Source organism: Paraburkholderia sp. RL17-373-BIF-A, from assembly GCF_046030175.1.
Classification (GTDB): domain Bacteria; phylum Pseudomonadota; class Gammaproteobacteria; order Burkholderiales; family Burkholderiaceae; genus Paraburkholderia.
Genome location: NZ_JARESO010000021.1, coordinates 1 through 56,691, shown reverse-complemented (window position 1 = coordinate 56,691; position 56,691 = coordinate 1). Strand labels below are relative to the sequence as shown.

Genomic DNA, 56,691 nt, shown 5'->3' with positions numbered 1-56,691 from the left:
CCGCAAGGGTCTGTATCCGTTGCCGTTGCCGGGCGGTCTCGGCATGGAGGCGGCCGGCGAAGTGACGGCGCTCGGTTCGGGCGTGACCGGCCTCAAGGTAGGCGATCGCATCGCCTACGTGGGGCGTCCGCCCGGTGCGTACGCGCAGGAGCGCGTGCTGCCGGCCGTGCAGGTCGTGAAGGTGCCCGACGCCCTGAGCGACGAGCAGGCCGCCTCGGTGATGCTGCAAGGCCTGACCGCGCAATATCTGCTGCGCCGCACGTATCCCGTGAAAGCCGGCGACACGATCCTGATTCAGGCCGCGGCGGGCGGCGTGGGTCTGCTGGTGTGCCAGTGGGCGAAGGCGCTCGGCGTGACGGTGATCGGCACGGTCGGCTCGGATGAAAAAGCGGAGATCGCCACGGCGCACGGCTGCGATCACGCGATCGTCTACACGCGCGAGAACTTCACCAAGCGCGTGCGCGAGATTACCAACGGCGCGGGCGTGCCGGTGGTGTACGACTCGATCGGTAAAGACACGTTTACGGCCTCGCTCGATTGCCTTGCGCCGCTCGGCATGTTCGTGAGCTTCGGCAATGCGTCGGGGCCGTTGCCGCCGATCGATTCGTCGGAGTTCGCCGGACGCGGTTCGCTGTTCTTCACGCGCCCGACGCTCTTCACTTATATAGCCAAACGCAGCGACTACGAGGCGATGTCCACCGAATTGTTCGACGTGCTGGTGTCGGGCAAGGTCAAGACGAGCATCAATCAGCGTTATGCGCTCTCGGATGTCGGCCGCGCGCACGCGGACCTCGAAGGGCGCCGCACGACGGGCTCGACGGTGCTGCTGCCGTAACGCCCATGACGTGAGCGCGACGGCAGCCGTCGTATAAAAACCGCGCTCATTCGAGCTCGCGCCAGGGCCGGAGCCGAACCGGCGCGGCATGCCGCAAAACCACGCCCAGCAGGCACAAGGCCGTTCCATCGCAGGATGGAACGGCCTTGTCCGTTTACGCAATTTTTATATACGCCCCCCCATCTTTGACCAGCCCTTTACACGGATCGGCATAACGTTGCGGCTATCCAAAGTCCGTGAATGGAGACCAAAAATGGATGTGCTGTATGTCGGGGGGCTGGTGCTGTTTTCCGCGCTGACCTTCGCGTTGATTATCGGCTGCGAGAAGTTGATGCAGTTTCGCCGTGGGCAGGGAGCGCGCTCATGAACTGGATTCTCTGGTTGTCCGGCGCCGCGACCGCGTTGCTGTTTGTGTACCTGGTCTATGCGCTGTTGCGCGCGGAGGACATTGAATGAACTCGAACAATGTCCTGCAAGCGGGCCTCTTCATCGTCGTGCTGCTGGCAGCCGCGGTGCCGATGTCCCGCTATCTGAGCGCCGTGATGGACGGCAGCTCGCGCGTGGTCCGCTTCGGCGGTCCCGTCGAACGTTTCCTGTATCGCATCGCGGGCGTCGATTCGTCGACGGAAATGAGCTGGAAGCACTATGCGATCGCCACGATCGCGTTCAACGTGCTCGGCGTGGCGTTCCTCTATGTGTTGTTGCGCGTGCAAGGCTGGCTGCCGGCCAACCCGCAGCAGTTCGGCCCGATGACGGTCGACGGCGCGTTCAACACGGCCGTCAGTTTCGTGTCGAACACGAACTGGCAAGACTACTCGCCTGAGCAAACCGTCAGCTATCTGACGCAGATGCTCGGCTTCACCGTGCAGAACTTCCTTTCGGCGGCCACCGGCATCGTAGTGGTGATCGCACTGATTCGCGGCTTCGCGCGTCACACCGCGCAAACCATCGGCAACTTCTGGGTCGATATCACGCGCGTGACGCTCTATGTCTTGCTGCCGATGTCGGTCATCGTCGCGGCTCTGCTGATGAGCCAGGGCGTGGTGCAGAACTTCAAGGCCTATCAGGACGTGCCGACGCTGCAAACCACCACGTATGCCGCGCCGAAACTCGACGCGCAAGGCAATCCGGTGAAGGACGCCAAGGGCAACCCGGTGACCGTCGATACGCCGGTGAAAACGCAGACGCTCGCGATGGGCCCGGTTGCTTCGCAGGAAGCGATCAAGATGCTCGGCACCAATGGTGGCGGCTTCTTCAACGGCAACTCGGCGCATCCGTATGAAAACCCGACCCCGTTCTCGAACTTCCTGCAGATCTTCTCGATCCTGATCATCCCCGCGGCGCTGGCGCTGGTGTTCGGCCGCATGATCGCCGACCGCAAGCAGGGCGTGGCCGTGCTCGCCACCATGACGATCGCGTTTGCGGTCTGCGTGTTCGGCGAGATCAGCTCGGAGCAGGGCGGCAATCCGGCCATCACCGCATTGCATGTCGACCAGTCGGCCAATGCGCTGCAGTCGGGCGGCAATGCGGAAGGCAAGGAAACGCGCTTCGGCATCGCGCAGTCGGGCATCTTCACGGTTGCGACCACCGCGGCTTCGTGCGGCGCGGTTGCCAACACGCATGACTCGCTGACGCCGATCGGCGGCCTCTATCCGATGCTGCTGATGCAACTCGGCGAAGTGATCTTCGGCGGCGTGGGTTCCGGTATGTACGGGATGCTCGTGTTCGCGATGCTGGCCGTGTTCGTGGCGGGCCTGATGATCGGCCGCACGCCGGAATACGTCGGCAAGAAGATCGAAGCGTACGAGATGAAGATGGTGTCGATCGTCGTGCTGCTCACGCCGCTGCTGGTGCTGGTCGGCACGTCGATCGCGGTGTTGAGCGACGCGGGCAAGGCGGGCATCGCCAACCCCGGCGCGCACGGTTTCTCCGAAATCCTCTACGCGTTCAGCTCGGCGGCCAATAACAACGGCAGCGCGTTCGCGGGTCTCACGGTGAGCACGCCGTTCTACAACTGGCTCACGGCGATCGCGATGTGGTTCGGCCGCTTCGGCACGATCATTCCGGTGCTCGCGATTGCCGGCTCGCTGGCCGCGAAAAAGCGCATCGGCGTGACGGGCGGCACGCTGCCCACGCACGGCCCGCTGTTCGTCGTGCTGTTGCTCGGCACGGTGCTGCTGGTCGGCGCGCTGACTTATGTGCCTGCGCTCGCGCTCGGTCCTGGTGTCGAACATCTGATCATGATGGGCGCGCATTGAGGCGACCCTTGCGATCCAACGACTGAACAGGCGCAAACGGGAAATTCGAGGATTCAATGACTGAACATAATGCAACCCGGTCCATGTTCGACCCGGCGCTAGTGCGCCCGGCGATCGTGGACTCCTTCAAGAAGCTCACGCCACGCACGCAGTTCCGCAACCCGGTGATGTTCTGCGTGTACGTGGGTAGCATTCTCACGACCATTCTCTGGATCGCCGCGCTCGGCGGCCAGGCCGAGGCGCCCGCGGGCTTCATTCTCGCGGTCACCTTGTGGCTGTGGTTCACGGTGCTGTTCGCCAACTTCGCGGAAGCGCTCGCCGAAGGCCGTTCGAAGGCCCAGGCGGCGTCGCTGCGCAGCGCGAAGAAAGACGTGATGGCCAAGAAGCTCAACGAGCCGCATCCGAAGTCGCCGATCCGCATTCTGACGGCTTCCGATCTGCGCAAGGGCGACGTCGTGCTGGTCGAAACCGGCGACGTGATCCCGGCGGACGGCGAAGTGATCGACGGCGTCGCGTCGGTCGACGAATCGGCGATCACGGGCGAATCCGCGCCGGTGATCCGCGAGTCGGGCGGCGACTTTTCGTCGGTGACGGGCGGCACGCGCGTGCTGTCGGACTGGATCGTCGTGCGCGTCACGGCGAATCCGGGCGAGGCGTTCCTCGACCGCATGATCGCGATGGTGGAAGGCGCGAAGCGTCAGAAAACGCCGAATGAAATCGCGCTGACGATTCTGCTGGTCGCCTTGACGATCGTGATGCTGCTGGCCACCGCCACGCTGCTGCCGTTCTCGATGTTTTCGGTCGAAGCCGCGAAGGCCGGCCACGTGGTGGCGATCACCGCGTTGGTCGCGCTGCTGGTGTGTCTGATTCCGACCACCATCGGTGGTTTGTTGTCGGCGATCGGCGTGGCCGGCATGAGCCGCATGATGCAGGCGAACGTGATCGCCACATCGGGCCGCGCGGTCGAAGCGGCCGGCGACGTCGACGTGCTGTTGCTCGACAAGACCGGCACCATCACGCTCGGCAATCGCCAGGCTTCGCAATTCGTGCCGGCGCCGGGTTCGACGGAAGAAGCGCTCGCGGATGCCGCGCAACTGTCGTCGCTCGCCGACGAAACGCCGGAAGGCCGCAGCATCGTCGTACTGGCGAAGCAGCGCTTCAACATCCGCCAACGCGATATGGCCTCGTTGCATGCCACGTTCCTCGCGTTCACCGCGCAAACGCGCATGAGCGGCGTGGATTTGCCGGGCCGTGAAATCCGCAAGGGCGCGGCCGATGCGGTCAAGAACTATGTCGAAGCCAACGGCGGCCGTTTCCCCAACGAAGTCAGCAACGCCGTGGCCGAAGTCGCACGGCGCGGCAGCACGCCGCTGGTGGTCGCCGAGAAAGGCGAGCAGGGCGCGCGCGTGCTCGGCGTGATCGAGTTGAAGGACGTGGTGAAGGGCGGCATCAAGGAACGTTTCGCCGAACTGCGCAAGATGGGTATCAAGACCATCATGGTGACGGGCGATAACCGCCTGACTGCGGCGGCGATTGCCGCGGAAGCCGGCGTCGACGATTTCCTCGCCGAAGCCACGCCGGAAGCGAAGCTCGCCACGATCCGCGCGCACCAGGCCGAAGGGCGCCTCGTCGCGATGACCGGCGACGGCACCAACGACGCCCCGGCGCTCGCGCAGGCCGACGTCGCGGTGGCGATGAACACCGGCACGCAGGCCGCGAAGGAAGCGGGCAACATGGTCGACCTCGATTCGAATCCGACCAAGCTGATCGAGATCGTCGAGATCGGCAAGCAGATGCTGATGACGCGCGGTTCGCTCACCACGTTCTCGATTGCCAACGACGTCGCCAAGTACTTCGCGATCATTCCGGCCGCATTCGCCACGACCTATCCGGCGCTGAATGCGCTGAACGTGATGCACCTGGCCACGCCGGCCTCGGCCATCATGTCGGCGGTGATTTTCAACGCGCTGATCATCGTGCTGCTGATTCCGCTGGCGCTCAAGGGCGTGCGCTATCGCGCGCTGGGCGCGGCGATCCTGCTGCGCCGCAATCTGCTGATCTATGGTTTGGGCGGGATCATCGTGCCGTTTATCGGCATCAAGCTGATCGATATGGTGCTGGCCGCGTTCGGTTGGGTCTAAGCGCTAGTTCAAGAGGAATTATTCATCATGAAAAATCTGTTCCGTCCGTTGATCGTGATTTTCGCGGTGCTCACCGCCGTCACCGGACTTGCCTATCCCGCGGTGATGACTGCCGTCGGTCAGGCGGCCTTCAACGATCAGGCCAACGGCAGCATCCTCGAGCAGGACGGCAAGGTGGTCGGTTCGAAGCTGATCGGCCAGCAGTTCGATGCGCCGCAATACTTCTGGGGCCGCCTGTCGGCCACCAGCCCGATGCCGTATAACGCGCAGGGTTCGAGCGGTTCGAATCTCGGCCCGACCAACCCGGCGCTGCTCGACGAAATCAAAGGCCGTATCGACGCGCTGAAGGCAGCCGGCACGGATATGTCGAAGCCGGTGCCGGTCGATCTGGTGACGTCGTCGGGCAGCGGGCTCGATCCCGAGATCAGCCCGGCGGCTGCGGCTTATCAGATCGAGCGCGTCGCCAAGGCACGCAAGCTCGCTGCGAACGACGTGCAGGCGCTGGTGGATCGCTATACGAGCGGTCGTCAGTTCGGCATTCTGGGTGAGCCGCGTGTGAACGTGCTGGAACTGAATCTGGCGCTGGACGAGATGAAGCACGGTTGATCGACGAAACGCGGCAGCGCTTCGCTTCGCAAAGGCGGCGTCCGCGCGACTCCGCCTTTGCCTTTTGACGGCGCAACGCCATGTACGGTGACCGCGGTGTACGGTGGCCGCTATTTGCGGCCGGGCCGCCGCCGTGCCACCATGCATACACCGCCGCTCGCCCAACGATGAAAACCATTGAGCATGAACCGCCCCGATCCCGATGAGTTGCTCGACAAGCTGCAACGCGACGAAGAAAAACGTCAGCGAGGCAGGCTGAAGATTTTTTTCGGCGCGTCGGCGGGCGTCGGCAAAACCTATGCGATGTTGCAGGCCGCGCGCCGGCGTCACGATGAAGGTGCGGACGTGGTGGTCGGCATCGCCGAAACGCATGGCCGCACTGAAACCGCGGCATTGCTCGACGGTCTCGACGTGCTGCCGCTCGCGCATATCGAATATCGCGGCCGCAAGCTCGGCGAGTTCGATCTCGACGCCGCGCTCGCCCGCAAGCCGCAGCTGATTCTCGTCGACGAACTCGCGCACTCGAACGTGCAGGGCGCGCGCCATCTGAAACGCTGGCAGGACGTGTATGAACTGCTGGACGCGGGCATCGACGTCTATACGACGGTCAACGTCCAGCACCTCGAAAGCCTGAACGACGTGGTCGGCCAGATCACCGGCATTCGCGTCTGGGAGACGGTGCCGGATCGCGTGTTCGATCGCGCCGACGAAGTCACGCTGGTCGACTTGCCCGCCGAGGAACTGCTCGACCGGATGCGCGACGGCAAGGTGTACATGCCGCAGCAGGCCGAGCGCGCGGTGCGCAACTTCTTTCGCAAAGGCAATCTGATCGCGCTGCGCGAGCTGGCGCTGCGCCGCACCGCGGATCGCGTCGATGCGCAGATGCGTGAATATCGGGCCGACCGTTCGATCCAGCGTATCTGGCAAGCACGCGAGCGCTTGCTGGTGTGCGTCGGCCCCGGCCCGGAAGCACCGATGCTGGTGCGCGCGGCGGCGCGTCTCGCCGCCAGCCTGAAGGCCGACTGGATTGCAGTCTATGTCGAGACGCCGGCGCTGCAGCGTTTGCCGGATGCGCGCCGCGAACGCACGCTGAACGCGTTGAAACTCGCCGCCGAACTCGGCGCCGAAACCGCCACGCTGGCGGCCGCCGACGCGGCCGTCGCGTTGATCGGCTACGCGCAGGCGCGCAACGTGTCGAAGCTGGTGGCCGGCGCGTCGGCGCGCACGGGCGTGAACCGCTGGCTGCGCCGGCCGCTCGGCGAGCGTATCGCCGAGAAAACGGCCGATCTCGATCTCACGCTGATTCGCGCCTCGTCCGACCGCGACGGCGGCGAGCATCGCCATCTGTTGAACACCACCGCGAACGCATGGCGCGAGGCGCTGAGCGCGGCGCGCGAACGCCGCTCGCCGCCGCGCGCCTACGGCTTCGCGCTGTTGATCTGCGCGGCCATCACGCTGCTGTCGAGCCAGTTGATCGATCATATCGATTTGACCAATCTCGTCATGCTGTACCTGCTCGGCGTGATCTTCGCCGCGGTGAGGCTGGGACGCGGACCCGGCGTGGTGCTGTCGTTCATGAGCGTGGCCGCGTTCGATTTCTTCTTCGTGCCGCCGCGCATGTCGCTGTCGGTCTCCGACACGCAGTATCTGTTGACCTTCCTGGGCATGCTGCTGACCTCGTTGGTGATCAGCCATCTGACTTCGAGCCTGCGCCGCGAGGCGAGCGTGGCTCGGCGCCGCGAGCAGCGCACCGGCGCGATGTACGCCATGGCGCGCGAACTGGCCGCGGCGTTGACCACGGAACAGATCGTCGGCATCGGCAGCCGTCATGTGAGCGAGGTGTTCGGCGCGCGCGTTGCGATTCTGTTGCCGGACAGCGTCGATCAAGTGAAGCAGAAGATCGAGGATCCCGACGCGGCGATCACGCTCGAAGGCGAGATGCTCGATAGCGACGTCGGTCAATGGGTCTACGATCAACAGAAGCCGGCCGGCCACGGCACCGACACGCTGCCGGCCGCCGCCGCGCTCTACCTGCCGCTCAAGGCGCCGATGCGCACGCGTGGCGTGCTCGCGGTGGTGATGCGCGACGAGGGCGAGCTCGACGTGCCCGAGCAGCAGCGCATGCTCGACGCGTTCGCCGCGCAGATCGCCCTTGCGCTGGAGCGGGTGCATTACGTCGACATCGCGCGCGATGCGCTCGTCAACATGGAGTCGGAGCGTCTGCGCAACTCGCTGTTGTCGGCGATCTCGCACGATCTGCGCACGCCGTTGACGACCATCGTCGGCTTCTCGTCGATGCTGGCGCAAGCGCCCGAGGCGCAGCCCAACAGCGAGCTGGTCGAAGCGATTCACGAGGAAGCGCTGCGCATGACCGGCATCGTCACGAATCTGCTCGACATGGCGCGTTTGCAGGCGGGCAGTCTGCAACTGAATCAGCAATGGACGCTGCTCGAAGAGACGGTGGGCGCCGCGCTGCGCGCGTGCAAGCGCGTACTGGCGAATCATCCGGTGCAGGTGAAACTGCCCGCTGATCTGCCGCTCTTGCACCTCGACGCCGTGCTGATGGAGCGCCTCTTCTCCAATCTGTTCGAAAACGCCGCCAAATATACGGCGCCGGCCACGCCGCTGACGATCGGCGCGCAGCGTCTCGACGCGGACGGCAAGTCGTTCGTGCGCGTGAGCGTCGACGATAGCGGCCCGGGGCTGCCCGTCGGCATGGAAGCGCGCGTGTTCGAGAAATTCACGCGCGGCGAGAAGGAGTCGGCCAAGCCGGGCATCGGCCTGGGGCTCGCAATCTGCCGCGCGATCGTGGAAGCGCACGGCGGTACAATCGGCGCGCTCAATCGCGTGTCGGCGGACGGCCGTGTCGAAGGCGCGCGCTTCTGGTTCACGCTGCCGGTGGAGACGCCGCCCGACGCACCGGATTCCATGGAAGACGAGGGCGCCGATTCCTTGACTCACGTCGATACCGGCAGCGATTCAACTCTTAACCCGCTTTCCAAGCCTAGCCATGAGTGACCCCAGCATCACCGTCGTCCTGATCGAAGACGAAAAGCAGATTCGCCGCTTTGTGCGAACGGCGCTGGAAGGCGAGGGCATCGTCGTGCACGATGCCGAAACCGGCAAGCAGGGTCTCGTCGAAGCCGCGACGCGCAAGCCCGATCTGGTGATCGTCGATCTCGGCCTGCCCGACACCGACGGACTCGACGTCATCCGCGAACTGCGCGGCTGGAGCGAGCTGCCGGTGATCGTGTTGTCGGCGCGCACCCAGGAAAGCGAAAAAGTCGCCGCGCTCGATGCCGGCGCGGACGACTACCTCACCAAGCCGTTCGGCGTGTCCGAACTGCTGGCGCGGATCCGCGCGCATATGCGGCGGCGCAATCAAGGCGGCGCCAACGAATCGCCACAGGTGCGCTTCGGCACGGTGACAGTCGATCTGGCCCTGCGGCAGGTGAGCCGCGACGGCGCTGTCGTTCATTTGACGCCGATCGAATACCGGCTGCTCGCCACGCTGGTGCGCCATGCCGGCCGCGTGCTGACGCACCGCCAGTTGCTGCGCGACGTGTGGGGGCCGTCGCATGTCGAGAGCCATCACTACCTGCGCATCTATATGGCGCATCTGCGCGGCAAGCTGGAGCGCGACCCGGCGCAGCCGGAGCACATCATTACGGAAACGGGTGTCGGATACCGGCTGGTAGGCGCGGTTTGAGGCTGTGTGGCTAATTTGCGACGGCGCGGTGCGCTTGCTTGCGGCGGCCCGCTGCCGGCGGCGCCTGAACGGCTTTGGTATAATTACAGTTCGTAAGGACGACCTTGCGGTTTCACAAACGGGGACGGCCCCATCTGACCATGGAGCTGTCTCATGTCCTGGATTCTTCTGTTGATTGCCGGTTTGCTCGAAGTCGCGTGGGCGGCCGGTCTCAAAACCTCCGAAGGTTTTACCCGGCTCTGGCCGTCCGTGTTCACGGTGGTGACTGCGCTTGGCAGCTTTGTGCTGCTCGCCATGGCCATGCGCCAATTGCCGCTCGGCACGGCGTACGCGGTGTGGACCGGGATCGGCGCGGTCGGCGCGTTCATCTTCGGGATCGTGATGATGGGCGAGGCCTTGACCGTCGCGCGGGTCGCCAGCGCGGCGCTGATCGTGGTCGGACTGATCGGATTGAAGCTATCTTCCGGGCATTGAGCCCCGCATTGCATGCCGCTGCCGGGCCCATTCGCCGAGTCCGCCGATGCCCGGCCGGCGCCCAATCAGTCTCGCCATTTATTCTCCGCTCTGCGTTCTGCGAATTAACGTGGCTATAATGAGATCGAATCCAACCTGAAATTGTCCGCGGCCCATTTGGCGCGGCCGGCTTGGCGCGGGTCTGACGACTTCAGTGCGGCTCCCCTTTCGTGGCCCGTCGAAGCGCCCGGCACGCACAGCGCGCCCGGAGGCGGCCATGCTTGAATCACTTTCGCTCGCTGCGGGCCTCTCATGGGGCAGCGGTCTGCGCCTCTATCTGACGGTCCTGCTGGCCGGCGTATTCGCCCGTCTCGGCCTCGTCCATCTTCCCGATACGCTGTCCGCGTTGTCCTCGCCGTGGGTCATCGGTGTGGCGGGCGTGCTGACCGTCACCGAATTTCTCGCCGACAAGATCCCCGCGTTCGATTCGCTGTGGGACGCGGTCCATACCTTCATCCGCATTCCGGCGGGCGCCGTGCTGGCAGCCGGCGCGCTCGGCCATGCCGATCCGGCGCTGTTGACCGTGGCCGCGCTCGCGGGCGGCACGCTGGCGGGCACGGCGCACCTTGCTAAAGCGGGCACGCGCGCGTTGATCAATCTGTCGCCGGAACCGGTGTCGAATGTCGTGACCTCGACCGCTGAAGACGGACTCGTGTTCGGCGGCATGCTGCTCGCGCTGTTCGTGCCGCTCGTCTTTCTGGTGTTGATGGTGGGCTTCCTGATGCTGGCCGGCTGGGCATTGCCGCGGCTCTGGCGTGGGGTGCAGGGCGGTTTTCGCGGCATGGCGACGCACATGGTGTCGCGCTTTGCCAGGAGCAGGCACGATTGAGCGATACGGTACGGGGTTCCACGGCGCGCAGGGCTTTACCGACGACGACGCGCCGGTTCGGTGGCATGGATCTGGTGCGCCAGTCCATTCGCATGACGGCGCGCGACTGGCGCGCGGGCGAGCTGACGATGCTGCTGCTGGCGCTGGTGCTGGCCGTGGCGGCTTTGTCGAGCGTCGGCTTTCTGGCTGACCGTCTGCACCAGGGGCTAGAGCGCGACGCGCGGCGCATGATTGCCGCCGACTTCATCGTGCGGGCCGATCATCCGGTCGATCCGCAATTCGCCGGGCAAGCCAAAGCGCTCGGTCTGAATACCGCCAGCACGGCGATCTTTCCCAGCATGATCAATTCGACCGGCGCACAGCCGGTCTCGCGGCTTGCCGCGATCAAAGCCGTGTCGCCCGGTTATCCGCTGCGCGGCGCGCTGCGCATCGCGTCGGCGCCGGGCGCGGCGGACCATCCGGCGCAGTCGATTCCGCCGCCGGGCGTCGTGTGGGTCGATCAGGCGCTGCTCGACGCGTTGAAGGTGCATGTCGGCGACGCGGTGAAAGTCGGCGGTCGCAACTTCACGATCGGCGCGGTGATCACGCGCGAACTCGACCGCGGTTTCTCGTTCGTCAACTTTTCGCCACGCCTGATGCTGCGTGCCGACGACGTGCCGTCGACCGGCCTCGTCACCTACGGCAGCCGTGTGACGTACCGCTTGCTGGTCGCGGGCCCGGACGAATCGGTGGCGCGTTTCGCGCAGTTCGCGCATGAGCGGGTGGACGGCGGCAAGATGCGCGGCGTCGCGCTCGAATCGCTGCAGGACGGACAGCCGCAAGTGCGCCAGACGCTCGACCGCGCGAGTCACTTCCTCACGCTCGTCTCGCTGCTCACGGCCTTGCTGGCGGCCGTGGCGATTGCAATGGCCGCGCATCGGTATATGCGCCGTCATCTGGACGGCTGCGCGGCGATGCGTTGCCTTGGCGTCAGTCAGTCGACGCTGCGTGCGCTCTTCACGCTTGAATTCGTCGGACTCGGTTTGATTGGCGGCGCGCTGGGCGTGGCGCTCGGTTACCTCGGGCATCTCGCGCTGCTCACGTGGCTCGGCAGTCTGATCGACGTCGCGCTGCCGTATCCGACGGTATGGCCGGCACTCGAAGGCATCGCGGCCGGTCTCGTGCTGCTCCTGGGCTTCGCGTTGCCGCCGCTGTTGCCGCTCACGCGCGTGCCGCCGGTGCGCGTGCTGCGCCGCGAATGGGGCGAAGCGGGGCGCACGGCGTGGGCGGCCTACGCGCTAGGCATCGCGCTGTTCGCCGCGCTGCTGATCATCGCGGCAGGCGAGTTGAAGCTCGGCGGGATCGTCGCGGGCGGCTTCGCGGGCGGGATGCTGGTGTTCGCGTGCATCGCGCGGCTCGCGCTATGGGGCGCGGCGCGCGTCGTGCGCAGCGAGCGCGTGAATGCGAGCATCGGCTGGCGTTATGCGCTGGCGTCGCTCGAACGGCGCAGCAGCGCGAGCGCATTGCAGATCACCGCGCTCGGCATCGGCCTGATGTGTCTGTTGCTGATTGCGATGACGCGCAACGACCTCGTGGCCGGCTGGCGTAAATCGACGCCGCCCGATGCGCCCAACGAATTCATAATCGACATCCAGCCCGACCAGCGCGACGCCGTCACGCAATATCTGAGCACGCATGGCGTGCCCGGTACGGTGCTCGCACCGATGGTGCGCGGACGGCTGACGGCGATCAACGGCAAGCCGGTCAATCCGGACGCGTTCAAGGGCGACGACGCCAAGCGTCTCGTGGATCGCGAATTCAATCTGTCGTACACGACCGAGCTACCCGACGACAACCGTCTCGCCGCCGGCACATGGTACGGCGACACGAAAACGCCGCAGATTTCGATCGAGCAAGGACTCGCCAAGCTGATCAACGTGAAACCCGGCGACATGCTGCGTTTCGACGTGACCGGCTTGCAGATCGACGCGCCGGTCACGAGTGTACGCAAGCTCGACTGGGGTTCGTTCAAGGTCAACTTTTTCGTGCTGATGCCGCCCGCGGCTTTGCAGGATTTCCCGGCGACGTTCATCACGAGCTTCCATTTGCCGCAGGAGAAACAGTCGACCATCGACGGCCTGATCTCCACTTATCCGAACCTCACCGCCATCGACACCGGGCCGATTCTCGCGCAGGTGCAGCGCGTCTTGCAGCAGGTGATCGGGGCGGTGCAGTTCCTGTTCGCGTTCACGCTCGCGGCGGGCGTGCTCGTGCTGTACGCGGCGCTTGCCGGCACGCGCGATGAGCGTATGCGAGAATCCGCGCTGCTGCGCGCGCTGGGCGCGTCGCATCGACAGGTGCGGGCGGTGCAGATCGCCGAGTTCGTCGCGGTCGGCGCGCTGGCGGGTCTGATGGCGGCGGCCGGCGCGCAGGCCATCGGCTACGTGCTGGCGACGCGCGTCTTCGAGTTCTATCTGAGTTTCAATCCCTGGTTGTTGCCGGCAGGCATTGCCGCCGGCATCGCGTGTGCCGGCGTGGGCGGCTGGCTGAGCTTGCGGCATGTGCTGGCGCGGCCGGCGTTGCAATCGCTGCGGGACGCGTGATTTTTCTTATCGGTTAGTGAGCAGGTATGAGTGATTTGAACGACGAAGTGTCCGCGGCGCAGCCGACGGCCTTCGAACTGGTGGGCGGCGAAGCGCGTGTGCGTGAACTGGTCGACCGCTTTTACGACCTGATGGATCTCGAAGCGGATTTCGCCGGAATCCGCGCGTTGCATCCGGAATCGCTCGACGGTTCACGCGACAAGTTCTTCTGGTTTTTGTGCGGCTGGATGGGCGGCCCCGATCACTACATCAGCCGCTTCGGTCATCCGCGTTTGCGCGCGCGGCATTTGCCGTTCGCGATCGCCTCCAGCGAGCGCGATCAGTGGCTCAGGTGCATGGCGTGGGCGATGGAAGACGTCGGTCTTGCCGAGCCGCTGAGGGAGCGCCTGCTCGGCTCGTTCTTCGAAACGGCTGACTGGATGCGCAACCGGAATGGCTAACGGGTTGGGGTTGGGCTCGACACCCGGCGCGGCAACTGCGGATTACGCCGACATGCCTCAGGAAGCACGCGAAGTCCTAGACTGCTGGTTCGGCGTACCGGGCGCGCCGGAGTTCGGCACGGAGCGCAAAATCTGGTTTTCACGCAATGCCGCTTTCGACACGATGCTGCGGGAACGCTTCGGTACCCTGATCGATGCGGCCCGCGAGTCCGCGCTCGACAACTGGACGCAAACACCGCTCGGCGCGCTGGCGCTCGTCGTCGTGCTGGATCAGTTCTCGCGCAATTGTCACCGTAACACGGCGCGCGCGTTCGCCGCCGACCAGAAAGCCTTGCTCACCGCGCAGCAGATGATCGCCAGTGGGGCCGACCGCCGGCTGCCTACGGTGCATCATCGCGCGTTCGCCTATCTGCCGTTCGAGCACGACGAGACGCTCGCAAGTCAGCGCGAGTCGCTGCGTCTGTTCAAGCAGTTGAACGCGGAGCGGGGCGGCAAGTCGTATTACCGGTCCGCGGTGCGGCACGCGGAAATCATCGAGCGTTTCGGACGCTTTCCGCATCGCAATGCGCCGCTCGGGCGTCCATCGACGGCGGAAGAAAGCGCCTTCCTGCGCACACCCGGTTCATCGTTCTAGGCCCACAGGCACTCGCCGCTCGGCTGACGCGCACGCGGCGCGTAGCGAGCAGGAAAGCGAGACCTAGCGCCCGCCGGATACATCGAGCAGCGCACCCGTCACATACGAAGCAGCGTCGCTCAACAACCAGACGATCGTTTCCGCCACTTCGTCGGCCGTGCCGGGGCGGCCGAGCGGTGTGGTCGCGCCGAGTTGCGCGGCGCGCTCGGGCTTGCCGCCGCTCGCGTGGATCTCGGTGTCGATCAAGCCAGGGCGCACCGCGTTCACGCGCACGCCTCGCGGGCCGAGTTCCTTGGCGAGGCCGAGCGTCATCGTATCGACGGCGCCTTTCGAGCCGGCGTAGTCGACATATTCGTTCGGCGAACCAAGACGCGACGCCGCCGACGACACGTTGACGATCACGCCGCCCGCGCCGCCGCGGTCGGTCGACATGCGCCGCGCGGCTTCGCGCGCGCACAGATACGCGCCCAGCACGTTCACGTCGAACATGCGCTTCAGGCGCGCGAGGTCCATGTCGGCGAGTTGGCTGGATGGCGCGACGATCCCGGCGTTGTTGACGAGCGCATCGAGCCGGCCGAACTTCTGTTGAAGCGCGTCGAACATCGCCAGCACGTCGGCTTCATTCGCGACATCGCCCGCAATCGTCAACGCGCGGCCACCCGCGCGTTCGACTTCGGCGGCGGTGTCCTGCGCCGCGGCGAGATTTTGCGCGTAATTCACGCCGACCGACCAGCCGCGCGCACCCAGCAAACGCGCGGTCGCGCGGCCAATGCCGCGGCTGCCACCGGTGATCAGAACGGCTTTCGTCATCGCAACCTCAACATTAGGGGAAACTCAGACCGCGTCGCGCTTGATCGCCCACTTGTCGCTGACGGGCGGCTGGTAGCGTTGCAGCTTGCCGATCAACCCGGCGGGATCGGCGTCGATCTGCAGGATGTCGAAATAGGTCTGGCGCATGAAGCCTTCGTCGACCGTGTGCTGAAGCAGATTGATCAACGGATCGTAGAAGCCGTCGATATTCAGCAGCGCCACCGCTTTCTGGTGGTAGCCGAGTTGCGCCCACGTGTAGACCTCGAACAGCTCTTCGAGCGTGCCCGCGCCGCCAGGCATCGCGACGAACGCGTCGGACAGGTCGGCCATCATCTTCTTGCGATGATGCATATCGGGCACGACATGCAGTTCGGTCAGGCCGTTATGGCCGACTTCCTTGTTGACCAGCAGCTCGGGAATCACGCCGATCGCGCGGCCGCCTTCGGCCATCACCGTGTCGGCGATCACGCCCATCAGACCGACCTTGCCGCCGCCGTACACCAGTGCGAGATCGGCTTGCACCAGCGCGCGGCCAAAGGCGCGCGCCGCTTCCGCATACAACGGTTTGGCTCCATTGGAGGAGCCGCAATACACACACACCGACTTCATGCTCAAACGTCCTTCGGTTCGTTGCGGGGCGCGGCGCCTTCCTTGGGCGGCAGGTAGTCGTAAAACTCGCGCTTGGGCAGCTTGCCCGACACGAGGTCGTCGAAAATCTGCCGCGAGCGGCCGCGCAGATAAGGCGCCATCAGCGACACGATCTGTACGCTCACCTGATGCAGCTCCGCGCGCATCGCTTCCTGCTCGTTGTATTTGCGCGGGTTCATCACGAACTGGTACGAGAGCCAGTACGTGCCGATCACGCCGACGTTGGTGGCGATCACGTGCAGCTCTTCCGGCGTGACGACCATTTCGCCGTCGGCGACGAGCTGTTCGCAGAACTGGCTCGCAAACCGCACCTTGTGGCTGATGATCTGCTTGAAATGCGTTTCGAGCGTGCGATTGCGCGCCAGCAGATCGTTCAGGTCACGATACAGGAAACGATAGCGCCACGTGAAATCGACCATGTACTGCAGATACGACCACATTTCGTCGATGGTCGCGCGATGGTCGTCGGGAAAACGCAGACGCTTTTCGATCTCCTGCTCGAACTGGCTGAAGATGCTGTTGATGATGTCGTCTTTGTTGCGGAAGTGGTAGTACAGGTTGCCTGGACTGATTTCCATTTCCTCGGCGATCGTCGTCGTCGTGACGTTCGGCTCGCCGATTTCGTTGAACAGCTTCAACGACAGTTCGAGAATCCGTTCGCGCGTGCGGCGGGGAGGTTTGGCTTCCATGTCGTCCGGCCCTGGTTACGCCGGGCTGGGGCACACGGCGGCGTGCCGCTCTTTGCGTGATCCACCCGGACGCGGTTGGTATATGAGCGCCCCCAACCTGTCGCAGTTCGACAGGCCTCCGCGAGGGCAATTCCCCAAGCCCCAAAGGGGACTTCCTTCGGAACGGGGACTTCCTGCGGAGCGGAAAACTTGGGGCGGCCCAGCGTTTTCCTGTGAGACTGTCGGACGATTATAAACCGAGCGTTCTTATACCAAGCGGATAGTCAGGGTTTTCATTGCTCAAGGCGGTTTCGCGCGCCGTTCGACGGCGGCGTGAGCGCATTAAAACGCGCTGACGCGCGCCTTCACAGCCATGCCTTGACCCAATGCACGACCAGTGGCCCGACGATCAGCAGCCACGTCATCAGGCACATGCCGAGCGCGACCATCACGGCCGCGCTGCCGAGATCCTTCGCGCGGCGCGAGAGTTCATGGCGTTCGAGCGAAATCCGGTCGATGGCCGCTTCCACGCTCGAATTCAGCAACTCGACGATCAGCACCAGCAGCACGGAACCGAGCAGCAATACGCGCGACACCGGCTCGACCGGCACCAGCACGCCGCAGGGAATCAGGATCGCGGCGAGCGTGAGCTCCTGGCGAAAGGCGCTTTCCTCGCGAATCGCCACGCGAAACCCGGCGAGCGAATTTTTCATCGCGTGCCAGGCGCGCGTGAGGCCGCGATTGCCTTTGTAGGGATTGAAAGGCAGCGGCGCGAGTGGATCGTCGGGACTGAGCGGTTCGTTCTGCGTGTCGGATTGCGTGCCGTTCGCGGCACTCGCTCCGTTCATGCCGTTCAAACCATGTGCATGATCTGCATGATTCGGCGTGCCTGGCTCGCTCACGTCGTCGAAGGGTTCGATGCTCGCGTTGTCGTTGTCGTTGTCGTTGTCGTTCTCGGCATCGACGGCACGCAGCGCGCCGTTCGGCGCGCGCCCCACGGTGGATGGTCTGGTTCGCATGGACAACTCGGCACGCCGCGTCACGCGGCGGCGCTTTCCTCGCGATATGAAGCGCGCGGCAGCGGCTTCAGATGCGCGGCGAATTGCTCGGAGGCCGCCGCCCATGAAAAGCGTTCGGCCCACGCGCGCGCGTGGTTGCGATCGATCTTCAGCGCTTCGAGGCAGGCTTCACGCAGGTCTTCGTGCATCGCACCCGCGCCGCCGTCGCCGAGGACGTCGATCGGACCGGTGACGGGATACGCCGCGACCGGCGTGCCGCAGGCGAGCGCTTCGAGCAGCACGAGCCCGAACGTATCGGTGCGGCTCGGGAACACGAAGACGTCGGCCGCCGCATAGACCTTCGCCAGCTCGGCCTGCGTCAGCACGCCCAGGTAATTCGCTTGCGGATAGCGCGACTTCAGTTCGGCGAGCGCCGGACCTTCACCGGCAACCCACTTCGAACCGGGCAGATCGAGCTTCAGGAACGCCTCGACGTTCTTCTCGACTGCCACACGTCCCACGTACAGAAAGATCGGCCGTGCGCTGTTGAGCACCTTCGAGTCCATCTGGTGAAAGATGTCCAGGTCGACGCCGCGCGTCCACAGCACGACGTTGGTGAAGCCGAATTTTTCGAGGTCGCTCTTGACGACCGGCGTGGGCGCCATCACAGCCAGCGACGGCTTGTGAAACCAGTGCAGGAACTTGTAGGTCGCGGCGAGCGGAATGCCGAAGCGCGCCTGCACGTACTCCGGAAAACGCGTGTGATAAGCGGTGGTGAACGGCAGCTTGTGCTGGATCGCGTAGGCGCGCGCGGCCATGCCGAGCGGACCTTCGGTGGCGATGTGCAACGCGTCGGGCGAGAAGGCATCGATACGCTCGCGCAGCTTGCGGCGCGGCAGCAGCGAGAGGCGGATCTCAGGATAAGTCGGGCAAGGGATCGTTTTGAATTCGAGCGGCGTCAGCAGATCGACGTGATGGCCGAGCGCGCTGAGTTCGCGCGTGGTGTTTTTCAGCGTGCGCACGACGCCGTTGACCTGCGGTTCCCATGCGTCGGTGACGATCATGATCTTCATCGGTTTTGGCCCAATAGAAGTTAAGAGGGACTACGCGGTCGCCCGGGCCTTTTGCACGCCCACTTCCGGGGAGCGCATCACGGTCCAGTAGATCACCTTCAGTTCGCCTTCATAGGTTTCGACGAGTGCCGACAGGCTTTCCACCCAGTCGCCGTCGTTGCAATACAGGACGCCGTCGATATCGCGTATCTCGGCTTTGTGGATGTGCCCGCAGACCACGCCGTCGCAGCCGCGGCGGCGTGCTTCGTCGGTCATCACGCGTTCGAACGAGGAGATGAAATTCACCGCGTTCTTCACCTGATGTTTCAGGTACTGCGACAGCGACCAGTACGGAAAACCGAGCCGGCTGCGGATCCGGTTGAACCAGCGGTTCAGGATCAGGATCATGGTGTAGAGCGTGTCGCCGAGATAGGCGAGCCACTTGGCGTGCTGGATCACACCGTCGAACAGATCGCCGTGCACGATCCACAGACGCTTGCCGGCGAGCGTGGTGTGAAACGCCTCGCCGCGCACGTGGATGTCGCCGAACGCGAGATCGCAGAACTGGCGTGCGGCTTCGTCGTGATTGCCGGGCACGTAGATCACTTGCGTGCCTTTGCGCGCCTTGCGCAGCACCTTCTGCACGACGTCGTTGTGGGCCTGCGGCCAGTACCAACCTTTCTTCAACTGCCAGCCGTCGATGATGTCGCCCACGAGGTACAGATACTCCGACTCGTTGTGGCGCAGAAAATCGAGCAGATAGGGCGCCTGGCAGCCGCTCGAACCGAGATGGATGTCGGACAGCCAGATGGTGCGGTAACGGTGCGGCTCGGCGTGATCGTCGTCGTGATGACTGGCGTTGGCGTCGAGCGGCAGTGGCGGCACGGGCAGCGGCAAGCCGTGACTATGGTTGGGTTCCGGGCGGAACGCGACAGGGTCGACGCTCGGGCCGGTCTGGCGGAACAGGGAAGTCGCGGACGTTTTGGGGTCCATGGCTCACGCGTCGAGTTGCGGTGCCCGTATTGGGCCAAGTGTGCGTGACTGTGCCGTGACAGTCATGAGAAGTTCTTATTACTGCGCGGCGGGGAGGTGGGGCGGTGGAGGTGACGGGCGGGGGATCAGAATATAGACCGCCGTGATGGGCACGGCTCGCGCGGCGTCGCGGTGGGTCGACGGGCGCGCGAAGTCATGGACTGGTCGGCTCGGCCGCGACTGGCGTGGCTTGCGTAGTGTGGTAACGACCCGACAGGAGAGCGAAATAATTGTCCGGCCGGCACGGTCGCGCTCGGCATGACGCGCGCCGGGAGACAGCGGCCCAACAGTTAAGCGAAATATTGACCGGGTAGCCGAGGCGGATCAGCGCGAGACGCTGACGACCCGCGTGCCCGCGAGGCGGTCGTGCAGGAATTGACGCTGCGGATCGAAGCGGCCGGTGGCCGCCCATAGCACGAACCAGATGCCGGCGATCAGCAGCGTCTGCGGCAGCTTGAGTCCGAGCAGCGGATGCAGCGCGAGCGGCGGCAGAAACCATAGCCACGCGAGCACGTAGCGGGCAACCGCGCGGCCGGTGGAGAGCGGCGTGCCGTCTGCGGCGACCACGCGCAGACGCCAGGTTTTCATCGGCAGGGTCTGGCCGCTGTGGGTCCAGAACCAGACGAAATACACGCCGACCACGAGGCCGATCCAGGTTGCCAGCAGGTTGTGATGAGTCAGACCGTTGCGTTGCTGCGTCAACGTGCTGAACAGGTAGCCGGCGATGAACACCACGCCGAACAGGATCACCGCTTCATAGAGCAGCGCCGCGAGGCGCCGCCGGACGGTCGGTGCGTTGCCGTTGGTATCGGCGGCTAATGCTGAGGACGCGAGCGGTTGGGACACGGCGCGGCCGGGCTCAGGAGCCGTTGAAGATCGACGGCGCTTCAGCCGGCGAAACCGGCAGCGGCGTAGCAGGCACGAAACTGCCGGCGGCGGGAATCGGCGGCGCGGCGACCGGGCTCGGCAACGACGCCGCGGCTGCCGCGCTCGCCGCTGCAGCGCCGCTCGCGCCATGCTCACGCGCATTGACGAGGCGATCGAGCCCCTTGATTTCGCTGCGGCCCGAGGGCGGCGCGCTGACCACGCTCGGGCGCCGCTTGCGCTCGCTGGCGGCGAGCCGTTCCTTCTGTTCTTCGGGCAACTGCTGATACGCCTTCCACGCGTTCTGACGGGTTTCGCGCGGCAATTCCTTCGACACCTGGTAATTTTCACGCGCGACGCGCCGCTGATCGGGCGTCATACGGGTCCATTCAGTCATGCGCTCATGTAGGCGTTTTTGCGCATCAGCCGACATCTTCGGGTAACGCGACGCGATCTTCAGCCATTTGCGCTTACGTTCGTCGCTGAAGGAATCCCATTGGGCTTCAAACGGCGCGAGCGCGATATGCTCGGCCGACGTCAGGCGCGACCATGCCATCGGACTGTTGCTGCCGGGCAGGCTGGGCAATTCGACGGCGAGCGTCGGCGCGGGCGCCTTGGCGGTCGCGTTGGCGCCCGCGACAGGCGCGCTGACGGGCGACGGGCTCGGATAAAAGCGCGGATAAGTCGCGGCAAACGACACCAGGGCCGCAATCGTGCATCCGAAAACAACGGCCAGGCCGCGCTTGTAACTCACCCGAAAAATCTCCCGCTCAGTGGGCGCGTGAAAGGTACGCGTTGAAACCGTGGTCGAGATAGGCATTGAGCGGCAGGTCGTCGCTTAGCATGGCGGCATCGATATCGGCGAGTTCGGCGGTGCGTTGCTGGTCTTCCCAGTAGGCAATGCCCACGAGGCTGACGACTAGCGCGGCGAGCGGCCACGCCAGCGCAAAGCGGCGCAGCGGCGAACGGCGGCGCTGCGGCAGTTCGACCGGCGGCATGCCGGAGGCCATGCCCGCGCCGGCGAGGGCCGGCACGAACACCGGCGCGCTCACGGTTTCGGGCTTCTTGCGGGCGAGCGCGGCACGGCGCGCCGCGGCTAGTCGATCGACGGTGGCAGGCGCAATGCTGGCGGCGTTTTCGTCGAGCGCGCGGCGCACCTGGCGGGCGAACTCGAGTTCTTTAGTTTCGAGGGAGCTCATAGCGTGATTCCTTTGGCCTTGAGCGCTTGCGCCAGCGTGTGGGTGGCCCGCGAGCAGTGCGTTTTCACACTGCCTTCGGAGCAGCCCATTGCGGCGGCAGTCTCGGCGACATCCATATCTTCCCAATAACGCATGAGAAACGCCTCCCGTTGACGTGCCGGTAACTTTTGGATCTCGTCGTCGATTAACTGCAGAACCTGTTCGCGTTCGAGTTTCTGTTCGTTGCTCTCGGAACCCGCCGAGCCTTGCTGGGCCTCGAAGGTTTCGAGGGGGTCGAAATCCTCGTCGTCGGCGTTGCCGAGCGACGAAAAAAGACTCACCCAAGTATTGCGCACTTTCGCACGACGGAAATAGTCGTGCATCGCATTCTGCAGAATACGCTGAAACAGCAGCGGAAGTTCGGCGGCCGGACGGTCGCCGTATTTTTCGGCGAGCTTGATCATCGCGTCCTGCACGATATCCAGCGAGGCGTCGTCGTCCCGCACGGCGTAGACCGTCTGCTTGAATGCGCGCCTTTCGACGCCCGCCAGAAAATCGGCGAGTTCCTTGTCTGATGCCATCCGTTGGGGGTCGGCGCAGCGAGCGTGCGCGTAATCGGTCGAAAAATGTCGTAAAACTCGCGGATGCTAACAAACTTTTGCGCCGCTGGGGCGAAACGTGATTCACCTTGCATCTCTATAACAGGCTTTCGGTCATTTTCGAGATTCGGCGGAAGGCGCCAAGGCAATATTTGCTTGACCGCGCGGGCGTCTGCAGATATCGTCGCTGGTTCGCAACATAAGTGACTTGTCTCAATTGAGGTGTGGCCCAAGAAGCTCACCTGTCAACTGGACGCGCCGCTTGAACCCGAGCCACAAGCCCGGCAGAGAGCACCCGATCAAATTTTTGCCGAAATTTCGAAAGGTGAATTAATGAATATGCCCAGCGCGGAATTCTCCACGTCGGATACGACTCCCCATCCCGAAGCTGACTCTATCGGCGCCACCGTGCTCATGAAGGCACTGGCCGACGAAGACGTCGAGTTTGTGTGGGGCTATCCCGGCGGCTCGGTACTCTACATTTACGACGAGCTGTACAAGCAGGACAAGTTCCAGCATATCCTCGTGCGCCACGAGCAGGCCGCTGTCCACGCCGCCGACGCTTACTCGCGTTCCACCGGCAAGGTCGGTGTGTGCCTCGTGACCTCCGGCCCCGGCGTCACCAACGCGGTGACCGGCATCGCCACCGCCTACATGGATTCGATCCCGATGGTGGTGATCAGCGGCCAGGTGCCGACTGCCGCGATCGGCCAGGATGCGTTCCAGGAGTGCGACACGGTCGGCATCACGCGTCCTTGCGTGAAGCACAACTTCCTCGTGAAGGACGTGCGCGACCTCGCCGCCACCGTCAAGAAAGCCTTCTATATCGCACGTACCGGCCGTCCCGGCCCGGTGCTGATCGACATTCCGAAAGACGTGTCGAAAGCGCCTTGCCAGTACGAACCGCTCAAGACTGTTTCGCTGCGCTCGTACAACCCGGTCACGAAGGGCCACTCGGGCCAGATCCGCAAGGCCGTGGCTTTGCTGTTGTCGGCCAAGCGTCCGTACATCTATACCGGCGGCGGCATCATTCTCGCGGACGCCTCGCGTGAACTGAACCAGTTCGCCGATCTGCTCGGCTATCCCGTCACCAACACGTTGATGGGTCTGGGCGGCTATCGCGCGAGCGACAAGAAATTCCTCGGCATGCTCGGCATGCACGGCACGTACGAAGCCAACATGGCGATGCAGCACTGCGACGTGCTGATTGCGATCGGCGCGCGTTTCGACGACCGTGTGATCGGCGACCCGGCGCACTTCTCGTCGCGTCCGCGCAAGATCATCCATATCGACATCGATCCTTCCTCCATCTCCAAGCGCGTCAAGGTCGACATTCCGATCGTCGGCGACGTGAAGGAAGTGCTGAAGGAGTTGATCGAGCAGCTGCAAACGGCCGAACATGGCCCGGACACCGCGGCGCTCGCCGACTGGTGGAAGGACATCGAAGCCTGGCGCGCGAAAGACTGCCTCAAGTTCGACCGCAAGAGCGAGATCATCAAGCCGCAGTACGTGGTGGAAAAGGCGTGGGAACTGACCGACGGCAATGCCTTCGTGTGTTCCGACGTCGGCCAGCACCAGATGTGGGCGGCGCAGTTCTATCGCTTCAACAAGCCGCGCCGCTGGATCAACTCCGGTGGTCTCGGCACGATGGGCTTCGGCCTGCCGGCGGCGATGGGCGTGAAGATGGCGCACCCGGACGACGACGTGCTCTGTATCACGGGCGAAGGCTCGATCCAGATGTGTATCCAGGAGCTCTCCACCTGCAAGCAGTACGAGACTCCGGTGAAGATCATTTCGCTGAACAACCGCTATCTGGGCATGGTGCGCCAGTGGCAGCAGATCGAATACAGCAAGCGCTATTCGCATTCGTACATGGATGCGCTGCCGGATTTCGTGAAGCTCGCCGAAGCATACGGCCACGTCGGCATGCGTATCGAACGCACGGCCGATGTCGAGCCGGCGCTCAAGGAAGCGCTGCGTCTGAAAGATCGCACGGTGTTTCTCGATTTCCAGACCGATCCGACCGAAAACGTCTGGCCGATGGTTCAGGCCGGCAAGGGCATCACCGAGATGCTCATGGGTTCGGAAGATCTATAACGACGGAACTTGCGTCGGCTTCGTCATGCGCGCCTTCATGAAAGGCGAGGGCGGACGAAGCGGCGCGACTCCGCTCGCAGACATCGACAAAACATCTGGAAGAAGCGAATCATGAGACACATCATTTCCGTCCTGCTGGAAAACGAACCGGGCGCGTTATCACGCGTGGTTGGTCTGTTCTCGGCACGCGGCTACAACATTGAAACCTTGACGGTGGCTCCGACCGAAGACCGTTCGCTGTCGCGCATGACCATCGTCTCCATTGGCTCGGACGACGTGATCGAACAGATCACGAAGCATCTGAACCGCCTGATCGAGGTGGTGAAAGTGGTCGACCTTACCGAGGGCGCCCACATCGAGCGCGAGCTGATGTTGATCAAGGTGAGGGCGGTCGGCAAGGAACGTGAGGAGATGAAGCGGATGTCGGATATTTTCCGCGGCCGCATCATCGACGTCACCGAAAAGACCTACACGATCGAACTGACGGGCGCGAGCGACAAGCTCGACGCCTTTATCGAAGGGCTCGACGCCACGGCGATTCTCGAAACGGTCCGCACGGGCAGCTCGGGGATCGGTCGCGGCGAGCGCATTCTGAAGGTGTGACGCGCGAGCGTTCTACCGTCTCGATCCAGGCCGGGCCGTGCCTGCACCAACCCGGCCACGCAACACACTATTTGCAGCATTTGAATTTCACTGAATCATCGAATTTAGCCAAGGAACCGACATGAAAGTTTTCTACGACAAGGACGCTGACCTCTCCCTCATCAAGGGCAAGCAAGTCACCATCATCGGCTATGGCTCGCAAGGCCATGCGCACGCGCTGAACCTGAAGGAAAGCGGCGTGAACATCACGGTCGGTCTGCGCAAGGGCGGCGCATCGTGGAGCAAGGCTGAGAACGCCGGCCTGCAAGTCAAGGAAGTGGCGGAAGCCGTCAAGGGCGCGGACGTCGTCATGATGCTGCTGCCGGACGAGCAGATCGCCGAAGTTTATGCCAAGGAAGTGCACGCCAACGCCAAGCAAGGCGCGGCGCTGGCATTCGCGCACGGCTTCAACGTTCACTACGGTCAAGTGATTCCGCGTGCCGACCTCGACGTGATCATGATCGCGCCGAAGGCACCGGGCCACACGGTTCGCGGCACCTACACGCAAGGTGGCGGCGTGCCGCACCTGATCGCCGTCGCGCAGGACAAGTCGGGCGCAGCACGTGACATCGCACTGTCGTACGCGGCAGCGAACGGCGGCGGCCGTGCCGGCATCATCGAAACGAACTTCCGGGAAGAAACGGAAACCGACCTGTTCGGCGAACAAGCCGTGCTGTGCGGCGGTACGGTCGACCTGATCAAGGCCGGCTTCGAAACGCTGGTGGAAGCGGGCTACGCGCCGGAAATGGCGTACTTCGAATGCCTGCACGAACTGAAGCTGATCGTCGACCTGATCTACGAAGGCGGCATCGCGAACATGAACTACTCGATCTCGAACAACGCCGAATACGGCGAGTATGTGACGGGTCCGCGTATCGTGACGGCTGAGACGAAGAAGGCGATGAAGGCCGTGCTGACCGACATTCAGACGGGCGAGTACGCGAAGAGCTTCATCATCGAAAACAAGGCTGGCGCACCGACGCTGCAATCGCGCCGCCGTTTGACGTCCGAGCACCAGATCGAACAGGTCGGTGCGAAGCTGCGCGCGATGATGCCGTGGATCGCGAAGAACAAGCTGGTCGACCAGTCGAAGAACTAAGCTGGATCTAGCTGTTGTCCGGCGCGGCGCCGTGCCGCAATAGCCGGACAGATCAAAAAGCCGTCCAAGGGTGCTGAACCCTGGGCGGCTTTTGCTATCCTACGGTTTTACAAAAACACAGAAGCCATTCATGAATTACCCTCATCCGATCATCGCGCGAGAAGGCTGGCCGTTCATCGCCATCGCGGCCGTCGTTGCACTCCTGGTTCACTTCATCGCGGGGTTCGGCTTTTCATGGCTGTTCTGGCTCCTCCTGATCTTCGTCGTGCAGTTCTTCCGCGATCCGGCGCGCCCGATCCCCACGCAGGCGAATGCCGTGCTGTGCCCGGCCGACGGCCGTATCGTCGCGGTCGAGACCGCGCATGATCCGTATGCCAACCGTGAAGCGCTGAAGATCAGCGTGTTCATGAACGTCTTCAACGTCCACTCGCAACGTTCGCCGGTGGATGGCGCGATTTCCAAGGTCGAATATTTCCCGGGCGCGTATCTGAATGCCGCGGTGGACAAGGCTTCCACCGAAAACGAGCGCAATGCGGTGGTGATCGAAATGGCCGGCGGACAGACGGTGACCTCGGTGCAGATCGCCGGTTTGATCGCGCGGCGCATTCTTTGCTACGTACGGGCAGGTGAGCCGCTCACCCGTGGTCAACGGTACGGATTTATCCGCTTCGGTTCGCGCGTCGACGTGTATCTGCCGGTGGGCAGCCGTCCGCGTGTGTCGATCGGCGAGAAGGTTTCGGCGTCGTCCACGATCCTCGCTGAACTATAAAGCGGCACCAAGGAGGTTTTCCGAATGGCCGCATTCAAACCGCGTCGACCCCGTAACAGCGGACCGCTTCCGCGTCCGTTCCGCCGTAACAAGCCGATGGTGACGGAGGCGGCGGTCGACAGCCGGCGCGCCCAGCGTCAGCAGTTCCTGAGAAAGCGCGGCATTTATCTGCTGCCGAACGCCTTTACCACCGCGGCCCTGTTCTGCGGCTTCTTTGCCGTGGTGCAGGCCATGAATGTGCGCTTCGAGGTCGCGGCCATCGCGATCTTCGTGGCCATGGTGCTGGACGGCATGGATGGCCGCGTCGCCCGCATGACGCATACGCAAAGCGCGTTCGGCGAGCAGTTCGACAGCCTGTCGGACATGGTGTCGTTCGGTGTGGCGCCGGCGCTCGTGATGTACGAGTGGATTCTGAAGGACCTCGGCCGCTGGGGCTGGCTCGCGGCGTTCGTCTACTGTTCGGGCGCCGCGTTACGTCTCGCGCGGTTCAACACGAACATCGGCGTGGTCGACAAGCGTTTCTTCCAGGGCATGCCGAGCCCGGCCGCGGCGGCACTGATCGCCGGTTTCGTGTGGCTCGCCACCGACAACCGCGTGCCGCTCAAGCTGGTCTGGCTGCCGTGGGTTGCCTTCGTGCTGACCATCTACGCCGGCGTGACGATGGTGTCGAACGCGCCGTTCTATAGCGGCAAGGCGCTCGACGTGCGGCATCGCGTGCCCTTCGGCGTGATTCTGCTGGTAGTGGTCGCGTTCGTGCTGGTGTCCTCCGACCCGCCGCTGATGCTGTTCGGCCTGTTCGTGCTGTACGGCCTGTCCGGTTACGTGTTCTGGGGTTATCAGGCGATGCGGGGCAGGGCGAATCCGGCTCGCTCGGTGACAGGCGACAGGTAACGGTTCGCTCGCGTGCGCTGATGTGCATGACACTGGAAAACGGCGGCCTTCGGGTCGCCGTTTTTCGTTTGGCGAGCCCGTTTGGCGGTGCCCCGCAACGCTCCGTAGGCAGGTCCGGCGCTAATTGCACGCCGGCGGGAATGTCGCTATAGTCGTTGGATCAATGCGTTCACGTTCCTTGTCGAACCGCGCAACGAGCCTCGACAGGCGGCGCGCCGCTGAGCGTGCCCATGCTGGAGCGTCCGCCGCGCTGATGGCCACGCTTCGGGTCACGCTGATCGTTCTACCCTCCGTCCGCCTTCTCCGTGATCGAGTGTCGCCAGCGGTGGCGCAGACAGCCGAATTCCAATATCCCATCCCTACAATTGAACGACTCCGCAGGAGACTCGACATGTCCGACAAACTGATCATATTCGACACCACGTTGCGAGACGGCGAGCAATCGCCCGGCGCGTCAATGACGAAAGAAGAGAAAATCCGTATCGCCAAGCAACTCGAGCGGATGAAAGTGGACGTGATCGAAGCGGGCTTCGCGGCAAGCTCGAACGGCGACTTCGATTCGATCCATACGATCGCGGGCCTGATCAAGGACAGCACGGTCTGCTCGCTCGCCCGCGCCAACGACAAAGACATTCAGCGCGCGGCCGACGCGCTCAAACCCGCCGATCACTTCCGCATCCACACGTTCATCGCAACTTCGCCGTTGCACATGGAAAAGAAGCTGCGCATGACGCCGGACCAGGTGTTCGAGCAGGCCAAGCTGGCCGTGCGTTTCGCCCGCAAATTCACCGACGACGTCGAGTTCTCGCCGGAAGACGGCAGCCGCTCGGATATGGACTTTCTGTGCCGCGTGCTGGAAGCGGTGATCGCCGAAGGGGCGACTACGATCAACATCGCGGATACGGTCGGTTATGGCGTGCCGGAGTTGTACGGCCAGCTCGTTAAAACGCTGCGCGAGCGCATTCCGAACTCGCATAAAGCGGTGTTCTCGGTGCATTGCCATAACGACCTCGGCATGGCGGTGGCGAATTCGCTGGCCGGCGTGCAGATCGGCGGCGCGCGTCAGGTCGAGTGCACGATCAACGGCCTCGGCGAGCGTGCGGGTAACACGTCGCTCGAAGAAATCGTGATGGCGGTGAAGACCCGCAAGGATTACTTCGGCCTCGATATCGGTCTCGATACCACGCAGATCGTGCCGGCTTCGAAGCTGGTGTCGCAGATCACCGGTTTCGTCGTGCAGCCGAACAAGGCGGTGGTCGGGGCGAACGCGTTTGCGCACGCTTCGGGCATCCATCAGGACGGCGTACTGAAGGCGCGCGACACCTACGAAATCATGCGCGCCGAAGACGTGGGCTGGAGCGCGAACAAGATCGTGCTCGGCAAGCTGTCGGGCCGTAACGCGTTCAAGCAGCGTCTGCAGGAACTGGGTATCGCGCTGGATAGCGAAGGCGAGTTGAACACGGCGTTTGCGCGCTTCAAGGAACTGGCCGACCGCAAGTCGGAAATCTTCGACGAAGACATCATCGCGATTGTCACGGAGGAATCCGCCGAGGCGCAGGAGAGGGAGCACTACAAATTCCTGTCGCTGTCGCAACATTCGGAAACCGGCGAGCAACCGCACGCGAAAATCGTGTTCTCGGTGGAAGGCAAGGAAGTGACCGGCGAAGCGCGCGGCAACGGCCCGGTCGACGCCACGCTGAACGCGATCGAAACGGAAGTGGGCAGCGGCTCGGAACTGCTGCTTTACTCGGTGAATGCGATCACCACCGGCACGCAGGCGCAAGGCGAAGTGACCGTGCGTCTGTCGAAGAGCGGGCGCATCGTCAACGGCGTGGGCACTGATCCGGATATCGTCGCGGCTTCGGCGAAGGCGTATATCTCGGCGCTCAACAAGCTGTACTCGAACGCGGACAAATTGAATCCGCAACGTTCGGAGTGAGCGGTGTGGTAGCAGCGCGCTGACGGCGCGACTGCGTGGCCATCGTTCTCGTCTGAGTCGGGAGAGCCCCGTGCCTTGATTGGCACGGGGCTTTTTCATTGCGAGCGGCGTTACTCCGTCGCCGTGCGTCGCATCGACCAGCCGCGTGACGCGCGCGCCTGTGCCTGCACCTGATGCCGCACTTCGACAGCGATGCCGCGGCGTGGCGCGTCGGCCACGAATGTGTCGAGCAGTTCGCGCACGTCGTGGTCGACGAAATCGGCGCGCGTCGCATCGACGATCAAGGTGGCGCCGTCAGGAACCTGCTGCAGGTAGTGCTTGAGCGCCACCTTGCCGAGAAACGACACGTCCTTGCGAAACGACAGCAGATAGTGATCGCCGTGTTGCGCGAGCACGATCGGGCTGCGCAGATTCGCATACAACGCGAGCAGCACGCTGCACAGAATGCCGAGCACGATGCCGATCAGCAGGTCGGTCGCGAGCACGCCGACCAGCGTGACGATAAACGGCGCGAACGGCGCAAAGCCCTGTTTCGCGACGGCGACGAATAGCGACGGCTTGGCGAGCTTCAACCCCGTGAAGATCAGGATCGCCGCGAGACAGGCCAGCGGAATCAGGTTGATGACGCTAGTGAGTGCAAACACGCTGACGAGCAACAGCACGCCGTGAATGATCGCCGAGAGCCGGCTTTGCGCGCCCGCATGCACATTGGCCGAACTGCGCACGATCACCGACGTGATCGGCAAGCCGCCGATCGCGCCGGCAATCAGGTTGCCCACGCCTTGCGCCTTCAACTCGCGATCCGGCGGCGCGGCGCGTCGTTCGGGATCGATCTGCTCGACGGCTTCGAGGCTCAGCAGCGTTTCCAGGCTCGCGACGATCGCCAGCGTGATGGCGACGCGCCAGACATCGGGATTGACGAGCTGAGCGAAGTGCGGCCCGAAGTCGGCCCATTCCAATGCGAGTTGCAAGGCCGCGAACGATTCCAGCGGCGGCAGGGCGACCCGATGTTCGGCGGGCGGGGCGAGCGACGGCGCCAGCACGCTGAGCAGCAACGTCGCGCCGATCCCCAGCAGAACGACGGCGAGCGGCGCCGGTACGCGGCGCACCAGTGCGAAGCGCCGAAATGCGCGCGTCTCCCAGCCGATCAGAATCGCCAGCGACAGCAGGGTGATCACGCAGGCTGCAAGCGAAATCGAGCCGAACGGCGTGGCAACCGCTCCGGCCGCCAGCGCGGCAGCTTGCGTACCCGACGCCGCATGCACGCCGGACAGCCCGAGCGCGAGCGGAAACTGCTTGACGATCAGCAGCACGCCGATGGCCGCCAGCATGCCCTTGATCACCGGCGACGGCACATAGGCCGCAAAACGGCCGGCTTTGAGCATGCCGAAACCGAACTGGATCGCGCCGGACAGCAGTACGGCCAGCAGGAACGCGGAGAAGCTGCCGAGCTGCGCGATCCCGTCGACGACGATCACGACGAGGCCTGCTGCCGGCCCGCTCACGCTCAAGCGCGAGCCGCTCAGCACGGCCACCACCAGCCCGCCGACGATGCCCGAGACAAGCCCGGCAAATGGTTCGACGCCCGATGCGTTAGCGATGCCCAGACAAAGCGGCAGGGCCACTAGAAAAACGACCGTGCCCGCAAGCAGGTCGCGCTGAAACGTGGAGAAGAAAGCTCGAAGGTTCATGGTGTCGGTGCAGTGAGGAGTGGAGCCTGGTATGCGGCGAAAGCTGAACCGGATCGGATTCGCATGAAGTGCCGCGTGGGTGTCGCGTCAAGCGGCGGCGCTGTGGGCGGCGGTCGTGCAGGTCATCGCGTCGTCGGCTTCGTAGCCGGACGTGAGGACCTTGATGCGCCCGTCTTCGAGCGCGAAGATCCAGCCGTGTACGAGCGGCGCCATATCGGCCTCCCGCACGATGGGGTGCGCGCGCAACCCACGCACCTGTTCGAGCACGTTCAGCTCGGCGAGGCGGTTGACACGCTCACGTTCGCTATCGTGGTCCTGCAGTTCTTCGTGATGCGCCTTGGCGAGCGTGCAAAGCGGCGCGATCCGCCGATTCACATGCGGCAGGCTCGGCTCGGGCGGCAGCAGCGCGGCGCGCACGCCGCCGCATCCGTAATGGCCGCAGACGATCACGTGGCCGACCTTCAGCACCTTCACCGCATATTCGAGGACGCTCGCCGAATTGTCGTCGTCGGGCTGAAAGAGGTTGGCGATGTTGCGGTGGACAAACAGGTCGCCCGGTTCGCAATGCGTGATGGTCTCGGCGGGCACACGGCTGTCCGAGCAGCCGATCCACAGGACGTGGGGATTCTGGCCGCGCACCAGATCGCGGAAAAACTCGGGGTTGCGCACGGCGGTTTCATGCGCCCAGGCGACGTTGGCGACCAGCAGGCGTTTGGGACGATTCATGGATAGCGGCTCCGTAGTGGGGCGCATTCATTCGGCGCCGAATTCACGGCTGCGCTCGTGCGGCCTCATGAGAGGCCAGCACCGAATCAATGCTTACGAAAGCCTTTCTATCAAAAAATAAATCTGCTGTGCGCGAAATAAAATTCGCCGCCATGCGTAATAAATAAAAAAAAGCCGCCCGGGAAGGCGGCTTCGTAGATGCATGCGAATCGGATCAGGCGGCGCTCAGAACAGGCTGCGGCGATCCGGATCGTGCAACGGATCGGGCGTTTTCTGCGTCAGGCGCACGATGCCCTGCTCGTCGAAATAAAAGCTGTACATCATGTACCAGACGTTGTCTTCCAGATAACGGTAGGTCCAGACTTCGCGCTTCATCAACGGGAAGTACGACGTTTCGACCGGGCGGCCAAAATTCACCAGCACGTCGCTCTTGGTCCATTTGCCGATTTCGGCGCGGTAGAACTCGTTGGGCTGCAGCACCTGGCGCACATTGACGATCTTGCCGGATGCGTCGATGTCGGCCGCGGTGGTGGTTTCGCCCATCGGCTGGGTCGGCCACATCAGCCGCTTGCCGCCATTCGGCAGGTCATAGCTTTCGCGCGGCGGGCCGAGGCGCGCGACGATGGTCGATTCGTCCGCGCCTTGGGTGTATTGCTGCCACGGCTGTACGCAGCCGGCAAGCGCCAGCGCGCTCAGGCAGACGAGCGCCGCGCGGCGCAAGCGCCCCGCGGCCGGCGCTCCGATCGAGGCCGCCGTGGTGTGATGGCGGTTTAACATGTATTCCTCCGATGGCGTTTGAGTAGCGGTTTTTATCATCGAGACGCATTATTTTGACACGCGCTGTGGCAAAAGATTTGCGCTTCATGAAGAGCCGGCCGGGCAATACGATAACGCTTGCGCCGGCTTGCTTATTCCGTCCTGAACGCCCTATGATCCGCGCTTTCACCAATCACGCGGGGCGATGACGATGGCGAAGTGGCAACGGACGGCGGCGGCGGTGCTGGCGGCGATGTCGATGGCCGCGGTCGCGTATGCGGCGAGCGAGCGGGCGGCTAATCCCGCGGCCAGCCTTGGAGCAAAGCCGGCGAGCAAACCCACCGGCGCGCCGATCCAGCTGGCGCTGATCGAAGGCATGTCCGGCCCGTTCGCCAACGCGGGCGCGGCGGTGGAGCGCAACCTGCGCTTCGGCGTCGAGCAGGTGAATGCGCACGGCGGCGTGAAGCTCGCCGACGGCGCGCATCCGTTCGAGCTGGTCGTGCTCGACAGCAAGGGCGGCACCGAAGAGGCGCTCACGCAATTGCGCGCGGCCGCCGACCGTCATATCGGCTACATCATGCAGGGCAACAGCTCGGCGGTCGCCGCCGCGCTGATCGGCGCGATCGACAAGCAGAACAGCCGCGAACCGGGCAACCGCGAACTGTTCCTCAACTATTCCGCCGACGACCCGTCGCTGACCAACGCCAACTGCAGCTTCTGGCATTTCCGCTTCGACGCGCACGCGGGCATGCGCATGGACGCGCTGGCCGACGTGATCCAGCGCGACAAGGCGGTGAAGAAGGTCTATCTGCTGAACCAGGATTACAGCTTCGGACACGACGTCAGCAGCCTCGCGCGTTCGACGCTGACGACGAAGCGTCCGGACATCGCGGTGGTCGGCGACGAATTTCATCCGATCGGCCGCGTGAAGGACTTCGCGCCGTACATTGCGAAGATCCGCGCGAGCGGGGCGGACGCCGTGATCACCGGCAATTGGGGCAACGACCTGACGCTGCTCGTCAAGGCCGCGCGCGAGCAGGGGCTGGACACGAAGTTCTACACGTTCTACGGCAACAGCCTCGGCGCGCCCGCCGCTTTGGGCGACGCCGGCGTCGGCCACGTGATCGCGGTGGCAGACTGGCATCCGAACGCCGGCGGCGCGGCGTCCGACGCCTGGTACGGGGCCTTCCGGGCGCGCTTTCCGGCCGCGCAGGACGACTACCCGGTGCTGCGCATGCCGCTGATGATCGAAACTCTGGCTGCGGCAATGACGCGCGCCGGCAGCGCCGATCCGATGGCGGTGGCGAAAGCCCTCGAGGGAATCAAGTTCGACAACGGCTTCCACGCCTCGTGGATGCGCGCCGACGATCATCAACTGATCCAGCCCCTTTACGTGATGGAGATGGACAAAGCCGGTACGCCGGGCGTGCATTTCGATAACGAAGGCTCCGGCTACGGTTTTCGCACGGTGCTGGCGCTGCCGCCCGAGCGCACCGTCCTGCCGACCGTCTGCAGGATGAAGCGGCCGTGATCGAGGCGAGGCGCGCCATCGCCCGGCACAGCGGGGTTCGCGGCCGGATTGGGCTGTGCTACAATACGCGTCCCGTTGTGAGGCAAGCCTTTATCCAAGGCCTGTCAGCAATATTTAAAGCACACGGGTAACCCACGGCACGGCCTTTCTTCCGTGACCGCCTGTCTAGTTCTTAAGGAAATCGACATGTCCGCAGTTGAAACAAGCAAGAAGTCCGAAGTCGTTGCGCAATTCGCACGCGCCGCTAACGACACCGGCTCCCCCGAAGTTCAGGTCGCGCTGCTCACGACCCGCATCAACGAACTGACCGTTCACTTCAAGGCACACACGAAAGATCACCACAGCCGCCGCGGTCTGCTGCGCATGGTGAGCCGCCGTCGTAAGCTGCTCGATTACCTGAAGGGTAAGGACGCGGATCGTTACCGCGCACTGATCGAGAAGCTGGGTCTGCGTAAGTAATCGGCCAGTCGTTCAGCAAGATGCCTGTGTCAGTTCCACTGATACAGGCATTTTGTTTTTGCACGGTGCGCTTCATGTGATGCGCGCCGGCTGTTCTCCGCAGTGGCGTGCCGGTTCATGCGGCGGGAGCAGGCAGCAGTAATCAAGCAGTAGAGCAAGCAGTAAAGAAGAGATTCATGGCCGGGCTTCAGGGGCGGAGCTTTGTGTCATTCCAGCGGTTCGCGCGCGTACTCGACGTAGGGCGTGGTTCTCTGGAATGGCATAACACTACTCTTCCCATGCGGCGCCGGTCCTGGCGTTGCCGCGCCGCTTCTGGTCCGCGCGGCATTACGAAGAGGAAAAGCAATGACTATGTTCAATAAGATCGTCAAAGAATTTCAGTGGGGACAACATAAGGTTCGCCTCGAGACCGGCGAAATCGCTCGCCAGGCGAGCGGTGCCGTAATCGTCGACGTCGAAGATACCGTGGTGCTGGCCACCGTGGTCGGCGCCAAGACGGCCAAGCCGGGTCAAGACTTTTTCCCGCTGACCGTCGACTACCTCGAAAAGACTTACGCCGCTGGCAAGATCCCGGGTGGCTTCTTCCGCCGCGAAGGCCGTCCGTCGGAAGGCGAAACGCTGATCTCGCGCCTGATCGATCGTCCGCTGCGCCCGCTGTTCCCGGAAGGCTTCTACAACGAAGTCCAGGTCGTGATCCACGTCCTGTCGCTGAACCCCGAAATCCCCGCTGACATCCCCGCGCTGATCGGCGCGTCGGCGGCGCTCGCCGTGTCGGGTCTGCCGTTCAACGGCCCGGTCGGCGCAGCACGCGTGGCCTACATCAACAACGAATACGTGTTGAACCCGACGCGTCCGCAAATGAAGGAATCGGCGCTCGACCTGATCGTCGCCGGTACGGAACGCGCGGTGCTGATGGTGGAATCGGAAGCGCAGCAACTGAGCGAAGAAGTGATGCTCGGCGGCGTCGTGTTCGGCCACGAACAAATGCAGATTGCGATCGACGCAATCCACGAACTGGTCCGCGAAGGCGGCAAGCCGGAATGGGATTGGCAACCGGCGGCGAAGAACGAGCCGCTGATCGCACGCGTGACGGAACTGGCGCAAGCCGACCTGCTCGCGGCTTACCAACTGCGCGACAAGCAAGCCCGTTCGACCAAGCTGAAGGAAGTCTACGCAGCCACGTCGGCGAAGCTGGAAGAAGACGCCGCAGCAGGCGGCACGGTGGCGGCCGACAAGGCAACCGTCGGCAACGTGCTGTTCGACATCGAAGCGAAGATCGTCCGTACGCAGATCCTGAACGGCGAACCGCGTATCGACGGCCGCGACACGCGCACCGTGCGTCCGATCGAAATCCGTACTGGCGTTCTGCCGCGCACCCACGGTTCGGCACTGTTCACGCGCGGCGAAACGCAAGCGCTGGTGGTGGCCACGCTGGGCACGAAGGGCGACGAGCAGAACATCGACGCGCTCGAAGGCGAGTACCGCGAACGCTTCATGCTCCACTACAACATGCCTCCGTTCGCGACCGGCGAAACGGGCCGCGTCGGTTCGCCGAAGCGCCGTGAAATCGGTCACGGCCGTCTCGCCAAGCGCGCGCTGGCTGCCTGCCTGCCGAGCGCCGACGAATTCGGCTACTCGATTCGCGTCGTGTCGGAAATCACGGAATCGAACGGTTCCTCGTCGATGGCTTCGGTGTGCGGCGGCTGCCTCGCGCTGATGGACGCCGGCGTGCCGATGAAGGCGCACGTCGCCGGCATCGCCATGGGCCTGATCCTGGAAGGCAATAAGTTCGCCGTGCTGACCGACATCCTCGGCGACGAAGATCACCTCGGCGACATGGACTTCAAGGTGGCGGGCACGGAACAAGGCGTGACCGCGCTGCAGATGGACATCAAGATCCAGGGCATTACCAAGGAAATCATGCAGGTGGCCCTCGCGCAAGCGAAGGAAGGCCGTATGCACATCCTCGGCAAGATGACCTTGGCGGTGTCGGGCGCGAACACGGTGCTGTCGGACTACGCACCGCGCATGATCACCATCAAGATCAATCCGGAAAAGATTCGCGACGTGATCGGCAAGGGTGGTTCGGTGATCCGCGCGCTGACCGAAGAAACCGGCACGACGATCGATATTTCGGACGACGGCGTCGTCACCATCGCCAGCACGAGCAGCGAAGGGATGGCCGAAGCGAAGAAGCGTATCGAGAACATCACGCTGGAAGTCGAAGTGGGCCAGGTGTACGAAGGCACCGTGCTCAAGCTGCTCGATTTCGGCGCGATCGTGAACATCCTGCCGGGCAAGGATGGTCTGCTGCACATCTCCGAAATCGCCAACGAGCGTATCAAGGACATCAACGACTACCTGAAGGATGGCCAGCAAGTGAAGGTCAAGGTCATCCAGACGGACGAAAAGGGCCGCGTGCGTTTGTCGGCCAAGGCGTTGCTGAATGAAGGCGCGAATGGCGCAAGCGGCGCGCCGCAAGGCGAACCGACGCCGCAGTAATGCGGTAGCGGCACAACGGCCGGCAGCGTGAATGCGCGCCGGCCGTTTTTTATGAAGGGTGCAGGGTGGATTGCGTTGCAGGTGGACAGAAACGGGTACTCTATTTGTTCATTCCGGCATGCAACGCAATCCAATCTTGGAGTTGACGCAGATGAAAGCGATCGAAATCACCGAATTCGGAGCGCCGGACGTCCTGAAGCTGGCTGAGCGGCCCACGCCGCAGCCGAAAGCAGGCGAGGTGCTGATCAAGGTGGCCGCATCCGGCATCAACCGTCCGGACGTGTTCCAGCGCAAGGGCGGCTATGCGCCGCCGCCGGGCGCGTCGGATCTGCCGGGGCTGGAAGTGGCGGGTGAAATCGTCGAAGGGTCGATCGACGAGAAGAACAACCCGTTCGGTCTGAAGGTAGGCGATCGCGTGTGCGCGTTGCTGGCCGGCGGCGGCTACGCGGAATACGCGGTCGCGCCGCTGCTGCAGTGCCTGCCGGTGCCGGCCGGTTTGTCGGATGTCGAAGCGGCTTCGCTGCCGGAAACGTTCTTCACGGTGTGGAGCAATGTGTTCGACCGTGCGCAACTCGGCAAGGGCGAAGGCGCGCCGAACGAAACGCTGCTGGTGCAGGGCGGTTCCAGCGGCATCGGCGTGACGGCGATCCAGATTGCGCATGCGCTCGGCTTTCGCGTGTTCGCGACCGCTGGCTCGGACGAGAAGTGCCGCGCCTGTGAAGCGTTGGGCGCGGAGCGGGCGATCAACTACAAGACTGAAGATTTCGTCGAAGTGATCAAGTCGCTGACCAACGATCGCGGCGTAGACGTGGTGCTCGACATGGTGGCGGGCAGTTATGTGTCGCGCGAACTGACGGCGTTGGCAGACGGCGGCCGCATCGTGCTGATCGCGTTGCTGGGTGGCGCGAAAGCGGAGCTCAATCTGAACGAGGTGCTGCGCCGCCGTTTGACGCTGACCGGTTCGACGCTGCGTCCGAGGCCGGTCGAATTCAAGGCGAAGATTGCCGCGCAGTTGAAAGAGCATGTCTGGCCGCATCTCGAAGACGGCCGCATCAAGCCGGTGGTGCATCGCGTGTTCCCGGCCGCGCAGGCTGCCGACGCGCACGCGCTGATGGAGAGCAGCACGCATGTCGGCAAGATCGTACTGTCTTGGGGTCAGGACGCGTGACACGGTCGGTTTGACCCGATCCACCCCACGCAGTAAAATTGCGCGTTTTGCGCACGCCGCATGAAACCGAAAGGCGGACTGTAAGCGCAAACAAAGTCCGCCGCCAAGACAAGACGAGACGATGTCGAAACAACGAGCCAAACTGGTAGTCGGTAACTGGAAGATGCACGGGCGCCTCGCCGAGAATGCCACGCTGTTGCAAGCCGTGGCGCAAGGCGCGGGCGAATTGCCGGCCGACGTGCGCGTCGGCGTCTGCGTGCCGAGTCCGTACCTCGCGCAGTCTCAATCGTTGCTGGAAGGCAGCCGGGTCGTGTGGGGCGTGCAGGACGTGTCAGCGTTCACGCATGGCGCCTATACCGGCGAAGTGGCCGCGCCGATGGTGGTGGATTTCGGCGCCACGCTCGCGATCGTCGGACACTCGGAGCGCCGTGCCTATCATCGCGAAAGTGCTGAACTGGTCGCGGTGAAAACGCAGCGCGCGCTGGAAGCAGGCCTGACGCCGATCGTCTGTGTCGGCGAAACGCTTGAAGAGCGCGAAGCCGGTTCGACCGAGCAGGTGGTCGGCACGCAACTGGACGAAGTGCTGGCCAAGTTGTCGGTGCAAGAGGCGGCGCGGCTTGTCGTCGCGTATGAGCCGGTTTGGGCGATCGGCACCGGCAAGAGCGCAAGCTCGGAGCAGGCGCAGGCAGTCCATGCGTTTCTGCGTGCGCGTCTGGCGGCAAAGGGTGCGGCGGTGGCGGATGTGCCGCTGTTGTACGGCGGCAGTGTGAAGCCGGAAAACGCGGAAGAATTGTTCCGCCAGCCGGATATCGACGGTGGCCTGATCGGCGGCGCGTCGTTGAAAGACCAGGATTTCCTGGCGATCTGCAAGGCGGCGGCCGCAACGAGCGTCGCCGGTTAAGCAGGGCGCCTTGGCGAGGATGACCCCATCCCGTGCAGCACGCAGTGTGTGGCGCGGTTAAATAAAGACTCAGGTGAGTGTGATGCTGTATTTGAAAACATTGATTATCGTCGTTCAGCTGTTGTCGGCACTCGGGGTTATCGGCCTCGTCTTGCTGCAGCACGGCAAAGGCGCCGATATGGGCGCGGCTTTTGGTAGCGGCGCGTCGGGAAGCCTGTTCGGCGCGACCGGTTCGGCAAACTTTTTGTCGCGTACAACGGCGGTGCTCGCAGCGGTATTTTTTGTCACCACGCTGACGCTCACTTACCTCGGCGCGTATCGTGCGAAACCTTCCGCAGGCGTGCTGGGCGCGGCTGTGACTGCGCCGGTCGCGGCTTCGGCTGCCTCGGCACCGGCAGGTGGCTCGGCTGTTTTGCCGGCATCGGCTGCGTCCGTCCCGGCGACCGACGTGCCGAAATAAATTTTCGTTCAAACGTGCTTTTGTGCGTTGAACAATCTGTTTAGACCAGTTACAATCTAAGTCTTGAAGCGATTCGCGGGTTTTATAAGTTGTTTTCCCGGATTGCATGCAGTGCCGACGTGGTGAAATTGGTAGACACGCTATCTTGAGGGGGTAGTGGCGAAAGCTGTGCGAGTTCGAGTCTCGCCGTCGGCACCAAAATGTTATCTAAATGCCAGCCGCTTGCTTCGCTTCGGCTGGCATTTTCACTTCTGACGTGCGGCTTGCGTTGGGCTTGCGGCATGTGCGTTTCGGAAGTGATTTCGCGTCAGGAGTGCTATGCTCCTGACGGCACTCAGAACCAACCGATTGAGGATAGTCTTGAACCTCGCAGCCTATTTCCCCGTCTTGTTGTTCCTCGTTGTGGGCACCGGTTTAGGCGTAGCACTGGTCAGTATCGGCAAGATCCTCGGTCCCAACAAGCCCGATACCGAGAAAAACGCACCGTACGAGTGCGGCTTCGAAGCATTCGAAGATGCGCGTATGAAGTTCGACGTGCGCTATTACCTCGTCGCCATTCTCTTCATCATTTTCGACCTTGAAACCGCGTTCCTGTTCCCGTGGGGCGTTGCTCTGCGCGACATCGGCTGGCCGGGCTTCATGGCAATGATGATTTTCCTGCTCGAATTCCTGCTGGGCTTCGCCTATATCTGGAAGAAGGGCGGCCTCGACTGGGAATGATGGATTAATCGCCGGTTTGCGTGGGTGGCCAAGGCTTGCCGCCCCGTCTGGAGTGGAAAGCAAATGAGTATCGAAGGGGTCTTGAAGGAAGGGTTTGTCACCACCACGGCTGACAAACTGATCAACTGGACGCGCACCGGCTCGCTGTGGCCGATGACGTTCGGTCTTGCGTGCTGCGCAGTCGAGATGATGCATGCGGGCGCTGCCCGTTACGACCTCGACCGATTTGGCGTGGTGTTTCGTCCGAGTCCGCGTCAGTCGGACGTGATGATCGTCGCCGGTACGCTGTGCAACAAGATGGCGCCGGCTCTGCGCAAGGTCTACGACCAGATGGCCGAGCCGCGCTGGGTGATTTCGATGGGCTCGTGCGCGAACGGCGGCGGCTATTACCACTACTCGTATTCAGTGGTGCGCGGCTGTGACCGGATCGTGCCGGTCGACGTCTATGTGCCGGGTTGTCCGCCCACGGCGGAAGCGCTGGTGTACGGCGTGATCCAGTTACAGGCCAAGATTCGCCGCACCAACACAATCGCCCGTCAATAAGGCCAACGCCTCCCCCACAATATGGCAAGCAAACTCGAGACCCTGAAAGCGAACCTCGAGGCGGCCTTTGGCGGCCTCCTGCTGAACATCACCGAAGCAATCGGTGAGTTGACGATCGTCGTGAAAGCCGGCGACTACCTCAACGTGGCAACCCGTTTGCGCGACGATCGCTCGCTCGGTTTCGAGCAATGCGTGGATCTGTGCGGCGTCGACTATCAGACCTACGCCGACGGCGCTTACGACGGTCCGCGTTTCGCGGCCGTTCTGCATTTGTTGTCGGTGCAGAACAACTGGCGTCTGCGTCTGCGCGTGTTCGCACCGGACGACGAAGTGCCGATCCTGCCGTCTGTGGTCGAAATCTGGAATTCGGTCAACTGGTACGAGCGCGAAGCATTCGACCTGTACGGCATCGTCTTCGAAGGCCACCCGGACCTGCGCCGCATCCTGACCGACTACGGTTTCATTGGTCACCCGTTCCGTAAAGATTTCCCTGTCTCCGGCTACGTCGAAATGCGTTACGACCCGGAAGAGAAGCGCGTCGTCTATCAGCCTGTGACGATCGAGCCGCGGGAAATCACGCCGCGCGTGATCCGCGAAGATCGCTATGGCGGTCTGAAACACTAAGAGAACGCCATGGCAGAGATCAAGAACTACACGCTCAACTTCGGCCCTCAGCACCCGGCAGCGCACGGTGTGCTGCGCCTCGTGCTCGAACTCGACGGCGAAGTCATCCAGCGCGCCGATCCGCACATCGGCCTGCTGCATCGTGCGACTGAAAAGCTCGCCGAAACCAAAACATACATCCAGTCGGTGCCGTACATGGACCGTCTCGACTACGTGTCGATGATGGTCAACGAGCACGGCTACGTGATGGCGATCGAAAAGCTGCTCGGCATCGAGGTGCCGGTACGCGCGCAATACATTCGCGTAATGTTCGACGAAGTCACGCGTGTGCTGAACCACCTGATGTGGATCGGCGCGCACGCGCTCGACGTCGGCGCCATGGCGGTGTTTCTGTACGCGTTCCGTGAACGCGAAGATTTGATGGACGTGTACGAAGCGGTGTCCGGCGCACGGATGCACGCGGCTTACTATCGTCCGGGCGGCGTCTATCGCGATCTGCCTGACGCAATGCCGCAATACAAGGCGTCGAAAATTCGCAATGCGAAGGCATTGTCGAGGATGAATGAGAACCGCCAGGGCTCGTTGCTCGACTTCATCGACGATTTCTTCACGCGTTTCCCGAAGTGCGTCGACGAATACGAAACGCTGCTCACCGACAACCGGATCTGGAAGCAACGCCTGGTCGGTATCGGTGTGGTCAGCCCGGAACGTGCGCTGAATCTCGGCATGACCGGTGCGATGCTGCGTGGCTCGGGCATCGAATGGGATCTGCGCAAGAAGCAGCCGTACGAAGTCTACGACAAGCTCGATTTCGACATTCCGGTCGGCGTGAATGGCGATTGCTATGACCGCTATCTGGTGCGTGTCGAAGAAATGCGCCAGTCCACACGGATCGTGAAACAGTGCATTGAGTGGCTGCGCAAGAATCCCGGCCCTGTGATGGTCGACAATCACAAGGTTGCGCCGCCGTCGCGCGTGGGCATGAAGTCGAACATGGAAGAGCTGATTCACCACTTCAAGCTCTTCACGGAAGGCTTCCACGTGCCGGAAGGCGAGGCGTATGCCGCGGTCGAGCATCCGAAGGGCGAGTTCGGCATCTATCTGATTTCCGACGGCGCCAACAAGCCGTATCGCCTGAAGATCCGCGCACCGGGCTACGCACACCTGTCCACGCTCGACGAAATGGCGCGCGGTCACATGATCGCCGACGCCGTGACGATCATCGGCACGCAGGACATCGTGTTCGGCGAAGTGGATCGCTAGGACGTATTCATCAGAGCGCGCCTTCAGATTGCACCGAAGCGCGCGTCAAGCAAAGGAACGCCGGGTCTGTCGCATCATGCAGCGCGCGACAGGTTTTCGTTCGGTAGGAATTGAAAGAGTCGTGTCTGAAAATGATCTCAGCTGAAGGCCTGAAAGAAATCGATCGCGCGATCGCGAAGTATCCCGCCGATCAGAAACAGTCCGCCGTGATGTCGGCGTTGGCTACTGCTCAGGAAGAGCATGGCTGGCTGACGCCCGAACTCATGCAGTTCGTCGCGGACTATCTCGGCATGCCGGCAGTCGCCGTGCAGGAGGTGGCTACCTTCTACACGATGTACGAGACCTCGCCGGTCGGCAAATACAAGATCACGCTCTGCACCAACCTGCCGTGCCAGCTCGGCCCGGACGGCGGCTCGGACAGCGCCGCTGAATATCTGAAGCAGAAGCTCGGCATCGACTTCGGCGAAACCACGCCCGACGGCAAATTCACCCTGAAAGAAGGTGAGTGCATGGGTTCGTGCGGCGACGCGCCGGTGATGCTGGTGAACAACCATCGCATGTGCAGCTTCATGAGCCGCGCGAAGATCGACCAGCTGCTCGAGGAACTTTCGAAATGACGTCTTTACACGATCGTCACATCAAACCGCTGATTCTCGCCGGCCTGAACGGCGACAACTGGCATCTCGAAGATTATGTGGCGCGCGGCGGTTACGCCCAGCTGCGCCGTATTCTGGAAGAGAAGATTCCGCCCGAGCAGGTGATCGCCGACGTCAAGGCGTCGGGTCTGCGTGGCCGTGGCGGTGCGGGCTTCCCGACCGGCCTGAAGTGGAGCTTCATGCCGCGTCAGTTCCCCGGCCAGAAGTACCTCGTCTGCAATTCGGACGAAGGCGAACCGGGCACGTTCAAAGACCGCGACATCCTGCGCTTCAATCCGCATTCGCTGATCGAAGGCATGGCCATCGGCGCGTACGCGATGGGCATCACGGTTGGCTACAACTATATCCACGGCGAAATCTGGGAAGTCTACAAACGCTTTGAACAAGCGTTGGACGAAGCTCGCCGCGCCGGGTTCCTCGGCGAAAATATCATGGGCTCGGGCTTCTCGTTCGAACTGCATGCGCACCACGGTTACGGCGCCTATATCTGCGGCGAAGAAACCGCGCTGCTCGAATCGCTGGAAGGCAAGAAAGGCCAGCCGCGCTTCAAGCCGCCGTTCCCGGCGAGCTTCGGCGTGTATGGCAAGCCGACCACGATCAACAACACCGAGACGTTCGCCGCAGTGCCGTTCCTGCTCGCGATCGGTCCGCAGAATTACCTCGAGATCGGCAAGCCAAATAACGGCGGCACGAAGATTTTCTCCGTCGCAGGCGACGTCGAGCGTCCGGGCAATTATGAAGTTCCGCTCGGCACGCCATTTGCCACGTTGATGGAACTCGCCGGCGGCATGCGCGGCGGCAAGAAGATCAAGGCCGTGATTCCTGGCGGCTCGTCGGCACCGGTGATTCCGGGCGACGTCATGATGCAGACCGACATGGACTACGACTCGATCGCCAAGGCTGGCTCGATGCTCGGTTCGGGCGCGGTCATCGTCATGGACGAGACGCGCTGCATGGTGCGCTCGTTGTTGCGTCTGTCGTATTTCTATTACGAAGAATCGTGTGGTCAATGCACGCCTTGCCGCGAAGGCACGGGCTGGCTGTACCGCGTCGTGCATCGTATCGAGCATGGGTTGGGCCGTCCGGAAGACCTGGATCTGCTGAACTCGGTTGCTGAAAACATCATGGGCCGCACGATTTGCGCGCTCGGCGATGCAGCGGCCATGCCGGTTCGCGGCATGCTCAAGCACTACTGGGACGAATTCGAATACCACGTCGCCCACAAGCATTGCCTCGTCGGCGGTCATGCCGGCGCAGCAGCGGCGTCGGAAACCGTAGCGGCTTGAGTCTGCGGATAAAGAAGCAGATAAGCACGCAGAAGAACATGCCATCCGCGGGGTTCATCGCCTGAAACAGGCGCTGAACAGGCGAACGATTGAGCGGTAACAGGTTAAGGAAGATTGACCATCATGGTTGAACTTGAAATAGACGGCAAGAAAGTCGAGGTGCCCGAAGGCAGCATGGTGATCCAGGCTGCGCATAAGGTCGACACATACATTCCTCACTTCTGCTATCACAAGAAGCTGTCGATTGCGGCCAACTGCCGGATGTGTCTGGTCGATGTCGAAAAGATGCCGAAGGCGGTGCCCGCATGCGCCACGCCGGTATCGGCCGGCATGATCGTGCGCACCAAGTCGGATAAGGCGGTGAAGGGCCAGCAAGCCGTGATGGAATTCCTGCTGATCAACCACCCGCTGGATTGCCCAATCTGCGACCAGGGCGGCGAGTGCCAGTTGCAGGATCTGGCCGTGGGTTACGGCAAGTCGGCATCGCGCTACAGCGAAGAAAAGCGCGTGGTGTTCCACAAGAACGTCGGCCCGCTGATCTCCATGGAAGAAATGTCGCGTTGCATCCACTGCACGCGTTGCGTCCGCTTCGGCCAGGAAGTGGCCGGCGTGATGGAGCTCGGCATGCTGGGCCGCGGCGAGCATTCGGAAATCACGTCGTTCGTCGGCAAGACGGTGGATTCGGAACTGTCGGGCAACATGATCGATCTGTGCCCGGTCGGCGCACTGACCAGCAAGCCGTTCCGGTACAGCGCCCGTACGTGGGAGCTGTCGCGCCGCAAGTCGGTGAGCCCGCACGATTCCGTCGGCGCGAACCTCGTGGTGCAAGTGAAGAACAATCGCGTGATGCGCGTTCTGCCGTTCGAAAACGAATCCATCAACGAATGCTGGATTTCGGACAAGGACCGCTTCTCGTACGAAGGCTTGAACAGCCCCGAGCGCCTGACTCAGCCGATGCTCAAGCAAGGCGGCAAGTGGGTCGAGACCGACTGGCAAACCGCGCTCGAATATGTGGTGAAGGGTTTGAAGGGCATCAAGGGCGACCACGGCGCGAACGCGCTGGCCGCACTCGGCAGCGCCCACAGCACGGTTGAAGAACTGTTCCTCTTGAAGCAACTGGCGCAAGCGGTCGGCACGCCCAACGTCGACTTCCGTCTGCGTCAGTCGGATTTCTCCGCACCGGTCAACGGTACGCCGTGGCTCGGCGCCGCTATCGCCGATCTGTCGAACGTCGACGCCGCACTCGTGATTGGCTCGGATCTGCGCCGTGATCATCCGTTGTTCGCCGCGCGTCTGCGTCAGGCTGCGAAGGGCGGCGCGAAGCTCACGCTCGTGCAGTCCACCAGCGACGACGCGCTGATCCCGCAAGCGGAGCGCGTTGTAGCAGCGCCGTCGGCATGGCTGGAAGCGCTGGCTGGCATCGCCGGCGCAGTGTCGGAAGCCAACGGCGTGGCGCTGCCGGAAGCTTTCGCCGGCACGCAGCCGACGGACGCCAACAAGCGAGTCGCGAAGTCGCTTGCCACGGGCGAACGTCGCCTCGTGTTGCTGGGCAACAGCGCGGTCCGTCATCCGGACTTCGCGGTCATTCACGCCGCGGCGCAATGGATTGCGGACGCGACCGGCGCGACGCTGGGCTTCCTCACGGAAGCGGCCAACACGGTTGGCGCGCATCTCGTGAATGCGTTGCCGGGCGAGGGTGGTCTGAACGCTCGCGAAGTGTTCGAGCAACCGCGCAAGGGTTATGTGCTGCTGAACGTCGAACCGGAGTTCGACACGGCCAATCCGGCGCTGGCTTTGGCCGCGTTGAAGCAGGCTGAAATGGTCGTCGTGATGTCGCCGTTCCAGACCGGCGCGGAATACGCCGACGTGCTGCTGCCGATCGCTCCGTACACGGAAACGGCCGGCACGTTCGTCAACGCCGAAGGCACGGTGCAGACGTTCAACGGCGTCGTGCGTCCGCTCGGCGATACGCGTCCGGCATGGAAGGTATTGCGTGTGTTGGGTAGCCTGCTGGGCGTGCCCGGTTTCGAATTCGACACCTCGGAAGAAGTGCGCACGGCCGCCCTCGGCGACGGCGAACTGACCTCGCGTCTGTCGAACAAGACGGGCGTCGCGGTTGCGCGCGGCAAGGCGGAGAAAGCGTCGGAAGGCAAATTCGAGCGTATTGCGAACGTGCCGATCTACCACGCCGACGCGCTGGTGCGTCGCGCTGAGTCGTTGCATCTGACCGCAGCGGCACGTGCAGCGAACTCGGTCGGTCTGCCGGCTGGGCTGTTCGACAAACTGGGTTTGAAGGAAGGCGACGCGGTGCGCGTGCGCCAGGGCGAGCAATCGGTGCAGTTGCCGGCCGTGCGCGACGCAAATCTTGCGGAGACGGTCGTCCGCGTATCGGCGGCTACGCCTGCCGGTGCAGCGCTGGGCAGCCTGTTCGGTGAACTGGTGGTGGAGAAGGCGTAAATGAGCTTGTTCGATACGATCAACTCGGGCGGCACCCAGCTTCTCGGTGTGGCATGGCCCACGGTGTGGGCACTGGTGCGCATCCTGGTGGTGGCCGTCGTGATCCTGCTGTGCGTGGCTTACCTGATTCTGTGGGAGCGTAAGCTGATCGGCTGGATGCACGTGCGTCTCGGCCCGAACCGCGTCGGCCCCGCAGGTCTCTTGCAGCCGATCGCCGACGTGCTGAAGCTGTTGCTGAAAGAAGTGATTCAGCCGGCGCAGGCGAGCCGCTGGATCTACCTGATCGCGCCGATCATGGTGGTGGTGCCGGCCTTCGCGGTCTGGGCGGTGATTCCGTTCCAGGCGGGCGCGGTGCTCGGCGACATCAACGCCGGTCTGCTGTACGCGATGGCGATCTCGTCGATCGGCGTGTACGGCGTGATTCTGGCGGGTTGGGCGTCGAACTCGAAGTATGCGTTCCTCGGCGCGATGCGCGCCGCGGCGCAGATGGTCTCGTACGAAATCTCGATGGGCTTCGCGCTCGTGGTCGTGCTGATGACCGCTGGCACGCTGAACCTGTCGGGCATCGTCGCTTCGCAGGAACATGGCATCTTCGCGTCGTACGGCTTGAACTTCCTGTCGTGGAACTGGCTTCCGCTGCTGCCGATGTTCGTCGTGTACTTCATCTCGGGCATCGCCGAAACGAACCGTCACCCGTTTGACGTGGTGGAAGGGGAGTCGGAAATCGTCGCGGGCCACATGATCGATTACTCGGGTATGGCGTTCGCGCTGTTCTTCCTCGCCGAGTACATCAACATGATCGTGATCTCGGCATTGGCTGCAACACTGTTCCTCGGCGGCTGGAGCGCACCGTTCGGCTTCCTGTCGTTCGTCCCGGGCATCGTATGGCTCGTCGCCAAGGTTTTCTTCCTGTTGTCGGTGTTCATCTGGGCGCGTGCCACATTCCCGCGCTATCGCTATGACCAGATCATGCGTCTGGGCTGGAAGATCTTCATTCCGGTCTGCGTGGTGTGGCTGGTGGTGGTCGGCTTCTGGATCATGTCGCCGTTGAACATCTGGAAATAAAGGGCGGATGAACCCATGACCGCAATCCAAAACTTTTTCAAGACCTTCTTCCTCACGGAACTGCTCAAAGGCCTCGCGCTGACCGGACGTTATACGTTCCAGCGCAAGGTGACCGTGCAATTCCCGGAAGAGAAGACCCCGATCTCGCCGCGTTTCCGCGGGCTGCACGCGCTGCGCCGCTATGAAAACGGCGAAGAGCGCTGCATCGCCTGCAAGCTGTGCGAAGCAGTGTGCCCGGCGCTCGCCATCACCATCGAGTCGGAAACGCGCGCGGACAACACCCGCCGCACGACGCGCTATGACATCGACCTGACCAAGTGCATCTTCTGCGGTTTCTGCGAAGAGAGCTGCCCGGTCGATTCGATCGTCGAAACGCACATTCTCGAGTATCACGGCGAGAAGCGTGGCGACCTGTACTTCACGAAAGACATGCTGCTGGCCGTGGGCGATCGCTATGAAGCGGAGATCGCCGCGAACAAGGCAGCCGACGCACCGTATCGTTGAAGCGCTTCAGTTAAAGCAGTAAATGCAGCAATCACGGCCTGTTGTCGGGCCGGGCGCCGCGGCCTGAACGCCGCGGCACGGCGCACCTGTGCGGCTGTTCTGGCGTTATGCCAGCCACAAGTGCCAAAGAACAATGCCTGACGATGGCCTAACGATGAACCGGTAATCATGGAATTCACGACCGTACTGTTCTACATCTTCGCGCTGCTCCTGGTCGTTTCAGGGCTGAAGGTGATCACCTCGCGCAACCCGGTGTCGTCCGCACTGTTTCTGGTGCTGGCGTTCTTCAACGCAGCCGCGATCTGGATGCTGCTGCAGGCCGAGTTCCTTGCGATCCTGCTGGTGCTGGTCTACGTCGGCGCGGTGATGGTGCTGTTCCTGTTCGTCGTGATGATGCTGGACATCAACATCGACGTGCTGCGCAAAGACTTCAAACGCTTCGTGCCAATGGCCACCCTGGTGGGCGCGATCATCGTGATCGAAACCGCACTGATTCTCTGGCACGGTTACGGCGCGACCGCCACGGCGCTGCGCGACACCACCGCCGCCGCGAACGGCATGGGCGACTGGTCGAATACGCGCCTGATCGGCAAGGTCATCTACACCGACTACATCTTTGCGTTCGAAGTGGCCGGTCTGGTGCTGCTGGTGGCGATCATCGCGGCGATTGCGCTGACCACGAGCCACAAGAAAGACAGCAAACGTCAGAACGTCAGCGAGCAGGTCAAGGTACGTGCCCAGGACCGTGTGCGCGTCGTGAAGATGGCGTCGGAAAAGACCGCGGCAACCGTCGCGGCGGAAGAAGCCGCAGCAGCGGCAGCAGCAGCGGCCGACTCGGCACCGGCTAAGAACAGCTGAGCGGACAGGAGATAGAAATCATGTTGACCCTTGCCCATTACCTTGTCCTCGGCGCGATCCTGTTTGCGATCAGCATCGTCGGCATTTTCCTGAACCGTCGCAACGTCATCATCATCCTGATGGCGATCGAACTGATGCTGCTGGCGGTGAACACCAATTTCGTCGCGTTCTCGCATTACCTCGGGGACGTGCATGGTCAGATCTTCGTCTTCTTCGTGCTGACGGTTGCGGCAGCCGAAGCGGCGATCGGACTCGCAATTCTGGTGACCCTGTTCCGTAGCCTCGACACGATCAATGTCGAGGACCTCGATCAGCTCAAAGGTTAATTTCAGGTAAAGCGGTTATGTCAACGACACTCAATGAAAACCTGCTGCTGGCGATCCCGCTGGCACCGCTGGCTGGCTCCCTGATTGCGGGGCTGTTCGGGAAAGCGGTAGGGCGAGCCGGTGCACACACGGTTACGATCCTCGGCGTCGCGATCGCGTTCATCCTCTCGTCAATCGTCTACTTCCAGGTGATGGACGGCGCGAGCTTCAACGCGACCGTCTACGAATGGATGTCGATCGGCAAGACGAAGTTCGAGATCGGCTTCCTGGTCGACTCGCTGACGGCGATGATGATGTGCGTGGTGACCTTCGTGTCGCTCATGGTGCACATCTACACGATCGGCTACATGGCCGACGACGACGGCTACCAGCGCTTCTTCTCGTACATCGCGCTGTTCACGTTCTCGATGCTGATGCTCGTGATGAGCAACAACTTCCTGCAGCTGTTCTTCGGCTGGGAAGCGGTGGGTCTGGTGTCGTACCTGCTGATCGGCTTCTACTTCACGCGTGAGAGCGCGATCTACGCGAACATGAAGGCGTTCATCGTGAACCGCATCGGCGACTTCGGGTTCCTGCTCGGCATCGGCCTGCTGTTCGCTTTCGCCGGTTCGATGAACTACGGCGACGTTTTCGCGAAGCGCACCGAACTCGCGGCATTGAGCTTTCCGGGCACGGACTGGGGTCTGCTGACGGTCGCCTGCATCTGCCTCTTCATCGGCGCGATGGGTAAGTCGGCGCAGTTCCCTCTGCACGTCTGGCTGCCGGATTCGATGGAAGGCCCGACCCCGATCTCCGCACTGATTCACGCGGCAACCATGGTGACGGCCGGTATCTTCATGGTGGCGCGCATGTCGCCGCTGTTCGAGTTGTCGGATAGCGCGCTGTCGTTCATTACCGTAATTGGTGCGATTACAGCGTTGTTCATGGGCTTTCTCGGGATCGTCCAGAACGACATCAAACGCGTGGTGGCTTACTCGACGTTGTCGCAGCTCGGTTACATGACGGTTGCACTGGGCGTGTCGGCATACCCGGTTGCCATCTTCCACCTGATGACGCACGCGTTCTTCAAGGCGCTGCTGTTCCTCGGTGCGGGTTCGGTGATCATCGGCATGCACCACGATCAGGACATGCGCAACATGGGCGGCCTGCGCAAGTACATGCCGATTACGTGGATCACGTCGCTGGTCGGTTCGCTGGCGCTGATCGGTACGCCGTTCTTCTCGGGCTTCTACTCGAAAGACTCGATCATCGACGCAGTGAAGCTGTCGCATCTGCCGGGCTCGGGCTTCGCGTACTTCGCCGTGGTGGCGAGCGTCTTCGTGACCGCGCTGTATTCGTTCCGTATGTACTTCATGGTGTTCCACGGCAAGGAGCGCTTCCGCGATCCGAAGCATCCGGAATCGCCGATGGGCATCGAAGCCGCAGCGCATGCACATGACGCGCACGGCCACGATTCGCATGGTCACGGCCATGGTCACGACGACCACGCTCACGAGCCGCACGAAACGCCGTGGGTGGTGTGGCTGCCGCTGGTGCTGCTGGCGATCCCCTCGGTGGTGATCGGTGCGATCGCCATCGGCCCGATGCTGTTCGGCGACTTCTTCCAGCACGGCGTGGCGTTCGACAAGGTGATCTTCATCGGCGAAAACCATCCGGCGCTGCATGAGATGGCCGAAGAGTTCCAGGGCTGGGCGGCGATGGGTCTGCACTCGGTCGCGGGTCTGCCGGTCTGGCTGGCGCTCGCGGGTGTGGTGGTCGCGTGGTTCCTGTACCTGGTTCGTCCGGATCTGCCCGCTGTCATCAAGCGCGCGTTCGGTCCGATCTACACGCTGCTCGATAACAAGTACTACATGGACAAGATCAACGAAGTCGTGTTTGCGCGGGGCGCCGTGGCAATTGGCCGTGGTCTCTGGAAGGAAGGCGACGTCGTGGTGATCGACGGCATCGTCAACGGCAGCGCACGCTTTATCGGCTGGTTCGCCGGCGTGATCCGCTTCCTCCAATCCGGCTACATCTACCACTACGCGTTTGCCATGATTATCGGCATGTTGGGGCTCCTGACCCTGTTTGTAACGCTCGGCGGCAAATAAGGCGAGGGACACTAATGCACGCTTATCCGATTCTCAGTATTGCGATCTGGTTGCCGATCCTCGTCGGCCTCCTGGTCCTGGCCATCGGTTCCGACCAGAACCCGGCTCCCGCGCGCTGGATTGCGCTGATCGGTTCGGTCGTCAGCTTCCTCGTGACGATCCCGCTGATTACCGGTTTTGATTCGAGCACCGCCGATCTGCAGTTCGTCGAAAAGGCGAACTGGATCGAGCGCTTCAATATCACGTATCACCTGGGTGTCGACGGCATCTCGATGTGGTTCGTCGTGTTGACCGCATTGATCACGGTGATCGTCGTGATCGCCGCGTGGGAAGTGATCACCAGGAACGTGGGTCAGTACCTGGCCGCGTTCCTGATCCTGTCGGGCATCATGGTCGGCGTGTTCAGCGCGGCCGACGGCATGCTGTTCTACGTGTTCTTCGAAGCGACGCTGATTCCGATGTACATCATCATCGGCGTGTGGGGTGGGGCGAACCGCGTGTACGCGGCGTTCAAGTTCTTCCTGTACACGCTGATGGGCTCGCTGCTGATGCTGGTCGCGTTGCTGTACCTGTACGTCGAGACCGGCACGTTCGACCTCGCCACGTGGCAGCATGCGCAGATCGCCATGACGCCACAGGTGCTGCTATTCATAGCGTTCTTCCTGGCCTTCGCCGTGAAGGTGCCGATGTGGCCGGTTCACACGTGGTTGCCTGACGCCCACGTGGAAGCGCCGACCGGCGGCTCAGTCGTGCTGGCCGCGATCATGCTGAAGCTGGGCGCATACGGTTTCCTGCGCTTTTCCTTGCCGATCACGCCGGACGCCAGCCACTTTCTGGCGCCGGTCGTCGTCACGCTGTCGCTGATCGCGGTGATCTACATCGGCCTGGTCGCGATGGTGCAGACGGACATGAAGAAGCTGGTCGCGTATTCGTCGATCGCGCACATGGGTTTCGTGACGCTCGGCTTCTTCATCTTCAACCAGCTCGGCGTGGAAGGTGGGATCGTGCAGATGATCTCGCACGGCTTCGTGTCGGGCGCGATGTTCCTGAGCATCGGCGTGCTGTACGACCGTATGCATTCGCGTCAGATCTCCGATTACGGCGGTGTCGTCAACGTGATGCCGAAGTTCGCGGCGTTCGTCATGCTGTTCTCCATGGCGAATTGCGGCCTGCCGGGCACCTCCGGTTTCGTCGGTGAGTTCATGGTGATCCTGGCTGCCGTCCAGTACAACTTCTGGATCGCGGGCGGCGCGGCAGTCACGCTGATTCTCGGCGCGGCCTACACGCTGTGGATGTACAAGCGCGTGTACTTCGGCGCGATCGCCAACGATCACGTGAAGGGCCTGCTCGACATCAACCGTCGCGAATTTTTCATGCTGGCAGTGCTTGCCGCACTGACGCTGTTCATGGGCCTGTATCCGAAGCCCTTTACCGATGTGATGCACGTATCCGTGGAAAACCTCCTCGCCCACGTTGCGCAGTCAAAGCTGCCGTTGCCTCAGTAACGCCGAGCGAGGAATTAAAGACCATGCAAAACGCCCCTATGACTGCTCTGTTGCCCGACGCGCTGCTGATGCTCGCGGTTGTCGTCGCGTGGCTCAACGACACGTTCGTCGGCCAGGCCGGTCGCCGTACCACGTACTTCATCGCGTTCTTCTCGTCGCTGGTCGCCGGCGTCTGGTTCGCAATGAACGCGTTCGACCCGCAAGTGCGCTACTACTTCGGCCACATGTACGTGGTGGACTCGTTCGCCAACGTGATGAAAGCGGTGGTGACGCTCGGCTACGCGGTGTCGATCGTCTATTCGCGACGTTACCTCGAAGATCGCGGGCTGTTCCGCGGCGAGTTCTTCCTGCTGGGCATGTTCTCGTTGCTCGGCCAGCTCGTCATGATCTCGGGCAACAACTTTCTGACGCTGTATCTCGGCCTGGAACTGATGTCGCTGTCGCTGTACGGTGTGATTGCCTTGCGTCGTGACGCGGCGCCGTCGAACGAAGCGGCCATGAAGTACTACGTGCTCGGCGCGCTGGCTTCCGGCTTCCTGTTGTACGGCATTTCCATGTTGTACGGTGCGACCGGTTCGCTCGACCTGAACGAAGTGTTCAAGGCGATCGGCACGAGCCACTACGACCCGAGCGTGCTGCTGTTCGGCGTGATCTTCATCGTGGCGGGCGTGGCGTTCAAGATGGGCGCGGTGCCGTTCCACATGTGGGTGCCCGATGTCTATCAAGGCGCACCGACGGCAATGACTCTGCTGGTCGGCGGCGGTCCGAAGGTTGCCGCGTTTGCCTGGGGTCTGCGCTTTCTCGTGATGGGTCTGCTGCCGCTCGCGGTCGAATGGCAGGAAATGCTGGTGATCCTCGCGGCGCTGTCGCTGATCGTCGGCAACATCACCGGTATCGTGCAACGCAACGTCAAGCGGATGCTCGCGTACTCGGCGATCTCGAACATGGGTTTCGTGCTGCTGGGTCTGCTGGCCGGCGTGGTTGATCACAAGACCACGGGTGCGGCCAACGCGTACGGCTCGGCCATGTACTACAGCATCGTCTACCTGATCACGACGATGGGCACGTTCGGCGTCATCATGCTGCTGGCGCGCCGCGATTTCGAAGCGGACACGCTCGAGGACTTCAAGGGCCTGAATCAACGCAGCCCGGTGTTCGCGTTCGTGATGATGATCATGATGTTCTCGCTCGCCGGCATTCCGCCCGCGGTCGGCTTCTACGCGAAGCTCGCGGTGCTGCAGGCCACCATGAATGCCGGTTTGACCTGGCTGACGGTGCTGGCCGTGATCACCTCGTTGTTCGGCGCGTTCTACTACCTGCGTATCGTCAAGCTGATGTATTTCGACGATCCGCAAGACAAGTCGCCCATCCTCGCCGACACCAGCACGCGTGCTTTGCTCGCGTTCAACGGTGTGGCCGTGCTGGTGCTCGGTATCGTGCCGGATCCGCTGTTGAAGGCCTGCCTGCAGGCTATCCAGCACACGCTGCTGCTCTGATGTCGGCAGCGGGTTGGTTTATCGTGCTGTTGGCGCTGGTCGGCGCCAACCTGCCGTTCCTGAATCAACGCCTCTTCGCCGCTGTGCCGTTGAAAGCGGTGAAGAAAAGCGCCTGGATCCGGATTGCCGAATTGATCGTGCTGTACTTCGTGATCGGCGCACTCGGTTTTCTGCTGGAAGCGCGCGCGGGTAACCGCTTCGAACAGGGTTGGCAGTTCTACGCCATCACGTTCGCGCTCTTCGTGGTGTTCGCGTTCCCTGGCTTCACCTTCCAGTATCTCGTCAAACGCCGCTGACGGCGTCTCGCCGTCGGCGCACCATGTCCCCAAGGTCCGCATATGGCTGAACTTCCCGATCACGACGCCGCGCTTACCGAGACCTGTCTCGAGAGCAAAACGATCCATCAAGGGCCGTTTCTGACGCTCAAGTGCGACACCGTTCGTCTGCCGGACGGCAAGCACGCCACGCGCGAATATGTTCAGCATTCCGGCGCCGTGATGGTGATTCCATTATTCGACGACGGCCGCGTGCTGCTGGAAAGCCAGTATCGCTATCCGATGGGCAAGGTCATGGTCGAGTATCCGGCCGGCAAGCTCGATCCGAACGAAGGCGCGTTGGCCTGCGCGAAACGTGAGTTGCGGGAAGAGACGGGTTATACCGCGCGCGAGTACGTTTATCTGACGCGCATTCACCCGATCATTTCCTATTCGACCGAATTCATCGACATCTACCTCGCGCGCGGTTTGACCGCCGGTGAGCGCAAGCTCGACGAAGGCGAATTTCTCGAACTGTTCACGGCGACAGTGCCTGAGATGTCCGAGTGGGTGCGCACGGGCAAGGTTACTGATGTGAAGACGGTGATTGGCACATTCTGGCTGGAGAAGGTGTTGTCGGGTGCGTGGCCGTTGGCGGAACCGGAATAACGTCGGTAGCGAAGAAGCTGCGCGCTGCGCGCCGCTTCGGAAGTCTGAGAAAAGCCCCTGCCGGTCTAAGACCGGCAGGGGCTTTGTCATTGCAGGTTGCGAAATCTCTGCAACCGCGAGTGTGTTTGCCGGTGCCTTGAAATGTGTCCTTTGTCTTATGCCATCCGGCGGACTCGTCGCACAGCCGCTGTCGCTCTAGTATCGACCTTTGAGAGCGGGCACCACGATTTGTTTATTTCGGATAGCGAAGTTGTGGGGACTCTCGATTCTTTCGAGTGGCGGGCCCGGTGTTACGTTTGCAACCGGTGGCCCCCCGGGAAAAATTTTGGCAATTTTTTGGTTGGTGGG

At 62.8% G+C, this 56,691-nt stretch carries 54 protein-coding genes and 1 tRNA gene (1 of these 55 only partly in view); 42 read left to right on the top strand and 13 right to left on the bottom strand.

Annotated elements, in window-relative coordinates:
- From P0D80_RS25035 to P0D80_RS24975, 13 genes are all read left to right on the top strand, one after another.
- On the top strand, nt 1–835 hold the 3' portion of the coding sequence (locus tag P0D80_RS25035; RefSeq protein WP_408287226.1) for a quinone oxidoreductase family protein. 140 nt of this gene lie to the left of the window's left edge; only the last 835 of its 975 coding nucleotides appear in the window; the start codon falls outside the window, past its left edge; it ends in the stop codon at nt 833–835.
- Between the two features lie 253 nt (nt 836–1,088).
- Complete coding sequence (locus P0D80_RS25030; RefSeq protein WP_132375289.1) at nt 1,089–1,202, top strand: potassium ABC transporter ATPase; 114 nt, start codon at nt 1,089–1,091, stop codon at nt 1,200–1,202.
- Nucleotides 1,199–1,291, top strand: coding sequence for a K(+)-transporting ATPase subunit F (gene kdpF, locus P0D80_RS25025; protein ID WP_011487462.1), 93 nt, complete (start codon nt 1,199–1,201; stop codon nt 1,289–1,291). Before P0D80_RS25030 ends, kdpF begins: the two co-directional genes overlap by 4 nt.
- The gene (gene kdpA, locus P0D80_RS25020) at nt 1,288–3,093 is read left to right on the top strand and encodes a potassium-transporting ATPase subunit KdpA (protein ID WP_408287223.1); all 1,806 of its coding nucleotides are present in this window, start codon (nt 1,288–1,290) and stop codon (nt 3,091–3,093) included. Before kdpF ends, kdpA begins: the two co-directional genes overlap by 4 nt.
- Nucleotides 3,094–3,149: 56 nt before the next feature.
- Nucleotides 3,150–5,234 carry a potassium-transporting ATPase subunit KdpB gene (gene kdpB, locus P0D80_RS25015; protein WP_408287220.1) on the top strand — a complete coding sequence of 695 codons (2,085 nt, stop codon included), beginning with the start codon at nt 3,150–3,152 and terminating at the stop codon, nt 5,232–5,234.
- Nucleotides 5,235–5,261: 27 nt separating this feature from the next.
- On the top strand, nt 5,262–5,840 hold the full coding sequence (kdpC, locus tag P0D80_RS25010) for a potassium-transporting ATPase subunit KdpC (RefSeq protein ID WP_132375285.1): 579 nt from the start codon (nt 5,262–5,264) through the stop codon (nt 5,838–5,840).
- A 183-nt stretch (nt 5,841–6,023) separates the two neighbouring features.
- The gene (locus P0D80_RS25005) at nt 6,024–8,858 is read left to right on the top strand and encodes a DUF4118 domain-containing protein (protein ID WP_408287217.1); all 2,835 of its coding nucleotides are present in this window, start codon (nt 6,024–6,026) and stop codon (nt 8,856–8,858) included.
- The gene (gene kdpE, locus P0D80_RS25000; RefSeq protein WP_132375283.1) at nt 8,851–9,549 is read left to right on the top strand and encodes a two-component system response regulator KdpE; all 699 of its coding nucleotides are present in this window, start codon (nt 8,851–8,853) and stop codon (nt 9,547–9,549) included. Before P0D80_RS25005 ends, kdpE begins: the two co-directional genes overlap by 8 nt.
- 153 nt (nt 9,550–9,702) lie before the next feature.
- Entirely contained in the window at nt 9,703–10,023 is a 321-nt protein-coding gene (gene sugE / locus P0D80_RS24995; protein ID WP_132375282.1) for a quaternary ammonium compound efflux SMR transporter SugE, read from the top strand.
- A 256-nt stretch (nt 10,024–10,279) separates the two neighbouring features.
- Nucleotides 10,280–10,891, top strand: a complete 612-nt coding sequence (locus P0D80_RS24990) for a DUF4126 domain-containing protein (protein WP_007175644.1) — start codon at nt 10,280–10,282, stop codon at nt 10,889–10,891.
- Nucleotides 10,888–13,473 carry an ABC transporter permease gene (locus tag P0D80_RS24985; RefSeq protein ID WP_408287212.1) on the top strand — a complete coding sequence of 862 codons (2,586 nt, stop codon included), beginning with the start codon at nt 10,888–10,890 and terminating at the stop codon, nt 13,471–13,473. Before P0D80_RS24990 ends, P0D80_RS24985 begins: the two co-directional genes overlap by 4 nt.
- Nucleotides 13,474–13,499: 26 nt before the next feature.
- The gene (locus tag P0D80_RS24980) at nt 13,500–13,913 is read left to right on the top strand and encodes a group II truncated hemoglobin (protein ID WP_310812467.1); all 414 of its coding nucleotides are present in this window, start codon (nt 13,500–13,502) and stop codon (nt 13,911–13,913) included.
- Nucleotides 13,906–14,547 carry a DUF924 family protein gene (locus tag P0D80_RS24975; RefSeq protein WP_408287207.1) on the top strand — a complete coding sequence of 214 codons (642 nt, stop codon included), beginning with the start codon at nt 13,906–13,908 and terminating at the stop codon, nt 14,545–14,547. Before P0D80_RS24980 ends, P0D80_RS24975 begins: the two co-directional genes overlap by 8 nt.
- A gap of 63 nt (nt 14,548–14,610) precedes the next feature.
- Here P0D80_RS24975 and P0D80_RS24970 read toward each other — a convergent pair whose 3' ends face one another.
- The 10 genes from P0D80_RS24970 to P0D80_RS24925 form a co-directional block, all read right to left on the bottom strand.
- Complete coding sequence (locus P0D80_RS24970; protein ID WP_408178034.1) at nt 14,611–15,357, bottom strand: SDR family oxidoreductase; 747 nt, start codon at nt 15,355–15,357, stop codon at nt 14,611–14,613.
- A 24-nt stretch (nt 15,358–15,381) separates the two neighbouring features.
- On the bottom strand, nt 15,382–15,966 hold the full coding sequence (locus P0D80_RS24965) for an LOG family protein (protein ID WP_408178035.1): 585 nt from the start codon (nt 15,964–15,966) through the stop codon (nt 15,382–15,384).
- Between the two features lie 2 nt (nt 15,967–15,968).
- The gene (locus P0D80_RS24960) at nt 15,969–16,694 is read right to left on the bottom strand and encodes a TetR/AcrR family transcriptional regulator (RefSeq protein ID WP_132375276.1); all 726 of its coding nucleotides are present in this window, start codon (nt 16,692–16,694) and stop codon (nt 15,969–15,971) included.
- Nucleotides 16,695–17,038: 344 nt separating this feature from the next.
- Nucleotides 17,039–17,692, bottom strand: coding sequence for a diacylglycerol kinase (locus P0D80_RS24955; RefSeq protein ID WP_408287201.1), 654 nt, complete (start codon nt 17,690–17,692; stop codon nt 17,039–17,041).
- Between the two features lie 20 nt (nt 17,693–17,712).
- On the bottom strand, nt 17,713–18,744 hold the full coding sequence (locus P0D80_RS24950) for a glycosyltransferase family 4 protein (RefSeq protein ID WP_106306728.1): 1,032 nt from the start codon (nt 18,742–18,744) through the stop codon (nt 17,713–17,715).
- A 30-nt stretch (nt 18,745–18,774) separates the two neighbouring features.
- Nucleotides 18,775–19,716, bottom strand: a complete 942-nt coding sequence (locus P0D80_RS24945) for a UDP-2,3-diacylglucosamine diphosphatase (RefSeq protein ID WP_408178037.1) — start codon at nt 19,714–19,716, stop codon at nt 18,775–18,777.
- A 363-nt stretch (nt 19,717–20,079) separates the two neighbouring features.
- Entirely contained in the window at nt 20,080–20,601 is a 522-nt protein-coding gene (locus tag P0D80_RS24940) for an RDD family protein (protein ID WP_408287196.1), read from the bottom strand.
- A gap of 13 nt (nt 20,602–20,614) precedes the next feature.
- Nucleotides 20,615–21,373, bottom strand: a complete 759-nt coding sequence (locus P0D80_RS24935; protein ID WP_408287193.1) for a DUF3106 domain-containing protein — start codon at nt 21,371–21,373, stop codon at nt 20,615–20,617.
- 16 nt (nt 21,374–21,389) lie between these two features.
- On the bottom strand, nt 21,390–21,818 hold the full coding sequence (locus P0D80_RS24930) for a DUF3619 family protein (RefSeq protein WP_132375269.1): 429 nt from the start codon (nt 21,816–21,818) through the stop codon (nt 21,390–21,392).
- A complete protein-coding gene (locus tag P0D80_RS24925; RefSeq protein WP_012432361.1) occupies nt 21,815–22,378 on the bottom strand; it encodes an RNA polymerase sigma factor in 564 nt (187 codons plus the stop codon). Before P0D80_RS24925 ends, P0D80_RS24930 begins: the two co-directional genes overlap by 4 nt.
- A 351-nt stretch (nt 22,379–22,729) precedes the next feature.
- Between P0D80_RS24925 and P0D80_RS24920 the strand changes: the two genes are divergently transcribed.
- From P0D80_RS24920 to P0D80_RS24895, 6 genes are all read left to right on the top strand, one after another.
- Nucleotides 22,730–24,493 (top strand): acetolactate synthase 3 catalytic subunit, encoded by a 1,764-nt coding sequence (locus tag P0D80_RS24920; RefSeq protein ID WP_408231388.1) that lies wholly within the window; start codon nt 22,730–22,732, stop codon nt 24,491–24,493.
- Between the two features lie 111 nt (nt 24,494–24,604).
- A complete protein-coding gene (gene ilvN, locus P0D80_RS24915) occupies nt 24,605–25,096 on the top strand; it encodes an acetolactate synthase small subunit (RefSeq protein WP_007175629.1) in 492 nt (163 codons plus the stop codon).
- A gap of 121 nt (nt 25,097–25,217) precedes the next feature.
- Nucleotides 25,218–26,234 (top strand): ketol-acid reductoisomerase, encoded by a 1,017-nt coding sequence (gene ilvC / locus P0D80_RS24910; protein WP_132375266.1) that lies wholly within the window; start codon nt 25,218–25,220, stop codon nt 26,232–26,234.
- Between the two features lie 130 nt (nt 26,235–26,364).
- On the top strand, nt 26,365–27,003 hold the full coding sequence (locus tag P0D80_RS24905) for a phosphatidylserine decarboxylase (RefSeq protein WP_012432365.1): 639 nt from the start codon (nt 26,365–26,367) through the stop codon (nt 27,001–27,003).
- Nucleotides 27,004–27,027: 24 nt separating this feature from the next.
- A complete protein-coding gene (gene pssA, locus P0D80_RS24900; protein ID WP_132375262.1) occupies nt 27,028–27,894 on the top strand; it encodes a CDP-diacylglycerol--serine O-phosphatidyltransferase in 867 nt (288 codons plus the stop codon).
- A 391-nt stretch (nt 27,895–28,285) separates the two neighbouring features.
- The gene (locus P0D80_RS24895) at nt 28,286–29,833 is read left to right on the top strand and encodes a 2-isopropylmalate synthase (protein ID WP_132375261.1); all 1,548 of its coding nucleotides are present in this window, start codon (nt 28,286–28,288) and stop codon (nt 29,831–29,833) included.
- Nucleotides 29,834–29,943: 110 nt separating this feature from the next.
- Here P0D80_RS24895 and P0D80_RS24890 read toward each other — a convergent pair whose 3' ends face one another.
- The 3 genes from P0D80_RS24890 to P0D80_RS24880 all read right to left on the bottom strand — a co-directional run bounded on the left by P0D80_RS24890 (nt 29,944) and on the right by P0D80_RS24880 (nt 33,027).
- Nucleotides 29,944–31,524: a SulP family inorganic anion transporter gene (locus P0D80_RS24890; RefSeq protein WP_408287188.1), complete on the bottom strand. Its 1,581-nt coding sequence runs from the start codon at nt 31,522–31,524 to the stop codon at nt 29,944–29,946.
- 87 nt (nt 31,525–31,611) lie between these two features.
- Nucleotides 31,612–32,250 (bottom strand): carbonic anhydrase, encoded by a 639-nt coding sequence (locus P0D80_RS24885; RefSeq protein ID WP_408287185.1) that lies wholly within the window; start codon nt 32,248–32,250, stop codon nt 31,612–31,614.
- A gap of 225 nt (nt 32,251–32,475) precedes the next feature.
- Nucleotides 32,476–33,027 (bottom strand): hypothetical protein, encoded by a 552-nt coding sequence (locus P0D80_RS24880; RefSeq protein ID WP_408178043.1) that lies wholly within the window; start codon nt 33,025–33,027, stop codon nt 32,476–32,478.
- A gap of 184 nt (nt 33,028–33,211) precedes the next feature.
- Between P0D80_RS24880 and P0D80_RS24875 the strand changes: the two genes are divergently transcribed.
- The 23 genes from P0D80_RS24875 to P0D80_RS24765 all read left to right on the top strand — a co-directional run bounded on the left by P0D80_RS24875 (nt 33,212) and on the right by P0D80_RS24765 (nt 56,343).
- On the top strand, nt 33,212–34,537 hold the full coding sequence (locus P0D80_RS24875; RefSeq protein ID WP_408287181.1) for a branched-chain amino acid ABC transporter substrate-binding protein: 1,326 nt from the start codon (nt 33,212–33,214) through the stop codon (nt 34,535–34,537).
- Nucleotides 34,538–34,723: 186 nt separating this feature from the next.
- Nucleotides 34,724–34,996 carry a 30S ribosomal protein S15 gene (gene rpsO / locus P0D80_RS24870; protein WP_011487489.1) on the top strand — a complete coding sequence of 91 codons (273 nt, stop codon included), beginning with the start codon at nt 34,724–34,726 and terminating at the stop codon, nt 34,994–34,996.
- A gap of 345 nt (nt 34,997–35,341) precedes the next feature.
- Nucleotides 35,342–37,498, top strand: a complete 2,157-nt coding sequence (gene pnp / locus P0D80_RS24865; protein WP_408287178.1) for a polyribonucleotide nucleotidyltransferase — start codon at nt 35,342–35,344, stop codon at nt 37,496–37,498.
- Nucleotides 37,499–37,649: 151 nt separating this feature from the next.
- Nucleotides 37,650–38,666, top strand: a complete 1,017-nt coding sequence (locus P0D80_RS24860; RefSeq protein ID WP_408287175.1) for an NAD(P)H-quinone oxidoreductase — start codon at nt 37,650–37,652, stop codon at nt 38,664–38,666.
- 121 nt (nt 38,667–38,787) lie between these two features.
- The gene (tpiA, locus tag P0D80_RS24855) at nt 38,788–39,567 is read left to right on the top strand and encodes a triose-phosphate isomerase (protein ID WP_106306759.1); all 780 of its coding nucleotides are present in this window, start codon (nt 38,788–38,790) and stop codon (nt 39,565–39,567) included.
- A gap of 82 nt (nt 39,568–39,649) precedes the next feature.
- On the top strand, nt 39,650–40,027 hold the full coding sequence (secG, locus tag P0D80_RS24850) for a preprotein translocase subunit SecG (RefSeq protein ID WP_095419939.1): 378 nt from the start codon (nt 39,650–39,652) through the stop codon (nt 40,025–40,027).
- Nucleotides 40,028–40,140: 113 nt separating this feature from the next.
- A tRNA-Leu gene (locus P0D80_RS24845) sits at nt 40,141–40,225 on the top strand.
- Between the two features lie 162 nt (nt 40,226–40,387).
- Complete coding sequence (locus P0D80_RS24840) at nt 40,388–40,747, top strand: NADH-quinone oxidoreductase subunit A (RefSeq protein ID WP_013339872.1); 360 nt, start codon at nt 40,388–40,390, stop codon at nt 40,745–40,747.
- A gap of 63 nt (nt 40,748–40,810) precedes the next feature.
- Complete coding sequence (locus tag P0D80_RS24835) at nt 40,811–41,290, top strand: NuoB/complex I 20 kDa subunit family protein (protein ID WP_006052903.1); 480 nt, start codon at nt 40,811–40,813, stop codon at nt 41,288–41,290.
- A 21-nt stretch (nt 41,291–41,311) separates the two neighbouring features.
- Entirely contained in the window at nt 41,312–41,914 is a 603-nt protein-coding gene (locus P0D80_RS24830; protein WP_132375255.1) for an NADH-quinone oxidoreductase subunit C, read from the top strand.
- A gap of 9 nt (nt 41,915–41,923) precedes the next feature.
- Nucleotides 41,924–43,177, top strand: coding sequence for an NADH-quinone oxidoreductase subunit D (locus P0D80_RS24825; RefSeq protein WP_408178045.1), 1,254 nt, complete (start codon nt 41,924–41,926; stop codon nt 43,175–43,177).
- A 131-nt stretch (nt 43,178–43,308) separates the two neighbouring features.
- The gene (nuoE, locus tag P0D80_RS24820; protein WP_106280364.1) at nt 43,309–43,794 is read left to right on the top strand and encodes an NADH-quinone oxidoreductase subunit NuoE; all 486 of its coding nucleotides are present in this window, start codon (nt 43,309–43,311) and stop codon (nt 43,792–43,794) included.
- On the top strand, nt 43,791–45,119 hold the full coding sequence (nuoF, locus tag P0D80_RS24815) for an NADH-quinone oxidoreductase subunit NuoF (protein ID WP_408178046.1): 1,329 nt from the start codon (nt 43,791–43,793) through the stop codon (nt 45,117–45,119). The genes nuoE and nuoF overlap by 4 nt, the downstream gene beginning before the upstream one ends.
- A 123-nt stretch (nt 45,120–45,242) precedes the next feature.
- Nucleotides 45,243–47,576, top strand: a complete 2,334-nt coding sequence (gene nuoG / locus P0D80_RS24810) for an NADH-quinone oxidoreductase subunit NuoG (protein WP_408287170.1) — start codon at nt 45,243–45,245, stop codon at nt 47,574–47,576.
- Nucleotides 47,577–48,641 (top strand): NADH-quinone oxidoreductase subunit NuoH, encoded by a 1,065-nt coding sequence (gene nuoH, locus P0D80_RS24805; protein ID WP_106280370.1) that lies wholly within the window; start codon nt 47,577–47,579, stop codon nt 48,639–48,641.
- A 15-nt stretch (nt 48,642–48,656) separates the two neighbouring features.
- A complete protein-coding gene (gene nuoI, locus P0D80_RS24800; protein WP_012432383.1) occupies nt 48,657–49,145 on the top strand; it encodes an NADH-quinone oxidoreductase subunit NuoI in 489 nt (162 codons plus the stop codon).
- Nucleotides 49,146–49,313: 168 nt separating this feature from the next.
- Nucleotides 49,314–50,003: an NADH-quinone oxidoreductase subunit J gene (locus P0D80_RS24795; RefSeq protein ID WP_028196947.1), complete on the top strand. Its 690-nt coding sequence runs from the start codon at nt 49,314–49,316 to the stop codon at nt 50,001–50,003.
- 20 nt (nt 50,004–50,023) lie between these two features.
- Nucleotides 50,024–50,329: an NADH-quinone oxidoreductase subunit NuoK gene (gene nuoK / locus P0D80_RS24790; protein ID WP_006052894.1), complete on the top strand. Its 306-nt coding sequence runs from the start codon at nt 50,024–50,026 to the stop codon at nt 50,327–50,329.
- A 17-nt stretch (nt 50,330–50,346) separates the two neighbouring features.
- Nucleotides 50,347–52,419, top strand: a complete 2,073-nt coding sequence (nuoL, locus tag P0D80_RS24785; protein WP_408178048.1) for an NADH-quinone oxidoreductase subunit L — start codon at nt 50,347–50,349, stop codon at nt 52,417–52,419.
- A 14-nt stretch (nt 52,420–52,433) separates the two neighbouring features.
- Nucleotides 52,434–53,924: an NADH-quinone oxidoreductase subunit M gene (locus tag P0D80_RS24780; RefSeq protein WP_132375250.1), complete on the top strand. Its 1,491-nt coding sequence runs from the start codon at nt 52,434–52,436 to the stop codon at nt 53,922–53,924.
- 23 nt (nt 53,925–53,947) lie between these two features.
- Complete coding sequence (gene nuoN / locus P0D80_RS24775) at nt 53,948–55,420, top strand: NADH-quinone oxidoreductase subunit NuoN (RefSeq protein WP_132375249.1); 1,473 nt, start codon at nt 53,948–53,950, stop codon at nt 55,418–55,420.
- Nucleotides 55,420–55,716 (top strand): DUF2818 family protein, encoded by a 297-nt coding sequence (locus P0D80_RS24770; protein ID WP_132375248.1) that lies wholly within the window; start codon nt 55,420–55,422, stop codon nt 55,714–55,716. Before nuoN ends, P0D80_RS24770 begins: the two co-directional genes overlap by 1 nt.
- Nucleotides 55,717–55,758: 42 nt before the next feature.
- On the top strand, nt 55,759–56,343 hold the full coding sequence (locus P0D80_RS24765; RefSeq protein WP_408178050.1) for an NUDIX domain-containing protein: 585 nt from the start codon (nt 55,759–55,761) through the stop codon (nt 56,341–56,343).
- The last annotated feature ends 348 nt before the right edge of the window (nt 56,344–56,691 follow it).

Excerpts from the sequence above, each read along its gene's own strand:
- kdpC (WP_132375285.1), top strand. The coding sequence starts at position 5,262 with ATGAAAAATCTGTTCCGTCCGTTGATCGTGATTTTCGCGGTGCTCACC.
- nuoI (WP_012432383.1), top strand. The coding sequence starts at position 48,657 with ATGACCGCAATCCAAAACTTTTTCAAGACCTTCTTCCTCACGGAACTG.
- P0D80_RS24765 (WP_408178050.1), top strand. The coding sequence starts at position 55,759 with ATGGCTGAACTTCCCGATCACGACGCCGCGCTTACCGAGACCTGTCTC.
- kdpA (WP_408287223.1), top strand. The coding sequence starts at position 1,288 with ATGAACTCGAACAATGTCCTGCAAGCGGGCCTCTTCATCGTCGTGCTG.
- nuoF (WP_408178046.1), top strand. The coding sequence starts at position 43,791 with ATGACGTCTTTACACGATCGTCACATCAAACCGCTGATTCTCGCCGGC.
- P0D80_RS24920 (WP_408231388.1), top strand. The coding sequence starts at position 22,730 with ATGAATATGCCCAGCGCGGAATTCTCCACGTCGGATACGACTCCCCAT.
- pssA (WP_132375262.1), top strand. The coding sequence starts at position 27,028 with ATGGCCGCATTCAAACCGCGTCGACCCCGTAACAGCGGACCGCTTCCG.
- P0D80_RS24925 (WP_012432361.1), bottom strand. The coding sequence starts at position 22,378 with ATGGCATCAGACAAGGAACTCGCCGATTTTCTGGCGGGCGTCGAAAGG.
- P0D80_RS24905 (WP_012432365.1), top strand. The coding sequence starts at position 26,365 with ATGAATTACCCTCATCCGATCATCGCGCGAGAAGGCTGGCCGTTCATC.
- nuoL (WP_408178048.1), top strand. The coding sequence starts at position 50,347 with ATGTCAACGACACTCAATGAAAACCTGCTGCTGGCGATCCCGCTGGCA.
- P0D80_RS24875 (WP_408287181.1), top strand. The coding sequence starts at position 33,212 with ATGACGATGGCGAAGTGGCAACGGACGGCGGCGGCGGTGCTGGCGGCG.
- P0D80_RS24885 (WP_408287185.1), bottom strand. The coding sequence starts at position 32,250 with ATGAATCGTCCCAAACGCCTGCTGGTCGCCAACGTCGCCTGGGCGCAT.
- kdpF (WP_011487462.1), top strand. The coding sequence starts at position 1,199 with ATGAACTGGATTCTCTGGTTGTCCGGCGCCGCGACCGCGTTGCTGTTT.
- nuoK (WP_006052894.1), top strand. The coding sequence starts at position 50,024 with ATGTTGACCCTTGCCCATTACCTTGTCCTCGGCGCGATCCTGTTTGCG.
- P0D80_RS24835 (WP_006052903.1), top strand. The coding sequence starts at position 40,811 with ATGAGTATCGAAGGGGTCTTGAAGGAAGGGTTTGTCACCACCACGGCT.
- P0D80_RS24890 (WP_408287188.1), bottom strand. The coding sequence starts at position 31,524 with ATGAACCTTCGAGCTTTCTTCTCCACGTTTCAGCGCGACCTGCTTGCG.
- P0D80_RS24960 (WP_132375276.1), bottom strand. The coding sequence starts at position 16,694 with ATGGAAGCCAAACCTCCCCGCCGCACGCGCGAACGGATTCTCGAACTG.
- sugE (WP_132375282.1), top strand. The coding sequence starts at position 9,703 with ATGTCCTGGATTCTTCTGTTGATTGCCGGTTTGCTCGAAGTCGCGTGG.
- P0D80_RS25005 (WP_408287217.1), top strand. The coding sequence starts at position 6,024 with ATGAACCGCCCCGATCCCGATGAGTTGCTCGACAAGCTGCAACGCGAC.
- P0D80_RS24770 (WP_132375248.1), top strand. The coding sequence starts at position 55,420 with ATGTCGGCAGCGGGTTGGTTTATCGTGCTGTTGGCGCTGGTCGGCGCC.
- P0D80_RS24930 (WP_132375269.1), bottom strand. The coding sequence starts at position 21,818 with ATGAGCTCCCTCGAAACTAAAGAACTCGAGTTCGCCCGCCAGGTGCGC.
- P0D80_RS24975 (WP_408287207.1), top strand. The coding sequence starts at position 13,906 with ATGGCTAACGGGTTGGGGTTGGGCTCGACACCCGGCGCGGCAACTGCG.
- P0D80_RS24990 (WP_007175644.1), top strand. The coding sequence starts at position 10,280 with ATGCTTGAATCACTTTCGCTCGCTGCGGGCCTCTCATGGGGCAGCGGT.
- kdpE (WP_132375283.1), top strand. The coding sequence starts at position 8,851 with ATGAGTGACCCCAGCATCACCGTCGTCCTGATCGAAGACGAAAAGCAG.
- nuoH (WP_106280370.1), top strand. The coding sequence starts at position 47,577 with ATGAGCTTGTTCGATACGATCAACTCGGGCGGCACCCAGCTTCTCGGT.
- ilvN (WP_007175629.1), top strand. The coding sequence starts at position 24,605 with ATGAGACACATCATTTCCGTCCTGCTGGAAAACGAACCGGGCGCGTTA.
- pnp (WP_408287178.1), top strand. The coding sequence starts at position 35,342 with ATGACTATGTTCAATAAGATCGTCAAAGAATTTCAGTGGGGACAACAT.
- P0D80_RS24950 (WP_106306728.1), bottom strand. The coding sequence starts at position 18,744 with ATGAAGATCATGATCGTCACCGACGCATGGGAACCGCAGGTCAACGGC.
- P0D80_RS24860 (WP_408287175.1), top strand. The coding sequence starts at position 37,650 with ATGAAAGCGATCGAAATCACCGAATTCGGAGCGCCGGACGTCCTGAAG.
- P0D80_RS24970 (WP_408178034.1), bottom strand. The coding sequence starts at position 15,357 with ATGACGAAAGCCGTTCTGATCACCGGTGGCAGCCGCGGCATTGGCCGC.
- P0D80_RS25030 (WP_132375289.1), top strand. The coding sequence starts at position 1,089 with ATGGATGTGCTGTATGTCGGGGGGCTGGTGCTGTTTTCCGCGCTGACC.
- nuoE (WP_106280364.1), top strand. The coding sequence starts at position 43,309 with ATGATCTCAGCTGAAGGCCTGAAAGAAATCGATCGCGCGATCGCGAAG.
- tpiA (WP_106306759.1), top strand. The coding sequence starts at position 38,788 with ATGTCGAAACAACGAGCCAAACTGGTAGTCGGTAACTGGAAGATGCAC.
- P0D80_RS24895 (WP_132375261.1), top strand. The coding sequence starts at position 28,286 with ATGTCCGACAAACTGATCATATTCGACACCACGTTGCGAGACGGCGAG.
- rpsO (WP_011487489.1), top strand. The coding sequence starts at position 34,724 with ATGTCCGCAGTTGAAACAAGCAAGAAGTCCGAAGTCGTTGCGCAATTC.
- nuoG (WP_408287170.1), top strand. The coding sequence starts at position 45,243 with ATGGTTGAACTTGAAATAGACGGCAAGAAAGTCGAGGTGCCCGAAGGC.
- P0D80_RS24945 (WP_408178037.1), bottom strand. The coding sequence starts at position 19,716 with ATGGACCCCAAAACGTCCGCGACTTCCCTGTTCCGCCAGACCGGCCCG.
- P0D80_RS24880 (WP_408178043.1), bottom strand. The coding sequence starts at position 33,027 with ATGTTAAACCGCCATCACACCACGGCGGCCTCGATCGGAGCGCCGGCC.
- P0D80_RS24980 (WP_310812467.1), top strand. The coding sequence starts at position 13,500 with ATGAGTGATTTGAACGACGAAGTGTCCGCGGCGCAGCCGACGGCCTTC.
- P0D80_RS24780 (WP_132375250.1), top strand. The coding sequence starts at position 52,434 with ATGCACGCTTATCCGATTCTCAGTATTGCGATCTGGTTGCCGATCCTC.
- P0D80_RS24825 (WP_408178045.1), top strand. The coding sequence starts at position 41,924 with ATGGCAGAGATCAAGAACTACACGCTCAACTTCGGCCCTCAGCACCCG.
- kdpB (WP_408287220.1), top strand. The coding sequence starts at position 3,150 with ATGACTGAACATAATGCAACCCGGTCCATGTTCGACCCGGCGCTAGTG.
- P0D80_RS24965 (WP_408178035.1), bottom strand. The coding sequence starts at position 15,966 with ATGAAGTCGGTGTGTGTGTATTGCGGCTCCTCCAATGGAGCCAAACCG.
- P0D80_RS24795 (WP_028196947.1), top strand. The coding sequence starts at position 49,314 with ATGGAATTCACGACCGTACTGTTCTACATCTTCGCGCTGCTCCTGGTC.
- P0D80_RS24955 (WP_408287201.1), bottom strand. The coding sequence starts at position 17,692 with ATGCGAACCAGACCATCCACCGTGGGGCGCGCGCCGAACGGCGCGCTG.
- secG (WP_095419939.1), top strand. The coding sequence starts at position 39,650 with ATGCTGTATTTGAAAACATTGATTATCGTCGTTCAGCTGTTGTCGGCA.
- P0D80_RS24830 (WP_132375255.1), top strand. The coding sequence starts at position 41,312 with ATGGCAAGCAAACTCGAGACCCTGAAAGCGAACCTCGAGGCGGCCTTT.
- ilvC (WP_132375266.1), top strand. The coding sequence starts at position 25,218 with ATGAAAGTTTTCTACGACAAGGACGCTGACCTCTCCCTCATCAAGGGC.
- nuoN (WP_132375249.1), top strand. The coding sequence starts at position 53,948 with ATGCAAAACGCCCCTATGACTGCTCTGTTGCCCGACGCGCTGCTGATG.